This window comes from Sphingopyxis sp. RIFCSPHIGHO2_12_FULL_65_19 (assembly GCF_001830555.1).
Taxonomy (GTDB): domain Bacteria; phylum Pseudomonadota; class Alphaproteobacteria; order Sphingomonadales; family Sphingomonadaceae; genus Sphingopyxis.
Window position 1 is genome coordinate 699 of sequence record NZ_MIAM01000006.1, and the last position, 56,100, is coordinate 56,798.

53 protein-coding genes, 1 tRNA gene and 1 pseudogene (1 of these 55 cut by a window edge) are annotated in these 56,100 nt (G+C 64.7%); 33 read left to right on the forward strand and 22 right to left on the reverse strand.

Features of this window, described 5'->3' with window-relative positions; genetic code table 11:
- Positions 1-188, forward strand: a pseudogene (locus tag A3E77_RS00950) (prolyl-tRNA synthetase associated domain-containing protein); the annotation flags it as partial.
- A complete protein-coding gene (gene fghA, locus A3E77_RS00955) occupies positions 185-1,033 on the forward strand; it encodes an S-formylglutathione hydrolase (RefSeq protein ID WP_293643031.1) in 849 nt (282 codons plus the stop codon). The pseudogene A3E77_RS00950 and the gene fghA, both read left to right, overlap by 4 nt.
- A gap of 37 nt (positions 1,034-1,070) precedes the next feature.
- Here fghA and A3E77_RS00960 read toward each other — a convergent pair whose 3' ends face one another.
- From A3E77_RS00960 to A3E77_RS00980, 5 genes are all read right to left on the reverse strand, one after another.
- Positions 1,071-2,057 carry a quinone oxidoreductase family protein gene (locus A3E77_RS00960; RefSeq protein ID WP_293643032.1) on the reverse strand — a complete coding sequence of 329 codons (987 nt, stop codon included), beginning with the start codon at positions 2,055-2,057 and terminating at the stop codon, positions 1,071-1,073.
- Positions 2,058-2,153: 96 nt separating this feature from the next.
- The gene (locus tag A3E77_RS00965) at positions 2,154-3,986 is read right to left on the reverse strand and encodes a DEAD/DEAH box helicase (RefSeq protein WP_293643033.1); all 1,833 of its coding nucleotides are present in this window, start codon (positions 3,984-3,986) and stop codon (positions 2,154-2,156) included.
- A gap of 66 nt (positions 3,987-4,052) precedes the next feature.
- Entirely contained in the window at positions 4,053-5,231 is a 1,179-nt protein-coding gene (locus A3E77_RS00970; RefSeq protein ID WP_293643034.1) for a BaiN/RdsA family NAD(P)/FAD-dependent oxidoreductase, read from the reverse strand.
- A gap of 173 nt (positions 5,232-5,404) precedes the next feature.
- Entirely contained in the window at positions 5,405-5,584 is a 180-nt protein-coding gene (locus A3E77_RS00975) for a hypothetical protein (protein ID WP_293643035.1), read from the reverse strand.
- Entirely contained in the window at positions 5,581-6,057 is a 477-nt protein-coding gene (locus A3E77_RS00980) for a GreA/GreB family elongation factor (protein ID WP_293643036.1), read from the reverse strand. Before A3E77_RS00980 ends, A3E77_RS00975 begins: the two co-directional genes overlap by 4 nt.
- A 159-nt stretch (positions 6,058-6,216) precedes the next feature.
- Between A3E77_RS00980 and A3E77_RS00985 the strand changes: the two genes are divergently transcribed.
- Genes A3E77_RS00985 through A3E77_RS01020 form a run of 8 tightly spaced genes read left to right on the forward strand, consistent with a single transcriptional unit; the run spans position 6,217 to position 11,282 of the window.
- Complete coding sequence (locus A3E77_RS00985) at positions 6,217-6,513, forward strand: BufA1 family periplasmic bufferin-type metallophore (RefSeq protein ID WP_293643037.1); 297 nt, start codon at positions 6,217-6,219, stop codon at positions 6,511-6,513.
- A gap of 5 nt (positions 6,514-6,518) precedes the next feature.
- A complete protein-coding gene (gene bufB / locus A3E77_RS00990) occupies positions 6,519-7,385 on the forward strand; it encodes an MNIO family bufferin maturase (RefSeq protein WP_293643038.1) in 867 nt (288 codons plus the stop codon).
- Positions 7,378-8,073, forward strand: a complete 696-nt coding sequence (locus A3E77_RS00995) for an HvfC/BufC N-terminal domain-containing protein (RefSeq protein ID WP_293643039.1) — start codon at positions 7,378-7,380, stop codon at positions 8,071-8,073. Before bufB ends, A3E77_RS00995 begins: the two co-directional genes overlap by 8 nt.
- Before the next feature lie 3 nt (positions 8,074-8,076).
- Entirely contained in the window at positions 8,077-8,535 is a 459-nt protein-coding gene (locus tag A3E77_RS01000) for a DoxX family protein (protein WP_293643040.1), read from the forward strand.
- Entirely contained in the window at positions 8,532-9,053 is a 522-nt protein-coding gene (locus A3E77_RS01005) for a sigma-70 family RNA polymerase sigma factor (protein ID WP_293643041.1), read from the forward strand. Before A3E77_RS01000 ends, A3E77_RS01005 begins: the two co-directional genes overlap by 4 nt.
- 1 nt (position 9,054) lies before the next feature.
- Positions 9,055-9,705 (forward strand): DUF1109 domain-containing protein, encoded by a 651-nt coding sequence (locus A3E77_RS01010; protein WP_293643042.1) that lies wholly within the window; start codon positions 9,055-9,057, stop codon positions 9,703-9,705.
- A 58-nt stretch (positions 9,706-9,763) separates the two neighbouring features.
- Positions 9,764-10,516, forward strand: a complete 753-nt coding sequence (locus tag A3E77_RS01015; RefSeq protein ID WP_293643043.1) for a head GIN domain-containing protein — start codon at positions 9,764-9,766, stop codon at positions 10,514-10,516.
- Between the two features lie 43 nt (positions 10,517-10,559).
- On the forward strand, positions 10,560-11,282 hold the full coding sequence (locus A3E77_RS01020) for a head GIN domain-containing protein (RefSeq protein ID WP_293643044.1): 723 nt from the start codon (positions 10,560-10,562) through the stop codon (positions 11,280-11,282).
- A gap of 31 nt (positions 11,283-11,313) precedes the next feature.
- Here the strand turns inward: A3E77_RS01020 and A3E77_RS01025 are convergent, their stop codons facing one another.
- Complete coding sequence (locus A3E77_RS01025) at positions 11,314-12,117, reverse strand: SDR family oxidoreductase (RefSeq protein ID WP_293643045.1); 804 nt, start codon at positions 12,115-12,117, stop codon at positions 11,314-11,316.
- Between the two features lie 111 nt (positions 12,118-12,228).
- Here A3E77_RS01025 and A3E77_RS01030 point away from each other — a divergent pair, with 111 nt between their 5' ends.
- The 8 genes from A3E77_RS01030 (at position 12,229) to A3E77_RS01065 (ending at position 21,137) form a co-directional block, all read left to right on the forward strand.
- Positions 12,229-12,744 (forward strand): hypothetical protein, encoded by a 516-nt coding sequence (locus tag A3E77_RS01030; RefSeq protein WP_293643046.1) that lies wholly within the window; start codon positions 12,229-12,231, stop codon positions 12,742-12,744.
- A gap of 12 nt (positions 12,745-12,756) precedes the next feature.
- Positions 12,757-13,746, forward strand: coding sequence for an energy transducer TonB (locus A3E77_RS01035; protein WP_293643047.1), 990 nt, complete (start codon positions 12,757-12,759; stop codon positions 13,744-13,746).
- A gap of 113 nt (positions 13,747-13,859) precedes the next feature.
- The gene (locus tag A3E77_RS01040) at positions 13,860-14,105 is read left to right on the forward strand and encodes a hypothetical protein (protein ID WP_293643048.1); all 246 of its coding nucleotides are present in this window, start codon (positions 13,860-13,862) and stop codon (positions 14,103-14,105) included.
- A 118-nt stretch (positions 14,106-14,223) separates the two neighbouring features.
- Positions 14,224-16,959 (forward strand): preprotein translocase subunit SecA, encoded by a 2,736-nt coding sequence (gene secA, locus A3E77_RS01045; RefSeq protein WP_293643049.1) that lies wholly within the window; start codon positions 14,224-14,226, stop codon positions 16,957-16,959.
- A 247-nt stretch (positions 16,960-17,206) separates the two neighbouring features.
- On the forward strand, positions 17,207-18,604 hold the full coding sequence (locus A3E77_RS01050; protein WP_293643050.1) for a circularly permuted type 2 ATP-grasp protein: 1,398 nt from the start codon (positions 17,207-17,209) through the stop codon (positions 18,602-18,604).
- On the forward strand, positions 18,604-19,545 hold the full coding sequence (locus A3E77_RS01055) for an alpha-E domain-containing protein (RefSeq protein ID WP_293643051.1): 942 nt from the start codon (positions 18,604-18,606) through the stop codon (positions 19,543-19,545). Before A3E77_RS01050 ends, A3E77_RS01055 begins: the two co-directional genes overlap by 1 nt.
- Positions 19,546-19,556: 11 nt before the next feature.
- Positions 19,557-20,360, forward strand: coding sequence for a transglutaminase family protein (locus tag A3E77_RS01060; protein WP_293643052.1), 804 nt, complete (start codon positions 19,557-19,559; stop codon positions 20,358-20,360).
- Between the two features lie 45 nt (positions 20,361-20,405).
- Positions 20,406-21,137, forward strand: a complete 732-nt coding sequence (locus A3E77_RS01065) for a peptidase (RefSeq protein WP_293643053.1) — start codon at positions 20,406-20,408, stop codon at positions 21,135-21,137.
- A 72-nt stretch (positions 21,138-21,209) separates the two neighbouring features.
- On the opposite strand, the gene acs is transcribed toward A3E77_RS01065, so the two are convergent.
- Positions 21,210-23,192: an acetate--CoA ligase gene (acs, locus tag A3E77_RS01070; RefSeq protein WP_458574395.1), complete on the reverse strand. Its 1,983-nt coding sequence runs from the start codon at positions 23,190-23,192 to the stop codon at positions 21,210-21,212.
- Positions 23,193-23,274: 82 nt separating this feature from the next.
- Between acs and amaB the strand changes: the two genes are divergently transcribed.
- Positions 23,275-24,774: an L-piperidine-6-carboxylate dehydrogenase gene (gene amaB, locus A3E77_RS01075; RefSeq protein ID WP_293643054.1), complete on the forward strand. Its 1,500-nt coding sequence runs from the start codon at positions 23,275-23,277 to the stop codon at positions 24,772-24,774.
- 105 nt (positions 24,775-24,879) lie between these two features.
- Here the strand turns inward: amaB and A3E77_RS01080 are convergent, their stop codons facing one another.
- From A3E77_RS01080 to fsa, 3 genes are all read right to left on the reverse strand, one after another.
- Positions 24,880-26,376 (reverse strand): acetyl-CoA acetyltransferase, encoded by a 1,497-nt coding sequence (locus tag A3E77_RS01080; protein WP_293643055.1) that lies wholly within the window; start codon positions 26,374-26,376, stop codon positions 24,880-24,882.
- Between the two features lie 19 nt (positions 26,377-26,395).
- Positions 26,396-27,190, reverse strand: coding sequence for a crotonase/enoyl-CoA hydratase family protein (locus A3E77_RS01085; protein ID WP_293643056.1), 795 nt, complete (start codon positions 27,188-27,190; stop codon positions 26,396-26,398).
- Between the two features lie 186 nt (positions 27,191-27,376).
- Positions 27,377-28,027: a fructose-6-phosphate aldolase gene (gene fsa / locus A3E77_RS01090; RefSeq protein WP_293643057.1), complete on the reverse strand. Its 651-nt coding sequence runs from the start codon at positions 28,025-28,027 to the stop codon at positions 27,377-27,379.
- Positions 28,028-28,195: 168 nt separating this feature from the next.
- Between fsa and radA the strand changes: the two genes are divergently transcribed.
- Genes radA through A3E77_RS01110 form a run of 4 tightly spaced genes read left to right on the forward strand, consistent with a single transcriptional unit; the run spans position 28,196 to position 32,433 of the window.
- Positions 28,196-29,557, forward strand: coding sequence for a DNA repair protein RadA (gene radA, locus A3E77_RS01095; RefSeq protein WP_293643058.1), 1,362 nt, complete (start codon positions 28,196-28,198; stop codon positions 29,555-29,557).
- A 10-nt stretch (positions 29,558-29,567) separates the two neighbouring features.
- Positions 29,568-30,113, forward strand: coding sequence for a CvpA family protein (locus tag A3E77_RS01100; protein WP_293643059.1), 546 nt, complete (start codon positions 29,568-29,570; stop codon positions 30,111-30,113).
- Positions 30,110-30,538 (forward strand): iron-sulfur cluster assembly scaffold protein, encoded by a 429-nt coding sequence (locus tag A3E77_RS01105; protein WP_293643060.1) that lies wholly within the window; start codon positions 30,110-30,112, stop codon positions 30,536-30,538. The genes A3E77_RS01100 and A3E77_RS01105 overlap by 4 nt, the downstream gene beginning before the upstream one ends.
- The gene (locus tag A3E77_RS01110) at positions 30,535-32,433 is read left to right on the forward strand and encodes a cation:proton antiporter domain-containing protein (RefSeq protein WP_293643061.1); all 1,899 of its coding nucleotides are present in this window, start codon (positions 30,535-30,537) and stop codon (positions 32,431-32,433) included. Before A3E77_RS01105 ends, A3E77_RS01110 begins: the two co-directional genes overlap by 4 nt.
- Positions 32,434-32,585: 152 nt before the next feature.
- Here the strand turns inward: A3E77_RS01110 and aroB are convergent, their stop codons facing one another.
- Both aroB and A3E77_RS01120 read right to left on the reverse strand, forming a co-directional pair.
- Positions 32,586-33,680: a 3-dehydroquinate synthase gene (aroB, locus tag A3E77_RS01115; RefSeq protein WP_293643062.1), complete on the reverse strand. Its 1,095-nt coding sequence runs from the start codon at positions 33,678-33,680 to the stop codon at positions 32,586-32,588.
- Positions 33,668-34,231, reverse strand: a complete 564-nt coding sequence (locus A3E77_RS01120; protein ID WP_293643063.1) for a shikimate kinase — start codon at positions 34,229-34,231, stop codon at positions 33,668-33,670. The genes aroB and A3E77_RS01120 overlap by 13 nt, the downstream gene beginning before the upstream one ends.
- 186 nt (positions 34,232-34,417) lie before the next feature.
- Between A3E77_RS01120 and A3E77_RS01125 the strand changes: the two genes are divergently transcribed.
- The 4 genes from A3E77_RS01125 (at position 34,418) to A3E77_RS01140 (ending at position 39,764) form a co-directional block, all read left to right on the forward strand.
- Positions 34,418-36,238 (forward strand): hypothetical protein, encoded by a 1,821-nt coding sequence (locus tag A3E77_RS01125; protein WP_293643064.1) that lies wholly within the window; start codon positions 34,418-34,420, stop codon positions 36,236-36,238.
- 23 nt (positions 36,239-36,261) lie between these two features.
- A complete protein-coding gene (locus A3E77_RS01130; protein WP_293643065.1) occupies positions 36,262-37,173 on the forward strand; it encodes a tyrosine recombinase in 912 nt (303 codons plus the stop codon).
- A 9-nt stretch (positions 37,174-37,182) separates the two neighbouring features.
- Positions 37,183-38,130: an acetyl-CoA carboxylase carboxyltransferase subunit alpha gene (locus tag A3E77_RS01135; RefSeq protein WP_293643066.1), complete on the forward strand. Its 948-nt coding sequence runs from the start codon at positions 37,183-37,185 to the stop codon at positions 38,128-38,130.
- Positions 38,131-38,264: 134 nt separating this feature from the next.
- A complete protein-coding gene (locus A3E77_RS01140; RefSeq protein WP_458574396.1) occupies positions 38,265-39,764 on the forward strand; it encodes a M48 family metalloprotease in 1,500 nt (499 codons plus the stop codon).
- An 87-nt stretch (positions 39,765-39,851) separates the two neighbouring features.
- On the opposite strand, the gene A3E77_RS01145 is transcribed toward A3E77_RS01140, so the two are convergent.
- Positions 39,852-40,013: a Flp family type IVb pilin gene (locus A3E77_RS01145; protein ID WP_293643067.1), complete on the reverse strand. Its 162-nt coding sequence runs from the start codon at positions 40,011-40,013 to the stop codon at positions 39,852-39,854.
- A 417-nt stretch (positions 40,014-40,430) separates the two neighbouring features.
- Here A3E77_RS01145 and A3E77_RS01155 point away from each other — a divergent pair, with 417 nt between their 5' ends.
- A complete protein-coding gene (locus tag A3E77_RS01155) occupies positions 40,431-40,826 on the forward strand; it encodes a (deoxy)nucleoside triphosphate pyrophosphohydrolase (protein WP_293643069.1) in 396 nt (131 codons plus the stop codon).
- A gap of 10 nt (positions 40,827-40,836) precedes the next feature.
- On the opposite strand, the gene A3E77_RS01160 is transcribed toward A3E77_RS01155, so the two are convergent.
- Positions 40,837-41,703 carry a class I SAM-dependent methyltransferase gene (locus tag A3E77_RS01160; RefSeq protein WP_293643070.1) on the reverse strand — a complete coding sequence of 289 codons (867 nt, stop codon included), beginning with the start codon at positions 41,701-41,703 and terminating at the stop codon, positions 40,837-40,839.
- Between the two features lie 24 nt (positions 41,704-41,727).
- On the opposite strand from A3E77_RS01160, the gene A3E77_RS01165 reads away from it, so the two are divergent.
- From A3E77_RS01165 to A3E77_RS01180, 4 genes are all read left to right on the forward strand, one after another.
- On the forward strand, positions 41,728-42,609 hold the full coding sequence (locus A3E77_RS01165; RefSeq protein WP_293643071.1) for a ComF family protein: 882 nt from the start codon (positions 41,728-41,730) through the stop codon (positions 42,607-42,609).
- 4 nt (positions 42,610-42,613) lie between these two features.
- Positions 42,614-42,874, forward strand: coding sequence for a glutaredoxin 3 (grxC, locus tag A3E77_RS01170; RefSeq protein WP_293643072.1), 261 nt, complete (start codon positions 42,614-42,616; stop codon positions 42,872-42,874).
- A gap of 2 nt (positions 42,875-42,876) precedes the next feature.
- Entirely contained in the window at positions 42,877-43,344 is a 468-nt protein-coding gene (locus A3E77_RS01175; protein ID WP_293643073.1) for a DUF1178 family protein, read from the forward strand.
- Positions 43,345-43,393: 49 nt separating this feature from the next.
- Positions 43,394-43,470, forward strand: a tRNA-Arg gene (locus tag A3E77_RS01180).
- A 760-nt stretch (positions 43,471-44,230) separates the two neighbouring features.
- Here the strand turns inward: A3E77_RS01180 and A3E77_RS01185 are convergent.
- The 4 genes from A3E77_RS01185 to A3E77_RS01200 all read right to left on the reverse strand — a co-directional run bounded on the left by A3E77_RS01185 (position 44,231) and on the right by A3E77_RS01200 (position 51,471).
- A complete protein-coding gene (locus A3E77_RS01185) occupies positions 44,231-45,778 on the reverse strand; it encodes a reverse transcriptase domain-containing protein (RefSeq protein ID WP_293643074.1) in 1,548 nt (515 codons plus the stop codon).
- A 246-nt stretch (positions 45,779-46,024) separates the two neighbouring features.
- Entirely contained in the window at positions 46,025-48,262 is a 2,238-nt protein-coding gene (locus A3E77_RS01190) for a KAP family P-loop NTPase fold protein (protein ID WP_293643075.1), read from the reverse strand.
- 90 nt (positions 48,263-48,352) lie between these two features.
- Positions 48,353-49,072, reverse strand: coding sequence for a hypothetical protein (locus A3E77_RS01195; protein ID WP_293643076.1), 720 nt, complete (start codon positions 49,070-49,072; stop codon positions 48,353-48,355).
- A complete protein-coding gene (locus tag A3E77_RS01200) occupies positions 49,069-51,471 on the reverse strand; it encodes an N-6 DNA methylase (RefSeq protein WP_293643077.1) in 2,403 nt (800 codons plus the stop codon). The genes A3E77_RS01195 and A3E77_RS01200 overlap by 4 nt, the downstream gene beginning before the upstream one ends.
- On the opposite strand from A3E77_RS01200, the gene A3E77_RS01205 reads away from it, so the two are divergent.
- Entirely contained in the window at positions 51,427-52,068 is a 642-nt protein-coding gene (locus A3E77_RS01205; protein WP_293643078.1) for a hypothetical protein, read from the forward strand. The two genes, A3E77_RS01200 and A3E77_RS01205, sit on opposite strands and share 45 nt — an antisense overlap.
- Before the next feature lie 553 nt (positions 52,069-52,621).
- On the opposite strand, the gene A3E77_RS01210 is transcribed toward A3E77_RS01205, so the two are convergent.
- From A3E77_RS01210 to A3E77_RS01225, 4 genes are all read right to left on the reverse strand, one after another.
- Complete coding sequence (locus A3E77_RS01210) at positions 52,622-53,146, reverse strand: hypothetical protein (protein WP_293643079.1); 525 nt, start codon at positions 53,144-53,146, stop codon at positions 52,622-52,624.
- Between the two features lie 390 nt (positions 53,147-53,536).
- Positions 53,537-54,079 carry an RES family NAD+ phosphorylase gene (locus A3E77_RS01215; protein ID WP_293643080.1) on the reverse strand — a complete coding sequence of 181 codons (543 nt, stop codon included), beginning with the start codon at positions 54,077-54,079 and terminating at the stop codon, positions 53,537-53,539.
- A complete protein-coding gene (locus A3E77_RS01220) occupies positions 54,076-55,047 on the reverse strand; it encodes an antitoxin Xre-like helix-turn-helix domain-containing protein (protein WP_293643081.1) in 972 nt (323 codons plus the stop codon). Before A3E77_RS01220 ends, A3E77_RS01215 begins: the two co-directional genes overlap by 4 nt.
- A gap of 354 nt (positions 55,048-55,401) precedes the next feature.
- Positions 55,402-56,100, reverse strand: the 3' portion of a protein-coding gene (locus A3E77_RS01225) for a threonine aldolase family protein (protein ID WP_293643082.1). Its footprint extends 351 nt past the window's final position; only the last 699 of its 1,050 coding nucleotides appear in the window; the start codon falls outside the window, past its right edge; its stop codon occupies positions 55,402-55,404.

The window sequence follows — 56,100 nt, forward strand, 5'->3', positions numbered from 1 at the left end:
TCAATGCCCAGGCGGGAAGCATTACGGTGGTGCTCGACGAAAGCCTGGCCGCCGCCGATAGGGTGAATGTCCATCCGCTGCGCAACACCGGCACGCTTGGCCTGTCGGGTGCCGCAATCCTCGGCCTGTTGCGCCATTGGGGCCATGTGCCGTTGGTTGCGCCGATCCCCATGCAGGAAAATCCATGACCCTTGAAACCCTCTCCACCGTTCGCAGCCATGGCGGCACGCAGGGTGTCTACACGCATCAGAGCACGACGACCGGGACCGGCATGACCTTCGCGGTCTTTGTCCCCGATCATCAGCCGGGGACCAAGCTGCCGGTGCTCTGGTATTTGTCGGGTCTGACCTGCACCCACGCCAATGTGATGGAGAAGGGTGAATATCGGGCGGCTTGCGCCGAACATGGCGTGATCTTCATCGCCCCCGACACGTCCCCGCGCGGGGACGGCGTGCCCGACGATCCCGACGGCGCATGGGATTTCGGGCTGGGCGCCGGTTTCTATGTCGATGCGACCGAGGAACCCTGGGCGGCCAATTACCGGATGCGTTCCTATATCGAGGACGAGCTGCCGTCGCTGATCCTGCGCGAATTTGCCGCCGCCGACATGACGCGACAAGCGATCACCGGCCATTCGATGGGCGGGCATGGCGCGCTGACGGTCGCGCTGCGCACCCCCGATCGTTTCCGATCCGTGTCCGCCTTTTCGCCGATCGTGGCGCCGATGCAATGTCCGTGGGGCGAAAAGGCGTTGGGCAATTATCTGGGCGAAGATCGCGAGGCGTGGAGCGCATATGACGCCTGCGCGCTGATCGCGGGCGGCGCGCGCGTGCCCGATCTGCTCGTCGATCAGGGCGAGGCCGACAATTTCCTGGCCGAACAATTGAAGACGGCGCTGCTGGCCGAAGCGTGCGAACGGGCAGGGCAAGCGGCAACGATCCGGATGCAGCCGGGCTATGATCACAGCTATTATTTCATCTCGACCTTCCTCGCCGAACATGTCGCCTGGCACGCCGAACGGTTGAAGGCTTAGCGTCCCGACCCTAAGCGCTGTCTTTGCGGGGGCGACCTTATGGGTGTTCGGGTATCAGCAGGGTCGATCCGGTCGTCCGTCCGGCCTGCAGGTCGGCATGCGCGCGCGCCGCATCTTGCAATGAATAACGCTGTCCGACGGTGATTTGCACCGCCCCCGACGCGATCATCTCGAACACGCGCGCCGCCCCTGCTGCGCGCTCGCCGGGGTGGAGATAATAGTCGAACAGCGTCGGGCGGGTGACGAATTGCGATCCATGCTGGGCAAGTATGCCGAGGTTGACCCCCGTTACCGGGCCGCCCGCGTTGCCATAGCTGACGATCAGTCCGCGACGCGCGGTTGCTTTCAGCGACACCGCCCATGTCGCCATGCCGATCCCGTCGAAGGTGACGGGGACGCCCTGGCCGTCGGTGATTTCGCGGACATGCGCGGCAACGTCGTCGGTCTTGTACATCAGCACATGGTCGGCCCCGGCTTCGCGCGCGGCGTGCGCCTTGGCCTCGGTGCTGACGGTGCCGATCACCGTCGCGCCGACCGCCTTCAGCCATTGGACAAGGATCAGCCCGACCCCGCCCGCGGCGGCGTGGACCAGCGCGGTCGAACCCGGCTCGACCCTGGCGCAGCGTTCGACGAGCATTTCGACCGTACAGGCCTTGAGCAGCGCGGCCGCAGCGGTCGCGTCGTCGATGTCGGGCGGCAGCTTGAACAGCGAGGCGGCACTGACGATGCGCGCGCTGGCATAGGCGTTGCGTTCCGGACCGAAGGTCGCAACCCGGTCGCCCGGTCGGAACCCGTGGACGTCAGTCCCGACAGCGACGACTTCGCCCGCGGATTCGACCCCCAGCCCGCTGGGCAAGGGAACGGGATAGGTGCCGTCGCGGTGGTAGGTGTCGAGATAGTTCAGCCCGACCGCGGTCTGGCGAATCAGCACCTGGCCGGGGCCGGGGTCGCCGAGCGTCACGTCGCGCCATTCGATGACTTCAGGTCCGCCCTGGCTTTCGATAAGGGCCTCAATCGCTTTCATGCGCCTGCTCCTGCTGTCCGGCCCATCTGGTGGGCCGGGCAACCTAGCGCAAGGACGATGCGGCGAAAGCCCCTTCCCGGAAGGGAAGGGGGGACGTTATTTCGCGCGGCGCGGGCTGCGCTGGCCGTAGGGCTTGGGCTTGTAGCGGTCGTTGCCGCCCTGGCCGCCGGGACCACGCGGGCCGCGCGGAGCCGAACGCTCACCGCCGGGCGCACGGCCCAGTGTCGAGCGCGGCGCCCGCTCGCCCGGACCGCTCTTGTCGCGGCGGGGCGGATAGGTCGGGCCGTCCGGCGCGGGGGTGATCGAAACGCCGCTGTCGTCCTCGCCATCCTGATTCGCGGTACGCGTCACGGCCTCGGCGAAGCGGTCGGCGATCGCGCGCGGGATGTTGAACATCGTTTCCTTGGGACCGATGCGGATCGCGCCGATCTCGTTCTTGCTCACATGACCGCGGCGACAGAGGAGGGGCAGGATCCAGCGCGGGTCGGCATTCTGGTGGCGGCCGATGTTGAGGCGGAACCAGACGGCGTCCTCGAACCCCTCGCGGCGGTCGCCGCCCCGTTCGGGGCGCTCGAACCGCTCGCCGCGCTCGGGACGGCCGGCGGCGTCGCGGCCGCGCGGGCCATTGTCGAGCAAATCCTCGGGCGGCGGCATCAGCGCGCGGTGCGAGCGGACGAGCGACGCGGCGATATCCTCGGGCGTGCGCTCGGCCATCAGGCGCTGCGCGAGTTCCAGATCCTCGGGCTCATGCTCTTGCGGCGTGAGCAGTTTTTCCATCAACCGTTCCTGGTCGCGCGCGCGAACATCTGCCGCGGTCGGCGCGTCCATCCACGCGGCCTCGATCCGCGCGCCGCGCAGCATGCCGTCGACGCGGCGGCGGCGCGGATAGGGGACGATGATGACCGCAGTGCCCTTTTTGCCGGCGCGGCCGGTGCGGCCCGAACGGTGCTGGAGCGCTTCCGCATCGCGGGGGATTTCGACGTGGATCACCAGGCTGAGCGTCGGCAGGTCGATACCGCGCGCGGCGACGTCGGTTGCCACGCAAACGCGCGCGCGGCGATCGCGGAGGGCTTGCAGCGCGTGGTTGCGCTCGTTCTGGCTATGCTCCCCCGACAGCGCGACGGCGGCGAATCCGCGTTCGACCAGGCTGGCGTGGAGGCGGCGGACATTGTCGCGCGTCGCGCAGAACAGCATTGCGGTTTCGGCTTCGTGCAGACGCAGCAGATTGATCACTGCGCCCTCGATATCGGCGGGGGCCACGGTCACGGCCTGATAGGCGATGTCGCCATGGCCGCGGTCTTCGCCGACGGTCGAGATGCGCAGGGCATCGCGCTGGTATCGTTTCGCGAGCTGGACAATCGGTTTGGGAAGCGTCGCCGAAAACAAGAGCGTGCGGCGCGTTTCGGGGGTGCCGTCGAGGATTTCCTCAAGGTCGTCGCGAAAGCCCATGTCGAGCATCTCGTCGGCCTCGTCGAGCACGGCGACGCGCAGCGCGGTGAGGTCGAGCGCGCCGCGTTCGAGATGGTCGCGCAGGCGGCCGGGGGTGCCGACGACGATCTGGACGCCCTGGCTGAGCGCGCGGCGCTCCTTGCTGGCATCCATGCCGCCGACGCAGGTCGCGATGCGCGCGCCGGCCTTGCCATAGAGCCAGGCGAGTTCGCGGCTGACCTGTAGCGCGAGTTCGCGGGTCGGGGCGATGATGAGTGCCAGCGGCGATGTCGCGAAGGGCAAGCGGCCGTCCTCGATCAGCTCGTCGGCCATGGCGAGGCCGAATGCGACGGTCTTGCCGGAGCCGGTCTGCGCCGAGACGAGGAGATCGCGGCCTTTGGCTTCCGCTTCGGTCACATGCGTCTGCACCGGGGTGAGTGCTTCATAGCCGCGCGCGGCCAGGGCGTCCGAAAGGACGGGCGAAAGATTTTGGAAAGTCATCTTTATCTCAATAATATAGGCGGCCACCGGTGCGGTGACAGGCCGACAGAAGGGGGCTCAATGGGCTTAAATCACCTGTCCGGCAGCGTGTCCGCTTGCCCAGGCCCATTGAAAATTATAGCCGCCTAACCACCCTGTGACATCTACGGCCTCGCCGACCGCATAGAGGTTTGGGACGGATTTTACCATCATTGTTTGCGAGGATAGGTTTGCCGTCGAAATTCCGCCAACGGTGACCTCTGCTTTGGCGAATCCTTCGGTGCCGTTGGGACGGAAAATCCAACGTCGGAGCCGCGACTCGGCATCGGAGAGCTTGCGGTCGGTTTGCGCCGCAAGTTCGCCGGGAAGCGCAAGGCGTTCGGCAAGCGTTTCGGCGAGACGGTCCGGGAGCATCGCGCCGAGCGCCGCGCGCACCGTCGTGCGCGGGCGGGTGCGTTTTGCCTCGATCAGCCAGCCTTGCGGTGCATCGGGCAGGAAGTCGATCGTGACCGGCTCGCCGTGCCGCCAATAGCTGCTGGCTTGCAGGATTGCCGGACCCGAAAGCCCGCGGTGCGTGAACAATGCGGCCTCGCGGAAAGCCGCCTTGCCCGCGCAGGCCTCTACCGGCGCGGCGATTCCCGACAGGTCGCGGAACAGCACATCGTCGCCGCCGAGGGTCAGGGGGACGAGCGCAGGGCGCGGCTCGACCACCTTCAATCCAAACTGGCGAGCAAGATCATAAGCGAAGCCGGTAGCTCCCATCTTGGGAATCGATGGTCCGCCCGTCGCGATGACGAGTGCCGCCGCGACGAGATGCTGGTCGCCGAACCGGACACCGAATTTGCCGTCGGCATGAGTGACTTCGCGCACCGATTGGCCGGTGCGAATTTCAACCCCGGCCTTTGCCGCTTCATCGAGCAGCATCGCGACAATCTGTTTCGCCGATCCGTCGCAAAAAAGCTGGCCGAGCGTCTTTTCGTGATAGGCGATGCCGTGACGTTCGACGAGCGCGATGAAATCGGCGGGGGTGTAGCGTGCCAGCGCCGACTTCGCGAAATGCGGATTCGCCGACAGAAAGCGGTCGGGAGCGGTATTCACATTGGTGAAGTTGCAGCGCCCGCCGCCCGATATCAGGATCTTTTTCCCCACCTGGTCGGCGTGGTCGAGCAGCAGGACGCGCTTGCCCCGCCCGCCCGCGACGGCGGCGCACATCAGTCCGGCCGCGCCGGCGCCCAGCACGATGGCGTCAAAATCTTGGGCGGACACCGCTACCTTCCCCTTAGATGGCGAAGTTGGATGGGGGTGACGGTGCGGTCATTTGGTATCGCTTCGGGCCGAGAGCGCACCCCCTCCGCTGCGACTAGGCGACTATGTCGCCAAGTCTCGCTGCCTCCCCCATCGAGGGGGAGGGTTGGGCTGTGCAAATATTCCATGGTGGCTCAGTGCAGCTTGGCGATCGACAATCCGTCGGTCTTGGCGCGAACTTTGACCGATTCCTCGCTGCGCGTCAGCGCCTTGGCGATCGCCTTCAGCGCCATGCCCTTCTTCGCAAGCGTGTGCAGCTTGTCGATCTCGGCCGCCGTCCACGGCTGTTTATGGCGCTCGAACTTGTCTTTCATCCCTGTGTCTCCGGATCGGTTTCGACGGCGATGATCGCAATCGCGTCCTCGCGGCCCTGATATTCGACGCTCTCGCCCGCCTCGGCACCCATGATCGCGCGGGCCAGCGGCGCGAAAAAGGCGATTGAACCCGCCGCCGGGTCGGCCTCGTCGCCGCCGACGATGGTAATCGTCTTGTCGCCATTGTTCAGTCGATAGGTCACCCGGCTGCCGATCCCGACGCTGCCGTCGGCGGGCGCAACCTGCACCTCTGCGGTCGATTGGCGGGTGTGGAAATAACGCAGGCGGCGCAGCAATTTTTTGCGCGCCTCTTCGTCGCTGGTCGCAGCGACCGCGGCCTCGATCCGCGCCACCTCGTCGCCGAGCAGGCGCAAACCGCGCGGCGTTACAAGATTCGGGCCGACCGGGATGGGCAGCTCGAATTCGGGTTCTTTATGCTCGTCGTCGCTCTCGCGCCGAAAGGCTACGCTCATCTCTGGCTCGCTGATTGATATGGAAACAGCCCCCTGCGCGCCGAAGGTGGCGACAAGATGGCGCGATCGACATCGGGACGACCGTAACCATTCGGCGTGTCGGCGCGAACTGTCGTCGATGCCATCCCCCGCATCGTCCATTCTCAAGGGAGAAATATCATGTCGAATAGCCTGAAACTGTCGCTCGCCGCTTCGGCGATCCTCGCCATGGCCGCCGGTGCCGTCGCCGTCCCCGCTGCCGCCGCCGATGGCGCGAAGGAAAAATGCTATGGCGTGTCGCTGAAGGGCAAGAATGACTGCGCCGCGGGCCCGGGCACAAGCTGTGCCGGCACGTCGACCGTTGATTACCAGGGCAATGCCTGGAAGCATGTGCCCAAGGGCAGTTGCGAAAAAATGGGCGGCACGCTGGCGGCCCATGCCGGCAACGCCAAGCCGGTCGCCAAGAAGAAGGGCTGATCCCGATGCGGTCCCGCCCGCTTCGTGATTTGCCGCGCCGCGCCGGTTTCGGGTTGAAGCCCGAACATCATGCCGACGCGCTGGCAGCGATGGAGCAGGGCGCCGCGCCCGCCTGGGCCGAAGTCCACCCCCAAAACTACTTCGGCGCAGGCGGGCCTCCGCATCGCTGGCTGAGCGCCGTCGCGGCGCACATGCCGCTGAGCTTCCATTCGGTCGGTCTGTCGCTCGGATCGGCCGCAGGGGTCGATGCGGACGAACTCGACGCGCTTGCGGTGCTGTGCGCGCGCTATAACCCCGCGATGGTGTCCGACCATTTGAGCTGGAGCAATGGCGCCGACGACAAATTTCCCGACCTGCTTCCCATTCCGTACAGCCAAGCGGCGCTTGACCATTTTGTGTGCGAGGTCGGCCGGGTGCAGGACCGGCTTGGCCGCGCGATGCTGATCGAAAATCCCTCGCGCTATCTGGCCTATGCCCACGACGATTGGGGTGAGGTCGATTTTCTTCACGAATTGTGCCGACGCAGCGGCTGCGGCCTGCTGCTCGACATCAATAATGTCGTCGTGTCGGCGTTCAACCTCGGGTTCGACCCGGCGCCCTGGCTCGATGCCGTCGATCCGCACCTCGTTGGCGAAATCCATGTTGCAGGCCATGCGCGCAAGGATGACACCATGGGTGGGACAATCGCGATCGACGACCATGGCTCGCCGGTCGGCCCGCATTGCTGGGCGCTGCTGTCGGCCTTCCTGGCGCGCAGCGGGCCAAGGCCGGTGCTCGTCGAATGGGATAGCGACCTGCCGACCTGGCCGGTGCTGATGGCCGAAGTGGCGAAGGCCGATGCGCTGCTCGTCGCCGAACCGGCCGATGCTTGAAGCGCAGGCAGCGATCGCGGCGACATTGCTGCATGGCCCGGCATATTTGCCCGACGGCCTGTTCGCGGGCGGCGAGGCGGCGGCGCTGCGCGGACTGCGCGTCCATGCGAACAGCATCTCGCATGCGCGGCTCGTCGCGCTCGAGGACAGTTTTCCCCGCACGCGGGCACATCTGGGCGACGCCGAATTCAACCGGCAGTCGCGCGCCTTCCTCGATGCGGGCGGCGCGCAGCGTTGTTCGCTGACCGACATTGGCGCGGCGTTTCCTTGTTGGCTTGCGGACCCGCTGGCGGGCGACCTGGCGCGTATCGAACGGGCGTGGCTCGAAAGCTATCATGCGGCCGATGCCGCGGCGCTCGCGCTTTCCGACCTGGCCCAGTGCGACGAAGCCGCGTTGCTGGGCCTGCTCGTCCGCTCCCACCCAGCCGGGCGGGTCGTGCGCCTTGCCAGCGGGGCAGCGCGGCTGGTCGATCCGGCACTTGCTCCCGATGTCGCGGCAGTGCTCATCACGCGTCCCGAGGCCGAAGTGCACCTGTCGGCGATCCATCCCGTCGCGGCGGCCGCGATCGAGGCGGCGCGGGATTTTTCCCCGCTCGGTAACCTCATCGCCCCGCTTGCCGAAAACCATCCCGACGGCGGCGCCGCCATCGCGGCGCTGATCGCCGCCGGGGCCTTCGAGAGGATTTGACGGATGACGAAGATTGTCGCCTTTTACGATCGCGGCGTTGCATGGGTGGGGGGGCGCATTCCCGAAGGACTGGCGCTGTTCCTGCTGCGCGTGGCGCTGGCCGGGGTGTTCTGGCGTTCGGGGCAGACCAAGCTGATCGAAGGCGGTTTCCTGCAAATCGACCCATCGCAATATGACCTGTTTGCGTCGGAATTTTCGGGCCTGCCGCTCGCCCCCGCGATCGCGGTCCCGGTGACGGTCTTTGCCGAACATCTTTTCCCTGCGCTGCTGCTGCTTGGCCTTGCGACGCGCGGCGCCGCGGCGGCGCTGCTTGTCATGACGCTCGTCATCCAACTGTTCGTCTTTCCCGACGCCTGGTGGCCGGTCCATTCGCTGTGGGCGGGGATGGCGGCGATATTGATCGTGCGCGGTGGTGGCTTGTTTTCGCTCGATGCGCTTGCTGCTAGGCTGCGGCACAAATGAGCATCGACGAGCCCTCGCTGGCGCATCTGATGGCGGCGTCGCAGCGCGGCGACCGCGCCGCCTATCGCGCGCTGCTCACCGATAGCCGCAAGTGGCTTGAACGCTATTTCGCGCGGCGCATCGCGCCCGCGCAAATCGACGACCTGGTCCAGGAAACGCTGGTGTCGATGCATCGCAAGCTGGCGACCTGGGATAGCGCACGCCCCTTCCTCCCATGGCTGGCGGCGATCGCGCGCTATCGCTGGATCGATATGCTGCGCCGCCAGCGCGACGAGGCCGAACTGGGCGACAATGACGCCGCGGTCGGGGCGGAGGACGAGGCCGTCCACGCCCGGCTCAGCCTCGACCGGATGCTGGGCCTGCTGCCGGCAGGACAGGCGCAGGCGATCACGCTGGTCAAGATCGAGGGTGCCTCGATTGCCGAAGCGTCGCAGATTTGCGGGCAAAGCGAATCGCTGGTGAAGGTGAATATCCATCGCGGGCTTAAAAAACTCGCAGGACTGATTGAAAGCGAATGAAATGAGCAACCTATCGATCGACGAGCTGATCGACGACCTTGCCGGCGATCTTGCCCCGGTGCGCCCGCGCCGGGTGGCGCGCGGTTCGTTGTGGGTTGCCGCCGGCTGGGGGGCTGGGGCGGCGGCCCTGTTCTGGTTGTCGGGCGTGCGCCACGATCTGGCGGGCGGTATCATGATGCCGCCGCTGCCGTTGCTGGCCTTCTGGTTGGTGGTCGCGCTGGGCTTCGCCGCGGCGTGGAGCGCACTGCGCATGGGATTGCCGGGGGTCGGGCGCGATTACAGCGGCTGGCGTTGGGCAGGCCTTGCGGCATTGGCGCTGCCGCTGTCGGCGCTCGTGATGGCGCTCGGCGACGGCCACGCCGCGATGGAAGCGGCGCGCCCCGAAAACGGGCTTGGCTGCATGGTCGAGGGTGTGTTCGCAGGGCTGGGGGTTGGCGCGGCATTGTTCGCGTGGCTCAAGGCCGGCGCGCCGACATCGCCGGCACGGGCGGGCTGGGTGATCGGGATCGCGGCGGGCGCAGCGGGCGCCACGATCGTCGCATTGCATTGCGCTTCAAACGACATGATCCACATCGCGCTGTGGCACGGCCTGGCCGTCGCGCTTTCCGGTATCGCCGGACGCGTCCTGCTGACACCCCTCCTGCGCTGGTAGGCGGCTGGACAGCATCTCCTTTGTGTGTTATTTGAATAATACACAAAGGAGATGCACGATGCGGAACTGGATGATGGCGATTTTACCGCTGGTCCTTGTCACCGGCTGTAACGGCGCGGCGTCGGAAAGCGAAACGGCGGCCGAGCGGGAGGATCCGCCCGCCCGTGTCGGCCCGGTCGCAACCCAAAGCTTTGCGCTGACGGGGTTCACCGGCGTCGAAGTCGCCGGCCCCGACGATGTGACGATCCGCCAGGGCGATGCATTCTCGATTACCGCGCGGGGGCAGCAGGAATCGCTCGACCGGCTCGAAATCAGGCTCGACGGGACGCAACTCAAGATCGGTCGCAAGCGCGAGGGTTTCAGTTTTTCCAACCGCGACGATGACGATCTGGATATCGCGATCACCATGCCCCGCCTGGATGCGGTGCGCCTGACCGGGTCGGGAACGATCGACGCCGATAGTATCGACGGCGATGCCGTCGAAGCGGTGCTGACGGGGTCGGGCGACCTTAAGGTCGCGAAGCTGACGGCCAAGCGCGCCGACGTCACCGTGTCGGGGTCGGGCGACATCGAGATCGTTGGCGGCACGATCGAAGCCGGCGAGTTGAGCGTCACAGGATCGGGTGACATCGACGCCGAAGGCCTGGCCGCGGCGACGCTGGAGGTGTCGGTGACGGGATCGGGCAATGTCGATGCGCAGGCGACGGGCCAGGCCGATATCAGCATCCTGGGTTCGGGCGATGTGACGCTGGCGGGCGGTGCAAGCTGTACGAAGCGCCAGATGGGTTCGGGCACTGTCAGTTGCAAATGACACGATGCTGGTGCCGCCGACCCGGACGGGTTAAGGCGGCACCATGACCCCTGCCAGATCATGCGCCGCCCGATACGCCGCGATTGCGGCGACCGCCCTGTGCCTTTCCGGTCCCGCATCTGCCGCCGAAAGGCGGTTCGGCCTCGCCAGTTTCGAGGCGATTGAGGTCAACGCCGATGTGACGGTCGAGGTGGTGAACCGCGCGCCCGTCAGCGCGGTTGCGACCGGCCCGCAGGATGCGCTCGACCGGCTGAGTGTCGAAGCGCGCGATGGAAAGCTGGTGATCGGCGAACGGCAGTTTGCAGGCGACGAGCGCCGCCGGGGGCCGCGCGGGCCGGTGATCGTCCGAGTGAACGCGGCGAACCTGCGCTCGGCGACGCTCGCCGGGGCGGGATCGTTACAGGTCGATGCGTTAAAGGGACAGCGGGCAACGGTCGGGTTGAGTGGTCCCGGACGGCTCACCGTCGGTCAGATCGCCACCGACCGGCTTTCGGTCGCGATGATCGGGAACGGCACGATGACCCTCGGCGGCGCCGCCAAGCAGGCGCGCATGACGCTGTCGGGCGCCGGCATGGTCGACGCCGGTTCGCTGGCCGTCGATGAATTGATCAGCGACAGCGAGGGTGCAGGCGACCATATTCTGCGCGCGGTCAAGAGCGCGGCGATTACCGCGCGCGGGGTCGGTAAAACCGTCGTGCTCGGCCGCCCGACCTGCACGGTCCGCAACGTCGGCAGCGGAGCGGTGACCTGCGGACCTGCGAAATAGCCGACAAGAGTCGACTTTCGCGCCCTATCCGTCAGTGCCCCGTCGCACCCAGCCCGTCTATCTTCTTTGATTGACGGACGATCAGTCCCGGGAACCAGCGCGCGAGGCGTGACAGGCGCTTTGCCATCTTGCCGACGGTCGTGTGCACCTGGTCGCCGTGCACCGCGGCCCACGCCGCTTCGGCGACGCGTTCGACGGCGACGATCTCGAAACCGCTCGCGGACAGGCGACTGCGCGCCGGTTCGTTGCTGTCGGCGCTCACCTGATCGAGCAGCGGCGTGTCGATGAAGCCCGGCATCAGCGATCGCACCTTGATGCCATGTTTGGCGAACTCGATTTCGAGTGCTTCGGTCAGTCCGCGCACGGCAAATTTGGTGGCGGAATAGACGGCGAGACCCGCGACCCCATAAAATCCCGACGCCGACCCGGTGTTGAGGATTGTCGATCCCGGCGTGGCGCGGAGCAGCGGCAGCGCCATGTAGATGCCATTGACGACGCCGCCGAAATTGATCGCGATCAGCCGGTCCGCTTCCTCCGGCGCCATGTCCATATATTGGCCGCCCGACCCGATTCCCGCATTGTTGAACAAGACGTCGAGGCGGCCGCCGCTCGCCGCGGAAAATTCGTCGAGCGCGGCCTTCCATTGATCGCGGTCGCGCACGTCCATGACGTGGCGCGACGCGGCACCGTCGCCCAGCAGCGCAGCGGTTTCGTCGATCCCGGCGCGGTTGACGTCAGCGATTCCGACGAACCAGCCTTGCCCCGCGAAATGGCGCGCAACGGCGCGGCCAATGCCCGATCCGCCCCCGGTGATGAAAATCGCCTTCCGTGCCATCGCGCCTCTCCTTACATCATTGTCAGTGCGACAAAGATGCGAAGTTGACGTGCCCGTCAAGCGGCAATCGCGGCTTGGCAAGGCGGACGGCGCATGGCTAAGAGGGCGGCGATGACTCGCGGCCTGCGCCTGATCCTCCTGTCCTTGCTGCTTTTGTGTGCCGGACTTGCCGCCCCGGCCCGCGCCGAGGTGGTCATCAGCTTTTACAGCCATGATTTCGGCGACCGTTTTCCGCACGCCTTCATCATGATGAAGGGACGGGTTGATGCAACCGGCGAGGCGGTCGACAGCAACTACGGCTTTACGGCGGTCTCGGTCAGCCCCGCCATCCTGTTCGGATCGGTGAAGGGCAAGGTCGAATCGTCCAAGTCCGACTATATCGAGAAGAGCGACCACCAGTTCGATGTCACGGTAGACGACGCGACCTATGCGCGCGTGCTGGCAAAGGTAGCCGAGTGGCGCGACCGCGACCAGCCGAGTTACAGCCTGAACAAGCGCAATTGCGTCCATTTCGTCATGGAACTGGCCGAGGCGGTCGGGCTGAAGGTCAACCGCAAGAGCAAGTTGTTCAAGAAGCCCAAGAGCTTTCTTATCGAAGTGAAGGGGCTTAATCCGCAGCTGGGGTAAGGGGGCGCAGGGATGATATTCAGCGGAGCCATAGTCTTTCTTTTGGCCGCCGATCTGTCGCAGCCGGGGAGCCCGGCGGACAATCCCGGCGCCTGGATCACGAGCGATGATTATCCGATCCGCGCGATGATGGAAGAAATGGAAGGCACGACGGGTTTTCGCCTGAACTATGATGCTGGCGGAATGCCAACGACGTGCGACATTATATCGCCCAGCGGGCACACCGAACTCGATGCGGCGACCTGCCGGCTCGCGATGGAGCGCGCGCGCTTTAATCCCGGCCGCGATCAGGCGGGTAAACCGGTCGGCGGCACGTACCGCACGCGCGTCCGCTGGCAGATACCCCGGGGGGCCGGTGCCCCCGACCCGGCGATGGCGTTCCTGGAGGAAGATTTCCTGGACAATTGGCCGCGCGGTGCGCTCCCCAGCCCGGCCATGCGGCTACTCGATCCCGCCGACCATTATCCGGCCGCGGCGCGCAGCGCGCGTGTGGAAGGGATCGTCCGGATGCACCTCAAGATCGATCCGCTCGGCAAGGTAACCGATTGCGCCGTGACCGCGGGCAGCGGATCGGATGAGTTGGACAAGGCCGCCTGCGACCTCATGCGGAGCGAGGGCGCGTTCTTGCCGGCGCTCGATGGCGCCGGAAAGCCCGCCGCCGCCACCTTTGCCGCAAGCTTTGCGTGGATGCTGCCGAGCGCCGATACGCCCGGCGATGCGACGCCCGAGGCGCCAATGCCGTTTCCCTTGGGCGAGCCCGGCAGCGCGACGATGTCGATCGTGATCAACGTCGATGGCAGCGCCAGCGACTGCCAGTTCAGCGGAACCGGGAAGCTGGCGTCGCCGCAGCCGGAAATTTCGCCGTGCGATATTTTCGGCGGCGCGAGCCGATACGCGCCTTTTCGTGACGAACGTGGCCGACCCGTGGCGCGTCGCATTGTTTTTCACACCGACCTCTCGGTCGAGGATATTGCGTCAAAGCCGGCGCCGCCGACGCCATAGCGCGAATCTCTGGACGCAAACCGGCTTTCACCCTATATTCAGGCTCCGGGGTATAATAATTCACGCCTTCGGAATGTGATCAGGGGCGTATTTTGCGGTTATTGCTGACCCTTTTGGCATTGCTGACCGGCTTGGCGACTGCCGACCGGGCCGTTGCCGCGCCCGCCGTCCCGGCGGCGATGGGGGCCTTGGTCATGCTGGCCGAAACGGCCGGCAAGGCGGAGGCCGGCGATGCCGAGCGTCGCCCGACGACGACCGTCCCGACACGGCGCACCGCGGGCGGCAGCGGCAAACCGCGCAAGGCACCTCCGCCCCATCTTCCTGGCCTTCTTACCGGCAGCGACCGCGCACTCGAATAGGGCTGCCGCGTCCCGGCGACCGTCCCGAACGGCGCCGCTGCCCCGTCCAGGGGCCTTTTTTGCTTTTTCACGCGGCGACGATCGCTGCCCCGTCATTCCCAATTCCAAGGAAATTTCCATGTTTGCTGGCCTTGCCAAGAGCCTGTTCGGCTCGTCCAACGACCGTTATGTCGCCTCGATCCGCAAGATCGTCGACAAGATCAACGCTTTCGAGCCTTCGATGGAGGCGCTCGATGACGCCGGGTTGCAGGCGCAGACGCAGAAATTTCGCGACCGCCTGGCGGCCGGTGAAACGCTCGACGATATCCTGCCCGAAGCCTTTGCGACGGTCCGCGAGGCCGCGGTCCGCACACTCGGGATGCGGCATTTCGACGTGCAGATGGTCGGCGGCGTCGTCCTCCATCGCGGCGAAATCGCCGAGATGGCGACGGGCGAGGGCAAGACGCTGATGGCGACTTTGCCCTGTTATCTTAACGCGCTGGAGGGGAAGGGTGTCCATGTCGTCACGGTCAACGATTATCTCGCGACGCGCGATGCCGAATGGATGGGCACCGTTTATGGCTTCCTGGGCCTGACCACTGGGATCATCGTTCCGAACCTCAACGAAACGCAGCGTCGCGCTGCCTATAACAGCGACATCACCTACGCGACGAACAACGAACTCGGCTTCGATTACCTGCGCGACAATATGAAGTTCGACCGGCAGCAGATGGTGCACCGCGAATTCAATTTCGGCATCGTCGACGAGGTCGATTCGATCCTGATCGACGAAGCGCGCACGCCGTTGATCATCTCCGGCCCGACCGACGACAAGTCGGAACTTTACATCCGCGTCAACGAAGTCGTGCTCAACCTGACCGAGGATGATTATGAGAAGGACGAAAAGTCCAAGGCGATCAGCCTGACCGAAGACGGCACCGAGCATGTCGAGCGATTGCTCGAAGCCGCGGGCCTGCTTCAGGGCAACAATCTGTATGACATCGAAAATACCCAGGTCGTCCATCACGTGAATCAGGCGCTGAAGGCGATCCAGATGTTCCGGATCGACACCGACTATATCGTCAAGGACGGCAAGGTCGTGATCATCGACGAGTTCACCGGCCGCATGATGGACGGGCGCCGCTGGTCGGACGGCCTGCACCAGGCGGTCGAGGCGAAGGAAGGCGTGCAGATCGAGCCCGAAAATCAGACGCTCGCTTCGATCACCTTCCAGAATTATTTCCGCATGTATCCGAAGCTGTCGGGCATGACGGGCACCGCGGCGACCGAAGCCGCCGAATTCTTCGACATCTACAAGATGAATGTCGTGAATATCCCGACCAACCGCCCGATCGCGCGCATCGACGATGAAGATGAGTTCTACAAGAATATCACCGACAAGTTCGGCGCCATCGCCAAGACGATCCGCGAAGCGAACGAGCGCGGCCAGCCGGTTCTGGTCGGCACGGTGTCGATCGAAAAGTCCGAACTGCTGTCGTCCTTCCTTGAAAAGGAAGGTGTGCCGCACAGCGTCCTCAACGCGCGCTTCCACGAAAGCGAGGCGCATATCGTCGCACAGGCGGGCCGCACCGGCGCGGTGACGATCGCGACGAATATGGCGGGCCGCGGCACCGACATCAAATTGGGCGGCAACGAAGAATTCCGGATCGACGACGAGTTGAAGGATTTGCCCGAAGGCCCCGAGCGCGACGCCGCGATCGAACGGATCAAGGCCGAAGTCGCCGCGGAGCGCGAGGCGGTGAAGGCCGCTGGCGGGCTGTTCGTGCTTGCGACCGAGCGCCACGAAAGCCGCCGCATCGACAACCAGCTGCGCGGCCGTTCGGGGCGCCAGGGCGACCCCGGCCTGTCCAAATTCTACCTCTGCCTCGACGATGACCTGCTGCGCATCTTTGGCCCCGACACGCTGTTTTCCAAGATGATGAACAAGAACCTGGAGGACGGCGAGGCGATCGGGTCGAAATGGCTGTCGAAGGCGATCGAGACCGCGCAAAAGAAGGTCGAGGCGCGCAATTACGACATCCGTAAACAGGTGGTCGAGTATGACAATGTGATGAACGACCAGCGCAAGGTCATTTATGAACAGCGCGGCGAAATCATCGACAGCGAGACCGTCGACGAGGTGATGGCGGCGATGCGCGCCGAAACGGTGAATGCGATCATCGCCGACGCGTGCCCGCCGGGCAGCTATCCCGAACAGTGGAACATCGAACAGATGAAGGAGCGCGTCGCAGACATCCTCGACCTGTCGCCTCCGATCGACGACTGGATGCAGGAAGATGCGGTCGACGCCGAAATTTTCGAGGAACGCATTCAGGCGGCGGCCGATGCGACCGCGGCCGAAAAGGCAGGGCTGGTCGACGAGGAAACGTGGCGGGGTATCGAAAAATCGGTGCTGCTCCAGACGCTCGACCATCATTGGAAAGAGCATCTGTCGACGCTGGATGCGCTGCGCCAGGTCGTCTTCCTGCGCGCCTATGCGCAGAAGCAGCCGATCAATGAATATAAGCAGGAAGCCTTTGCCCTGTTCGAGCGCATGTTGTCGAACATCCGCGAGGATGTAACGCGCACCGTTGCGCGCATCGACCTGCGCTTTGAAGAGCCGGAGCCGATGCCGCTGCCCGACCTGCCCGATTTCCTGACGACGCACATCGATCCGTTTACGGGCGAGGATAACAGCGCCGATATCGACGGCGGCGATCTGGGCTTGATCGCCAACACGCTGCCGCCGATGCAGATCCCGCGTCCCGACCTGCCCGATGGCGACAATCCCTATGCGGCGCTCGACATCAGCCGCAACGCGCCCTGTCCGTGCGGGTCGGGCCGCAAATACAAGCATTGCCACGGCGCCATTTGATGCGGCTGCCGCGCGCTTCGGGGGCGCGCGGCAAGTCGTTGATGTTACGGTAACACCATGCGTCATGAGCGCGCTTGCCAAGGCAGGCGGGCGCGATTAGCATCGGTTGTATAATCCCGGCGACCATGCAGTTGGCGGGCGACGCAGCAGCAGGAACTTGGAGCGCCGCGCATACCGAAATCTCGGGCGCGCGGCAAAGGACGGCATGTTGCGTGGAAAGGGCAGGCGCATTTCATTTTTCGACGAAATGACGAGCCAGGAGGGCGGGACCCGGTCGCCCTATCGAGACTATTGTGGGTGGTTCGAGGCCGAGGATGTGGCGCGCATCCAGCGCAAGGCGCAACAGGCCGAGGCGCTGTTCCGAACCACGGGAATTACCTTCAACGTCTATGGCGCCAGCGACGCGGACGAACGGCTGATCCCGTTCGATGTCGTTCCGCGGATCATCTCCGCCAGCGAGTGGCGCCGCCTGTCGCGGGGCATCGAACAGCGCGTGCGCGCCCTGAACGCCTTTCTCCACGACATTTATCACCGACAGGAAATCCTGCGCGCGGGGCGTGTGCCGACCGAATTGATCGCCGGTAACGAAGCGTTCCTGCCGATGATGATGGGGCTCGACCCGCCGGGCGGCATCTATACCCATATCAGCGGCACCGACATCGTGCGCACCGGCGCCAATGAATTTTACGTGCTGGAGGATAATGCGCGCACCCCGTCGGGCGTGTCCTATATGCTCGAGAATCGCGAGACGATGCTCCAGATGTTTCCGGAGCTGTTCGCAAAGGTTCCGGTGCGCGAGGTCAGCGACTATCCGATCAACCTGCTCAAATCGCTGGCGGCCTGCGCGCCGCCCGCGTGCGGCGGGACCCCAACCGTCGCGGTGCTGACGCCCGGCATCCATAACAGTGCCTATTATGAACACAGCTTCCTTGCCGACCATATGGGGGCCGAACTGGTCGAGGGGCACGACCTGCGCGTCGTCGACGGTCGCGTCGCGATGCGGACGACACAGGGCTATAAGGCGATTGATGTGATCTATCGCCGCGTCGACGATGATTTCCTCGACCCGCTGAACTTCCGTCCCGACTCGATGCTTGGCGTGCCGGGCATCTGGGACGTCTACCGTGCCGGCGGCATCACCATCGCCAATGCGCCGGGCACCGGCATTGCCGATGACAAGGCACTGTACAGCTACATGCCCGACATCATCGAATTTTATACCGGCGAAAAGGCGCTGCTGCCCAATGTGCCGACGTGGCGCTGTTCGGAACCCGAGCATTTGCGCGAAGTGCTCGACCGGCTGCCCGAACTGGTGGTCAAGGAAGTCCATGGGTCCGGCGGATACGGGATGCTGGTCGGCCCCGCGGCGAGCAAGAAGGAACTCGCCGCCTTTCGCGCGAAGCTGGAAGCCAATCCGGGCAATTATATCGCGCAGCCGACGCTGTCACTGTCGACGGTGCCGATCTTTACCAAAAAGGGGCTGGCGCCGCGCCATGTCGACCTTCGCCCCTTCGTGCTGATGTCGCCGCAGGGAATCACGATTACGCCCGGCGGCCTGACGCGGGTCGCGATGACCAAGGGGTCGCTGGTCGTCAATTCGAGCCAGGGCGGCGGCACCAAAGACACCTGGGTATTGGAAGACTGATGCTGGGCAAAACCGCAGGCTCGCTGTTCTGGATGGCGCGCTATCTTGAGCGCAGCGAAAATAACGCCCGCCTGATCGACGCGGGGTTCCGCATCGCGCTGACCCGGTCGAGCACGGCCGCTGCCGAATGGAAATCGGTCCTCGTGACCGCGGGGGTCAATCAGGCGTTCCAGGCGGCGCATGGCGATTACAGCTCGGCACGGGTGATCGACTTCCTGCTCCGCGACCCTGCGAACCCGTCGAGCATCCTTTCGGTGATCAAGCAGGCGCGCGACAATGCCCGCACCGCGCGCACCGCGTTGACGCGCGAGACGTGGGAAGCGGTCAACACCAGCTGGATGACGCTCGTCGCGCTGCTGAAACGCCCGGTGCGAGAGGATGACCTGCCCGACGTGCTGACGACGATCCGCCAGCAAAGCGCGCAGGTGCGCGGCGCGCTCAATGGCACGATGCTGCGCAACGACGGTTATCATTTCGCGCTGCTGGGCACCTTTCTGGAACGCGCCGACAACACCGCGCGTATCCTCGACGTCAAATATTATCTGCTGTTGCCGTCGGTCGCGCACATCGGCACCTCGATCGACAATGTGCAGTGGGAAACGATCCTGCGGTCGGTGTCGGCGCACCGCGCTTATCGCTGGCTCTATGGCGCCGAGATCAGCGCCTTGAAGATCGCCGAATTCCTGATCCTTTATCGCCAGATGCCGCGCAGCCTGACCTTTTGCAGCGAGCGGATGGAAAATCACCTGAACGAACTTCAAAGGCTGTACGGCGAAGAGATCGAGGCCCGGCGGATGGCCCATGCGTTGGTCCACGAAAAGCTCGATGCCCCGATCCAGTCAATCTTCGACGGCGGTCTGCACCAATATGTCACCGGCTTTCTGCGCGACACCGCCGCGCTCGCGCGGCAGGTCGAGCGCGACTATCGGTTTGTGGAATAGGGCGTCCGATCATGCGTTTGTTCGTCGAACATATCACCCGTTATCATTATGACGCCCCGGTGCGCTATGCGCTGCAACAACTGAAACTGACGCCGAAGGACCGCCCCGGCCAGCAGCATATCGTGAATTGGGCGATTGATATCGAGGGCGGCGCGAAGCAGCTTCACTACACCGACCATCATGGTAACGGGATCGACCTGATCGCGGTGGAAGGTGGGGCGCGCGAGCTGACGATCCGCTGTCATGGCGAGGTCGAGCTGGAAAGCTGGGACGGGGTGATCGGGGCGCATCGCGGTGCAATGCCGCTATGGACTTTCCTGCGCCCGACTGCCCTGACGCGCGCGGGACGGCATGTTCGCGCGCTGACCGCACAGCTTGGCCGCGACCATGCCAGCGACATCGAGCGGGCCCACGCGCTGTCGGCGCTGATCATCGATCGGCTGGCCTATCAGATCGGGGTGACCGATGCCGATACAAGCGCCGAGCAGGCACTCGGCGGCGAGGGCGGGGTGTGCCAGGACCATGCCCATATCTTTATCGCGGCGATGCGGCACCTTGGGCACCCGGCGCGCTATGTGTCGGGTTATCTGATGATGAACGACCGGACGCAGCAGGATGCGACGCACGCTTGGGCAGAGGCGCATTTCGATCATATCGGTTGGATCGGTTTCGACGTCAGCAACGGCCATTCACCCGACCAGCGCTATATTCGCGTTGCCACGGGGCTCGACTATCGCGACGCGGCCCCGGTTCGCGGGATGCGCTATGGCGCGGCGCAGGAAAATCTGGTTGTTCAATTGCAGGTCCAGCAATAAGCGGACCGGGCAACCAGATTATCCGGGGCGGGGAAACGGGATTCGATGACCTATTGCGTTGGCATGCGTTTGAACAAGGGGCTGGTGTTCATGTCCGACACCCGCACGAACGCGGGCGTCGACGACATCTCGCAGGTCCGCAAGATGCGCAGCTGGCATTTGCCCGGCGAACGGGTGATCACGCTGATGTCGGCGGGCAATCTTGCGACGACGCAGGCGGTGGTCAGCCTGCTCGATGAACGCACCAAGGCGCCCGAAGAACGACACCCTTCCATTCTGGCCGCGCCGTCGATGTTCGCGGTCGCGACGATCGTCGGCGAGACGCTGCGCCAGATCGTCATGCGCCACAGCGACGAAGGACCGGCGGCGGAGTCGCTGTTCCGCGCGTCGCTGATCGTCGGCGGGCAGATCAAGGGCGCCGAACCCCGGCTTTTCCTTATCTATCCCGAAGGCAATTTTATCGAGGCAGGTGAGGATAATCCCTTCTTTCAGATCGGGGAGACCAAATATGGCCGGCCGATTATCGTGCGCTCCTACGATCCCGCCATGTCGTTCGAGGATGCGGTGAAGCTGCTCTGCGTCTCATTCGATTCGACGATCCGCGCCAACGCCGGGGTCGACCTGCCGATCGACCTCAAGATTCACGAACGCGACGACTTTACCACCGTCCGCGAGCGGCGGTTCGAGCGCGGCGACCCCTATTTCGACAGCGTCGCCAACGGCTGGGCCGAGGCGCTGGGTATCGCGCTCGCAGAATTGCCGGATTTTCATTTTTAGGACGTGACGCTGACGGAATAAGCCGTGTGATCCCGCCTTCGCGAGGACACTCTGCGTTACAAGAGCGCGCCGTTATCGGTTCTTGCGTCCCTCGATCAGCCCATCGACCAGGCTGGGGTCGGCCAGCGTCGATGTGTCGCCCAGCGAGCCAAAGTCGTTCTCCGCGATCTTGCGCAGGATGCGGCGCATGATCTTGCCCGAGCGAGTCTTGGGCAGGCCGGGGGTCAGGTGGATATGATCGGGCGTGGCGATCGGGCCGATTTCGGAGCGAACCTGTTGCTTCAGCGCCGCGGCAACCTCGTCGGTCGGCTCGACCCCGGCATTCAGCGTCACATAGGCATAGATGCCCTGGCCCTTGATATCGTGGGGGAAGCCGACGACGGCGGCCTCGGCGACCAGATCGTGCAGCACCAGCGCGCTTTCGACCTCGGCGGTGCCCATGCGATGCCCCGACACGTTGATGACATCGTCGACGCGCCCGGTGATCCGCCAGTAACCCTCGCCATCGCGGCGGCAGCCGTCACCCGTGAAATATTTGCCCTTGTAGGTCGAAAAATAGGTTTCAGCGAAGCGCGCGTGATCGCCGTAGATCGTCCGCGCCTGCCCCGGCCAGCTGTGCGTGATGCATAGATTTCCCTCGGCCGCGCCGCCGGTCTGTTCGCTGACGAGCGTCTTGCCGTCGGCATCGACCAGTTCGGGGCGGATGCCGAAAAAGGGCTTGCCTGCGCTGCCCGGCTGCATGGGATGCGCGCCGGGCAGAGTGGTGATCATGATTCCGCCGGTTTCGGTCTGCCACCAGGTGTCGATGACGGGGACGCGGCCCTTGCCAACGACTTGGTGATACCAGCGCCATGCCTCCGGATTGATCGGCTCGCCGACGCTGCCGAGCAGTCGGATCGAGCCGAGATCGTGGCGCGTGACATAATCGTCGCCCTCGCGCATCAGCGCACGGATCGCGGTGGGGGCGGTGTAGAGGATGTTGACCTTGTGCTTGTCGACGACCTGCCAGAAGCGGTCGTGACCCGGATAATTGGGCACTCCCTCGAACATCAAAGTCGTCGCGCCGTTCTGAAGCGGGCCATAGACGACATAGGAGTGTCCGGTGACCCAGCCGATGTCGGCGGTGCACCAGAAAATCTCGCCAGGGCGATAGTCGAAGCCATAATAGAAGGTGCTCGCGGTCCAGACGCTGTAGCCGCCGACCGTGTGGACCACGCCCTTGGGCTTGCCCGTCGATCCCGAGGTGTAGAGGATGAAGAGCGGGTCCTCGGCATTCATCGGCTCGCACGGGCAGTCGGCGTCGACGTAGGCCGAAAGCGCATCGTACCAATGGTCGCGGCCTTCCTTCATCGCGACGTCGCCGCCGGTGTGTGCGATGACGAGCACCGCCTTCACCTCGACGCGTTCGAGCGCCTTGTCGACATTGGCCTTTAGCGGGACGGTCTTGCCGCCGCGCAACCCTTCGTCGGCGCAGATCACCCAGTCGCTGCCGCAATCCTCGATCCGGCCGTGGATCGCCTCGGGCGAGAAGCCGCCGAACACGACGCTGTGCACCGCGCCGATGCGCGCGCAGGCGAGCATCGCCACCGCGCCCTCGGGAATCATTGGCATATAGATGGTGACGCGGTCGCCCTTCTGGACGCCCATTTTCTTCAGCGTGTTTGCGAAACGGATGACGTCGGCGAGCAAGGCTGCGTAGCTGATGTGCCGCGTCTCGCCATCGGGGGCGTCGGGTTCAAAGATGATCGCGGTTCGCTCGCCATGTCCTGCCGCAACGTGCCGGTCGATCGCATTGTGGCAAAGGTTGAGGACGCCATCCTCATACCATTTGATTTCGACCGGGTCATACGACCAGCCGGCGATCTTCGTCGGTGGGCTGATCCAGTCGATCCGCTGTGCCTGTTCGGCCCAGAAAGCGTCGGGGTCGGCAATGCTCTGTGCATAGAGCCGGTCATAATCGGCGGCGCTGCAATGCGTGTTCGCCGCGGCGTCGGCCGGGTTGGCAACGAACGGTTCGGAAGCGGGCAGTTCGGACGACACAGGCGACTCTCCCAATTGGGTTTGCATTGTTAGCGCGAAGCGATAACCCGCGGGCCACAAGTTGCAAGGCGCTCACGCGCTTATGAAGGGACGTTTTATGCTTCAACTGGGCCGCGTGGCTGGTGAAATCCTCGACAGGCTAGGCGTCGAACGTGCGTCATGGACCGATGGGTCGATGCCTTCGGTCACTCCGCTGACCGGCGAACAACTGGGCATGGTGCAGGTGGCGGATGCCGCGGCGATCGACGAAACGCTGGATCAGGCCGCCGCTGCCTTCCGCGCCTGGCGTGAAGTTCCGGCGCCGCGGCGCGGCGAACTGGTGCGGCTGTGGGGCGAGGAACTGCGCGCCGCGAAGGACGATCTTGCCAAGCTGGTGACGATCGAGGCCGGCAAGATCCCGTCCGAAGGCGCAGGTGAAGTGCAGGAGATGATCGACATCTGCGATTATGCCGTCGGCCTGTCGCGTCAGCTTTACGGTCTCACCATCGCCACCGAGCGGCCGGGGCACCGGATGATGGAGGTCTGGCATCCGCTCGGCGTCGTCGGGGTGATTTCGGCGTTCAACTTTCCGGTCGCCGTGTGGGCGTGGAATGCCGCGATCGCGTTGGTATGCGGCAACAGCGTGGTGTGGAAACCATCGGAAAAGACCCCCCTTACGGCGTTGGCAACGCAGGCGATTTTCGAGCGCGCGGTGGCGCGCTTCGGCGACGCACCCGCAGGCTTGTCGCAGCTGCTGATCGGCGGGCGCGAGGCGGGCGAGGCGCTGGTCGACGACAGCCGTGTTGCCTTGGTGTCGGCGACGGGATCGACGCGCATGGGCCGCGCCGTTGCGCCGCGGCTCGCCGCGCGCTTTGCGCGGGCCATTCTGGAGCTTGGCGGCAACAATGGGGTCATCGTCACGCCATCGGCCGACCTTGACCTCGCGCTGCGCGGGGTTGCGTTCGGCGCGATGGGAACCGCCGGACAGCGTTGCACGACGACGCGGCGCCTGTTCCTGCACGATCGCGTCTATGACGGTTTCGTCGCGCAGTTGAAGGCCGCATATGCCAGCGTTGGTGTCGGCAACCCGCTGGAACACGAGGTGCTCGTCGGGCCGCTGATCGACCGCGCAGCATATGAGACGATGCAGGACGCGCTCGCCGCGGCGCGTGCGGCGGGCGGTGTCGTTCACGGCGGCGATCGCGTCGGTGAGGGCGCGAGCTTTTATGTCCGCCCCGCGCTGGTCGAGATGCCGGGACAGGTCGGGCCGGTGTCGGAAGAGACGTTCGCGCCGATCCTCTATGTCATGCGCTATACCGATCTGGACGCGGTAATCCGGTTGCACAATGACGTCGCGGCGGGGCTGTCGTCGGCGATCTTTACCACCGACATGCGCGAAGCCGAGCGGTTCCTGGTCGCAAGCGATTGCGGCATCGCCAACGTCAATCTTGGCACGAGCGGCGCCGAGATCGGCGGGGCGTTCGGCGGCGAGAAGGAAACGGGCGGCGGACGCGAGAGCGGGTCGGACGCATGGCGCCAGTATATGCGGCGCGCAACGAATACGGTGAATTATTCGGACGCGCTGCCGCTGGCGCAGGGCGTGAGTTTCGACTTGTAGTTCCCTTCCCGTTCACGGGGGGGCTAGGGGCGGGCATGTCGCGGTCCTGCACTTCGGTTTCGGAACGGGCCCTCCCCCGACCCCTCTCGCAAGCGGGAGGGGAGACTACGCTATGCGCCAGCCGAAGCCTTGGTCGAGCGCAATCACCTGCCCGGCGGAGCCGACCGGCTCCTGCTTTCCGTCAGTAAGAAACGCAAGCATCGCGGCATCGCCGACGTCCACATGGGCGAGCGTGCGCTTGCCCTCCGGCGTGAGCGCTACCACCACGCCGGCCTTCGGCGCGCCGTCGCGACCGTAAAACACGGTATAGCTTTCGATCGTCGCCGGCCCGGCATAATCCTCCACCAGTTCGGGCACCGGGCCGCGTTTGGCTTCGGCTTCGGCCTGATAATCGAAATCCTGGGGAAAGCTCGCTGCGGCGATCGGCTTGTTGCCAAGGACGATGCAATGATTGTCGGTCGCAAAACCACCATTAGCGAAGAGGAAGCCATAGCGGCCTTCGCTGCGCAGCTTGTGGACCATCGAGACGATCGCATGGCTCATGTAGTTGGCGATCGGGCCACCGCCAAAGGTCAAGCCGCCGAACACGGTCGCCGGGCGATCCCACGGCCAGCCAAGGATGCGCCGTGCCATCTTGGGAACACAGGGAAAACAGCTGTAAAGTTCGACAAAATCGAAATCTGCGGCGGTCATCGCGTTCAGTTCGAGCGTGCGGGTGATCGATGTCTCCATGCTGACGCTGCCGTCGTAGCGATCGCGGCGGAGGATGCTGGCCGGTTCCTTGGCGGCGGCACCCATGCCGACATGGATCAGGCGGTCTTCGGCAATGCCGCGACGCCACGCTTCGGCAAGGCTGGCGACGATGAAACCCGCGCCTTGGTTCACCGACGAGTTCGCGACCATCAACTTTGAATAAGGAAAGGCAATCGGCCGGTTGCGTTCGTCGATCCTCAGGATGTCGGCCGGGCTGGCGGGTTTGCGAATCCAAGCGCCGTCATTTTCTGCGGCGACCTGCGAAAAACGTGACCAGATTTCGGCGCTTTCGAATTGGGCGTCCTCCAGGCTTTCGCCCCATGCAGCGCGCGTCGCATTCTCGTAGAGCGGGTAAACATCGACAGGCGCGGCAAGGCCGTGCTTCTGTGCATAATCGGGTTCGCGCCGCGTCGCGACCTTGCGGATCGCATTATAGCTTTTGTCCTCGCCGCTCGCCGCCTTGGCGGCGCGCCCCGCGGCGGTACGCAGCGCCTCGGCGCCGACGATGGCGGCAAGCCTGACCTCGCCCGCGCCGATGCGGTTCGCCGCCTCGTTGAGCAAGCGCACCGGGGTGTCGCCATGCGGTGCGGCGGACTGATAGTTGATCGCGGGATTCGCCCCGATTGCGGCGGCGAGCGGATCGCAGAGCTTGCCGAGATGGTGGAAGCTGATCTGGTCGACGATCGCCAGGCTGTCGAGGTCGGCGAGCGGGATGCCTGCGTCTGCGGCCGCGACATTCAACGCCGCGACCATCAGTTCGAGCGAATCCAGCCCTTGGTCGGGGTCGTCGGGGCGATCGTTGACCTGCCCCACACCGATGATGACGGGAATGCGCTCGGGATCGGTCATCTTGGTCCCTTGGGCCATATCAGCGCGCTTTCCACTCGGGTTTGCGCTTTTCGGCGAAGGCGCGCGGCCCTTCGCGCGCGTCCTCGCTGCGCATCAGGGCACTGCGTTCAATGGTGTTTTGTTCCCAATAGGGCGCGTCGGCGGCGATACGTCCATCCTGAATACCAAGCGCGACGCGCTTCGACGCCTGCACCGACAGCGGCGCGTTGGCGGCAATCTTTTCGGCGAGCGCGATCGCGGCGGGAAGCAGGTCGGCGAGCGGGACGACATGATTGACGAGGCCGAACTCGGCGGCGCGCGTGGCGGGGATGGGGTCGCCGGTCAGCATATGTTCCATTGCCAGTTTGCGCGGCAGTTGCTGCGCGAGGCGGAACGCGCCGCCCGCCGCGGCGAACAGCCCGACCTTGACCTCGGGCAGCCCGAATTGCGCGTGATCGGCGGCAACGATGATGTCGCTCATCAGCGCGATTTCGCAGCCGCCGCCAAATGCGAAACCGTTGACCGCGGCGATGATCGGTTTCGAGATCGGGTGCGAAACCATTCCCGCGAAGCCCCAAGCCTGCTGCGCCGGATCGTCGGGGTAGAGGCTTTCGCCGCGCGACAGCGCGACAAGGTCGGCGCCGGCGCAAAAGCTCTTTTCGCCGGCGCCGGTGATGACGACGACGCGGATTTCGGGGTCATTCTCGGCCTCTTCCAAGGCGTGGCCGATGCCGACATGGACCGCGGCGTTGACCGCGTTGCGCGCCTCGGGCCGGTTGATCGTGACGATCAGGATATGGCCGCGTCGTTCGGTGAGGATGGTGGTGTCGGTCATCGCGAATCTCTCCCTTTCCGGGGAGTATCGCGATGACTTGACGTTTACGTCAACTGGAAAGGGTATGCAGCGATTATATCGTGTGTCCCCGCGAAGGCGGGGACCCATCTCCGGTCGGTTCAAAATGGCGCCGCCGGATGATGTGCACCCGCCTTCGCGGGTGCACATGGCTTGTTTCTGTTGGGCTCAGATCGACTGCCCGGTCTTGGCCCAATCGGCCAGGAAGCCCTCGATGCCCTTTTCGGTCAGGATATGCTTGAACAGCCCCTTGATCACCGACGGCGGCGCCGTCATCACGTCGGCGCCGATCTTCGCGGCTTCGAGGACATGGATGCCGTGGCGGACGCTGGCGACGAGGATCTCGGTCTCATAGCCATAATTGTCGTAGATCAACCGGATGTCGGAGATCAACTGCATGCCGTCGAAGCCATTGTCGTCGTGGCGACCGACGAAGGGCGAGACGAAGGTCGCGCCCGCCTTGGCAGCAAGCAGCGCCTGTGCCGCCGAGAAGCAGAGCGTGACATTGACCATCGTGCCGTCGCTGGTCAGCGCCTTGCACGTCTTCAAACCGTCGATCGTCAGCGGCACCTTGATGCAAACATTGTCGGCGATCTTGCGGAGGATTTCGGCCTCCTTCATCATCGTTTCATGGTCGAGTGCGACGACTTCGGCCGAGACCGGGCCGGTCGTGAGCGCGCAGATTTCCTTCGTTACTTCCTTGAAGTCGCGTCCCGACTTGGCGATCAGCGACGGGTTGGTGGTGACGCCGTCGAGCAGGCCCGTCGCGGCGAGTTCCTGAATGTCGGCGATTTCGGCGGTGTCGGCGAAGAATTTCATGGCGCGGGCTTCCTTGCGGGCAGGTGATTCGGGATTGGGGTCCGCCCTAGAGCAACGCGCGTCAAATATGAACCGTCACTACCCCTCTTTCGTCACGCTGGATCAAGTCAGGGTGACGAAAGAGGGAAAGGGCTGGCGTTCCATATTTGTTCGCATTATGCGAACCGCATGGGCAAAGCAAAACGTCAATATGTCTGCCAAAATTGCGGCTCGGCTACCTACCGCTGGCAAGGACAGTGCGCCGATTGCGGCGAATGGAATACATTGGTCGAGGAGGCGGGCGAGACCGTGTTTTCGGCCAAGCACGACCTGAGCAAAGGCGGGCGGACGATCGCGCTCGAAACGCTGAATGCCGAAAGCAAAATGCCCGAACGCATGCTGTGCGGGATTGCGGAGTTCGACCGCGCACTCGGTGGTGGTTTCGTCGCGGGATCGGCAACGCTGATCGGCGGCGATCCGGGGATCGGTAAATCGACGCTGTTGTTGCAGGCCGCGGGGCGACTGGCCCAGGCGGGCAAGTCGGTGGTCTATATCAGCGGCGAGGAAGCCGCGGCGCAGGTGCGATTGCGCGCGCAGCGGCTGGGGCTGGGCCATGCGCCGGTCGCGCTTGCCAGCGCGACGTCCGTGCGCGACATATTGGCGACGCTCGATCGACAGACCGCCGATTTCGTCGTGATCGATTCGATCCAGACGATGCACAGCGACCTGATCGACAGCGCACCGGGGACGGTGAGCCAGGTGCGGGCGTCGGCGCAGGAACTGATCCGCTATGCCAAGGACAGCGACGCGGCGATCGTGCTGGTCGGCCATGTGACGAAAGACGGGACGATCGCGGGGCCGCGCGTGCTCGAACATATGGTCGATACGGTGCTGGCGTTCGAGGGCGAGCGCAGCCACCAATATCGCATCCTGCGCGCGGTGAAGAACCGCTTTGGCGGGACCGACGAGATCGGGGTGTTCGCGATGGGCGAAGACGGGCTGGGCGAAGTCGCCAATCCGTCGAGCCTGTTCCTGACCGACCGCAGCCGCGACGTTCCGGGATCGGTGGTGTTTCCGGCACTCGAAGGCACCCGTCCGGTGCTCGTCGAGGTGCAGGCGCTGACCGTCCGCCTCGCAAGCGGGGCGACCCCGCGGCGCGCGGTCGTCGGCTGGGACAGCGGACGACTCGCGATGGTGCTTGCGGTGCTGGAGGCGCGCTGCGGGCTCCAGATGGGCGCCGCCGAAGTTTATCTCAACATCGCGGGTGGTTACCGCCTGACCGATCCCGCCGCCGACCTGGCGGTTGCGGCGGCGCTGATCTCGGCGTTCAGCGAGCGGCCGGTGCCCGCCGACGCGATCGTATTCGGCGAATTGTCGCTTTCGGGCGAGGTGCGGCAGGTGTCGCACGATGGGCTGCGCCTCCGCGAGGCCGCGAAGCTGGGTTTTTCGCGCGGGTGGGGGCCGGCGGGCATGAAGCCGGTCGGCGGAATCTCGGTCACCGGATTCGGCCGTCTCGGTGAACTCGTTGACCTGATGCTCGGGCGCGACTAGCGACCGGGAAATGGGAAGTCTGACCGCTCTTGATATCATTGTGCTGACCCTTGTCGGCGGCGGCGCGGTGCTCGGTTTTTCGCGCGGCCTTGTGCAAGAGGTGACGACGCTGCTCGCGTGGATTCTTGCCATTGCGGCCGTGCGCTTCTTTCACCCGCTGGTCACCGACATGCTGGCCGGCTGGGTCGGAGGAGAGGGCGGCGCGGCGATGCTCGCCTTCGTCCTGCTGTTCGGCGGCGTCTTCGCGCTCGCCAAATGGGGATCGCGCGCGATGGGGCAGCGAAGCCGCGCGTCGTTCGTCGGCGGATTTGACCGTGGGCTTGGCGCCGGGTTCGGGGCCGTGAAGGGCTTGTTGATCGCCTCGATAGGTTTCCTGCTCATCACGCTGCTTTACGACATCGGCTATGGCAACGCGCAGCGGCCCGCCTGGATGTCCGACAGCCGCACCTACCCGGCGCTCAATGCGACGAGTGCGGCGATGAGCAAGGTGATCGCCGAACGGAGGGCGCAGGCCCGTGCGGCCGAGAATGAGGCGGCCAAGGCCGACAAGCCATGAACGCGCCGCTGTATAACCGCGACATATTGGCGCTGGCGGTCGCGACCGCCGACTATCTGCCGTTCGCCGATGCGCGCCACCGGGTGAGCAAGCGCGCGCCGCTGTGCGGCAGCGCGATCATCCTGGACCTGGACACCGACGCGGCCGGCCATGTGTCGCGCGTGGGCATGCATGTCGAGGCGTGCGCGCTGGGGCAGGCCTCGGCGGCGCTGCTGGCGCGCCACGCGCCGGGGCTGGGCCTGGCGGAAATTCGCGGTGCAAGAGCGGCCATCGCCGACTGGTTCGCGGGCGCCGGTGATCTGCCCGACTGGCCGGGATTCGACCTGCTCGCCCCGGCACGCGACTATCCGGCACGCCATGGTGCGATCCTGTTGCCCTTCGACGCTGCCATCGCCGCGCTCGAAGATCAGGCGGCAGCGGCATGACGCTGCTGGCGCTGACCGCGGCGGCGTCCGAGGCCGCCGAGAAGGCGGCGGAAACCGTAACCGATACCGCGCTGATCGAAGGCGCGATCCTGCTCGGCGTCGCGACGCTGTTCGTGCTGATCTTCCGCCGGCTCGGCCTGGGCGCGGTGCTGGGTTATCTGATCGCCGGGGCGATCGTGGGGCCGCACGGGCTGGGTCTTGTCGGCGGCGGCGAGTCGAAGCTGGCGTTCGCCGAACTCGGTATCGCCTTCCTGCTTTTCCTTGTCGGGCTTGAGCTGTCGCCGGGGCGGCTGTGGCAGATGCGCCGCGCGATTTTCGGTCTGGGCATGGCACAGGTCGTTGTGACCGGGCTGATTCTGACCGGATTGATCCACCTGACGCTCGGCTTCAGCCCGGCGGCGTCGCTTGCACTCGGCCTGCCGCTCGCGCTGTCGTCGACCGCGCAGGTGCTTCCCGGCCTCAAAAGCTCGGGCCGGATCAATTCGCCCTTTGGTGAAAAGGCCTTTTCGATCCTGCTGTTCCAGGATCTCGCGATCGTCCCGATGATCACGATCGTCGCCGTCCTGTCGCGCGCGCCCGCCGACCCCTCGGCACCGCCTGGCTGGCAGATGGCCTTTTTTACCTTGTGGGCGATCGTCGTGCTGGTCCTCGCCGGACGTTTCATCGTCAATCCGCTGCTGCGGATCATCGGCCGTTATGGCGAGCGCGAACTGTTCGTCATCGTCGGCCTGCTGACCATCCTTGCCAGTGCGGCGCTGATGCACAGCCTGCACCTGTCGACGGCTCTCGGCGCTTTTATCGCGGGCGTCATGCTGGCCGATTCGCCGTATCGCCACGAGATTGAATCCGACGTCGAACCCTTTCGCCTGATCCTCCTTGGCCTCTTTTTCCTTGCCGTCGGCATGGTGCTCGACGTCGGCGCGGTGATGGAGCGCCCGTTGCTCGTCCTGGGCCTCGCGCTGGGGCTCGTTGCGGTCAAGGTGGTGGTGCTGACCCTGATCGTGCGGCTGTTCGGCAAGCCTTGGCCGGTGGCGCTGGGGCTGGGCCTGCTGCTCAGTCAGGGCGGCGAGTTCGGTTTCCTGCTGTTCGCGCAGGCGGCCGACGCGCTGCTGATCGAGCCCGAGGCGGCGAGCCTGTTCAGTGCGGTCGTGACGCTGTCGATGGTGACGACCCCGTTCCTGATGCTGTTCGCGCGCAACCTTGAATTCGCGCCGGGATCGGATGAGCCCGATCTTGACGACCCCGAAGGCGCGCCGCGCGGTTCGGCGATCGTCGTCGGCTATGGCCGCTTTGGTCAGATCGTGTCGCAGATGCTGCACGGCGTCGCCTGTTCGGTCACGCTGATCGACAAGAAGCCGAGCCAGATCGAACTGTCGAGCCGCTTCGATACCAAAGTCTATTTCGGCGACGGGCTGCGCATCGACCTGCTTCGCCGGGCGGGCGCGGAGGAAGCGCGACTGATCATCTTTTGTATCGACGATGCATCGGTCGACGCGGCGGCGCTGAAGCCGATCGTCGAGGCGTTCCCCAATGCCAAGATATTGATGCGCGTGTTCGACCGCCGCCAGCAGCTCGCATTGGACGGGTCGGGCGTCGATACGGTCGTGCGCGAAGTCTTTGAAAGTTCGGTCGCGATGGGGCTGACGGCGCTGCGCTATCTCGACGTCGACCCGAGCGAGATGGACGATGTCGAATCGACGCTGCGCCACCTTGACGATACGCGGCTTCAGGCGCAGCTCGACGAGGGCGACCTGTCGGCGGGGATGGACCATCGGTTCAAGCCGGGCGGCGGGCGCGAGGCCGACAGCGTGCTCGAAAAATACCGGCGCAAGCGGCAGGCGGCGAAAGCGGCGCGCGAAGAGAATGAGGCGATGGGGCTGACCGGTGAGGGCTAGCGGCGATCGGCGTGGCGTCCTCTTTGGGGTGGGGAGGATCTTATGTCCGCTTCCGGTCGTTTCTCGACACCCCGTCATGTCGACCTGATCGGGGAACCACCACGGCGCTGACGTCATGGACCGCCGATCAAACCCGGAGCGGCGATGGCGGCCTAGCTGTCCAGAAACGCCGCCACCGCATCGAGGCCATAATCCTCGGTCACAAAGCTCTGGCCGATACCGCGCGTCAGGATCAAGGGCAGCTTGCCGCCGCGGACCTTTTTGTCGTGCGCCATATGCGCGGCGAGCGTCGCGCCGTCGCTGTTGACGCCCGCGCTCGCGAGGCTGTGCGGCAGGTCGACGCTGGCAAGGTGGGCGCGAACCCGTTCGGCGTCGCCCACAGGACAGAGGCCGTTCGCGGCCGAGAATTGATGCGCGAGCACCATGCCCGCGGCAACCGCTTCGCCGTGGAGCAGGCGGTCCGAGTAGCCGGTTTCGGCCTCGAGCGCGTGGCCGAAGCTGTGGCCGAGGTTGAGCAGGGCGCGGATATCCTGCGTCTCGCGTTCGTCGGCGGCGACGATGCGCGCCTTTGCGGCGACGCTGTGGGCAATCGCATAGGCACGCGCCGCGCTGTCGCCCGCGAGGAGGGCTGCGCCGTTCGCCTCGCACCAGGCGAAAAAATCGGCATCGTCGATCAGGCCATATTTCACCACTTCGGCATAGCCCGCGCCGAGTTCGCGACGCGGCAGCGTAGCGAGTGTCGTCGGGTCGATGACGACGAGTGCGGGCTGGTGGAAGGCGCCGATCAGATTCTTGCCCGCGGGAACATTGATCGCGGTCTTGCCGCCGACGCTGCTGTCGACCTGGGCGAGCAGGGTGGTCGGGACCTGGATGAAATTGCAGCCGCGTTTGACGATGCTGCACGCGAACCCGACGAGGTCGCCGATCACGCCGCCGCCCAGCGCGATGACATGGTCGCCGCGCTCGACCCCTTCGCCGATCAGCCATTCGGTGAGCCGCGCGAGGCCAGCCCAGCTTTTGGTCGCCTCGCCGGGTTCCAGGACAAAGGACGAAAAGGAAACCCCCTCGTTGCCGAGCGCGACGCCGACGCGCCGCAGATAATGGTCCGCGACATGCGTGTCGGTGACGATCATCGTGCGCGGACGTTTGAGCAGCGGTGCGACGTGGCCGCCGATCGCCTCAAGCAACCCGTCGCCGATCAGGATGGGATAGCTGCGAGCCCCCAGTTCGACAGTCAGGCTTTCCATTGCGACAATGCCTCCAGGATCGCGCGCACCGTGTGGTCGTGCGGCGTGCTTGCCGAACTGACGCGCAAATGCGCTTCGGCATAGATGGGATTGCGCACCGCCGCCAGTTCGCGCAGCACCTCGCTGGGGTCGCGGTTCTTGAGCAGCGGGCGATGACTGCGGCGCCCGACGCGGTCGACCAGCGTCGCAATATCGGCATCGAGCCAGATGCAGAGGCTGCGCTGCAGGATCAGCGCGCGCGTGTCGTCGTTGATGAAGGCACCGCCGCCGGTCGCGAGCACCATCGGCTTGCCGGCAAGGAGGCGCGCGATCACCCGGCGCTCGCCGTCGCGGAAATGCCCTTCGCCGAACCGTGCGAAAATGTCGGAGATCGTCATGTCGGCGGCGCGCTCGATTTCATCGTCGGCATCGGCAAACCGCATCCCCAACCGCTGCGCGAGGCGGCGCCCGATCGTCGATTTGCCCGACCCCATCAACCCGACGAGCACGATCGACCGATCGCGGATCGACGCAGGGATAGCCGGAAGGGGGCTTTTCGGGTTTCGCGACATGGTGCGCGCGGCTATACCGACCATCCCGCGCGGGACAATGGTTTTGCGCGACGGGGGACGAACGGCGGACATGGGATTGTCCGCGCGAGATGGTTCGGGAACGGGCCGCCGGGTGACGCGATGGCCGATCGGGCCGGAGATGATTGAGGTAGACGTGACCGACAGGATGGCCGAAAGCGCGACGCAATGAAGAAGATGACGTTATCGCTCGTGCTGGGCCTGTCGGGAACCGCGATGGCCGCCGTGATCGTGCTGCCTGCGCTCGCCCAGGAATCGCTGTTGCCCGAAGGGTTCGGTGCCCCCGCCGACACGCCCGCGCCGCGGCCGTCGCCCACGCCTTCGGCCACCCCGGCACCGACGACGGGGGCGGCGCCGAAGAATGGCGCGACCCCGCCTCCCGTCGCGCCGACCCTGGGCGCCCCGACGACAGCGACCGATCCGACCGAAGCGGGCGAGGAGGCCGAGGAAGACGAAGAGGTCGCATCGGGCGGGCTGAAATATGACCTGCCGCCCGGCGCGCGCCGCCTGCTGACCCGCATCGGGCCGCTGACCCCCGAAACGGGCGGCCTTGCCCCCGACGCCTTTGGCGTGCGCGGACAATATGCGGCCGCGATCATGCGCAAGACCAGCGGTCAGCTCGCGTCGCGCTGGGGACAGATATTGCTCCGCCGTTCGCTGGCATCGGCCATCGATACGCCCGATACGATCAACGGTGCCGACCTGGCCGCCGATCGCGCGTCGTTGCTGCTCCGCATGGGCGAATCGATCACCGCGCGGCGGATCGTGCAGTCGGTCGATTATGACCGAGCCAGCCCGCGCCTGGTCGCCGCGGCGCAACAGGCCTATCTTGCCAATGCCGATCCCGCCGGCATGTGCCCCTATGTCCCCGCGGGGCTGGCGCATGGCGACGAACAGGCGTGGCGCCTGTCGGCGGCGATCTGTGCCGGCCTGTCGGGCGAAGCCGGTCCCGCGGGCTGGGCCATCGGCCGGGTCCGGTCGAGCGGCAGAATTTCCAACTTCGACATATTGCTCGCCGAACGCGTGCTCGGCGCGACCGGGGCAGGGCGCCGATCGACGACGATCGAGTGGACCGATATCGACCGGCTGACCAGCTGGCGCTTTGGCATGGCGACCGCCACCGCGATCCCGGTGCCCGAAACGCTGCGCACGTCCGCTCCCTTTTACATGAAGGGCTGGACCGTGCTCGCGCCGATGACCGACATGGCGAACCGCGTTGCTGCGGCGCCCGAGGCGGCGGCGCGCGGCGTCCTGTCGAGCGAGGCCTATGTGTCGTTGCTCAGCGCCGCGGCCAGCGAAGAGGAGCCTGCCGAAACGCTGCTGGCGCAAACCGAACAGCTTCGCGGCGCCTTTCGCCTGGCAACCGGCGCCAATCGTTATGCCGCGATGGAGAGATTGTGGAGCGCGGGCGGCACGCCGACCCAAAGCTATGCGGCGATGGTCGCGACGGCGCGCGCCGCAGCCGCGCTGCCGACGAGCACCGCCGTCGGCGACGATCCCTGGCAGCTTTTGGGATCGATGCTCGCGGCGGGTTATGACGAGAATGCGTTGGCGTGGGTGCCCACGGTTTCGGTCGGAAGCCGGGCGTGGGGCGTGCTTGCGGTCGGATCGCCGCGGCCGCTGACCGGCATGAGCGCGGGCGCGGTCGACCAGTTTGCGGGGGATGATGACAGCGCCGAAACGCTGCGCTCGAAATTCCTGCTCGCGGGGCTTGCGGGGCTGGGGCGGCTTGATGCCGAGGCCGCATCGGCCGCGGCGAGCGACCTTGGCGTCGACCTGGGCAAGCAGACCCGCTGGTCGCGCGCGATCATGGCGGCGGCCGAGCGACGCGAGCCGGGCATGGTTGCGCTGCTTGCGGCGGCAGGGATGCAGGGCGAATGGGCCAAGGTGCCGCCCTATCATCTCTATCATATCGTCCGCGCGCTTCGCGAGGTCGGCCTGGCGCCGGAAGCGCGGATGATTGCCGCCGAAGCGCTGGTGCGTGTCTGACGCCGTAATGTTTGGGCCGCGCCATGTCTGATGGCGCCCTGATCGATCGGTTTCTGGAGATGATGGCGGCCGAGCGCGGCGCGTCGCGCAACACGCTCGCCGCCTATCGCCGCGACCTTGAACAGGCGGCCGAATGGGTCAAGGGCCCGCTCGGCGATGCGGGCGTGGCGGATCTGCGCAAATTAATGGCGGATTACCAGTCGCTTGCCGCCAGCAGCGCGGCGCGAAAATTGTCGGCGCTGCGCCAGTTCTTCGCCTTTCTGGAGGATGAGGGCGAGCGCGCAGACAATCCGGCGCTCGATATCGCGCGGCCCACGACGCGGCGCCCGCTGCCGCGCATCCTGACCCACGGCGATGTCGAGCAATTGTTCCAACAGGCGGGCGAGGAGGCCGGAGGCGCGGCGCCCCCCACGGCGGCGGTGCGAATGCTGCTATTGCTCGAATTGCTCTATGGGTCGGGACTGCGCGCCAGCGAACTGGTGTCGTTGCCGCGCCGCGCCGTCGCGGGCGAACGCGAATATCTGATCGTGCGCGGCAAGGGCGACAAGGAACGGCTGGTGCCGCTGTCGGCGCGCGCGCGCGACGCGTTCGACCGCTGGTTGCCGCTTGTCGCCGATGGGTCGCCGTGGCTGTTCCCATCGGGAAAGGGGCATGTCTCGCGCGTGCGGCTGTTCCAGATGCTGCGCGAACTCGCGGCGCGCGCAGGGATCGACCCGGCCTCGGTCAGTCCGCATGTGCTTCGCCACGCATTTGCCACCCATTTGCTCGAAGGCGGGGCGGATTTGCGCGCGTTGCAACTGATGCTGGGTCATGCGGACATCGCGACGACCGAAATCTATACGCATGTCGACAGCCGCCGGCTGGTCGAGCTGGTCAACCGGCGCCACCCGCTGGCGCAGTTCGACGGCGTTGACCTCAAGCCGCCTTCGGCCTAGCGACTTCGCATGACAGCCTTTCTGGACTTCGAAAAACAGGTCGCGGCGCTCGATCGGCAGATCGCCGAACTGCGCGAAATGGGCGACGATCCGTCGCTCAACATCGACAACGATATCGCACGGCTCGAGGATAAATCCTCGAAAATGCTACGCGACATCTACAACAAGCTGACACCGTGGCAAAAGACGCAGGTGGCGCGCCATCCCGACCGCCCGCATTTCAAACATTATGTGGCGGGGCTGTTCGACGACTGGATGCCGCTCGCCGGTGATCGCAAATTCGGCGACGATCAGGCGATATTGGGCGGACTCGCACGCTTTCGCGGCCGCCGCGTGATGGTGATCGGCCACGAAAAGGGCGACGATATCCCCTCGCGCATGAAGCATAATTTCGGGATGGCGAAGCCCGAGGGCTATCGCAAGGCGATCCGCCTGATGCAGCTTGCCGACCGTTTCGGGCTGCCGGTGGTGACGCTCGTCGACACTTCGGGCGCCTTTCCCGGTATCCAGGCCGAAGAGCGCGGCCAGGCCGAAGCCATCGCGCGCTCGACCGAACAATGCCTGGCGCTCGGCGTGCCGATGGTCGCCGCGGTCGTCGGCGAGGGCGGTTCGGGCGGTGCGATCGCGCTCGCGGCAGCGAACCGCGTGCTGATGTTCGAGCATGCGGTCTATTCGGTGATTTCGCCCGAAGGCTGTGCGTCGATCCTGTGGCGCACGTCGGACAAGGCGGCCGATGCCGCGGCGGCGATGAAGATGTCGGCGCAGGACCTGCTCGGCATCAAGATCATCGACCGGATCGTGGCCGAACCCGTCGGCGGTGCGCATCGGGCGCCCGATGCCGCGATCGCGGCGCTGGGCGAAGCGATTGCCCAGGAACTGGACGCGCTTTCGGGGCTTTCGCGCGACAGCCTGCTCGCTGCGCGCGAGGAAAAATTCCTTGCGATGGGGCGCGCTTAGACCCTTTTTCGTCGGAACCCGATCGCCGGTCATGGCGTTCCCCTCCTGAAATCGGCAGCCGCATTTCGATGCCGGCTTGCCTTGACGCATGATGGGGATATCCATGACCGAAAGAGGCAAATGGGAGGCATAGGATGAGCTGGAAAACCGGAAAAACGCTGGCCGCAGCATTGGCGATGGGGGGCATCGCCGTCACCGGAGCTGCCGACGCGCAGTTGAAGGCGATCAAGACCCAGACCAATATCTCGCCCACCGAGCGCAAGCAGGGCGATGAGGCCCATCCGCAGCTGCTCCAGGAATTTGGCGGCGCTTACAGCGGTCCGCAGGCGTCCTATGTCAACCGTATCGGGCAGAATATCGCGGTCCAGTCGGGGCTGTCGCGCAGCCCGAGCGACTTTACCGTTACGCTGCTCAATTCGCCGGTGAACAACGCGTTCGCGATCCCCGGCGGTTATGTCTATGTCACGCGCCAGCTGATGGCGCTGATGAACGACGAGGCCGAACTGGCCGGCGTGCTGGGGCACGAGGTCGGCCATGTCGCGGCGCAGCACAGCAAGAAGCGCCAGTCGGCGGCGACGCGCAACCAGATACTTGGCGTACTGGGCGCGGTGCTGGGCGGAGCGATCGGGGACAATGGCGGGCTGCTCGGCGGCCTCGGCGGACTGCTTCAGAATAATTCGCTGAAGGTCGCGCAGCTGGCGACATTGGGCTTTTCGCGCAGCCAGGAATTGCAGGCCGACCAGCTTGGCGTCCAATATCTGCGCAGTGCGGGGTACGACCCGCTTGCGCTGTCGACGATGCTGGCGAGCCTCGCCAACCAGACGACGCTCGACGCGCGCCTGTCGGGCGGCGACGCGCGATCGCTGCCCGAATGGGCGAGCACGCACCCCGATCCTGCCTCGCGCGTTCGCAACGCCCAGACGCTGGCGAACCGGGTCGGCGGCCGCGGCGGCAATCGCAACGCGGCGGCTTTCCTGACCTCGGTCGATGGCGTTCTGTATGGCGACGACCCGGCGCAAGGCGTGGTCGAGGGGCGCGATTTCCTGCATCCTGACCTGCGGCTCCGCTTCACCGTCCCGAACGGTTATGGGATGCAGAACGGGTCCGACGCGGTGCTGGTCAGCGGCAACGGCGGACAGGCGCAATTTTCGACCGGGCCCTATCGCGGCGACATGAACGCCTATATCGCCGCGGCGTTCAAGGCCGTGGCAGGCAACACCCAGGTCAGCCCCGGTGCGATCCAGCGCACGACGGTGAACGGCATCCCGGCATCCTATTCGACCGCGCGCGTCAACAGCCAGTCGGGGCAGGTTGACGTCACCGTCTTTGCCTATGAATTTTCGCGAAGCAGCGCGTTCCACTTCGTCACGCTGACCAAGGCGGGCGGCGGCGGCGTGTTCAATTCGATGCTGGGCAGCGTCCGGCGATTGAGCACGGCCGAGGCGGCGGCGATCAAGCCGCGGCGCATCGATGTCGTAACCGTCGGCCGCGGCGACACGATGGCGAGCCTGGCGCGACGGATGGCCTATAGCAATTATCAGGCCGAACGTTTCCAGGTGCTCAATCGCCTGACGGCGTCCAGCCGGCTGACGCCGGGACAGAAGGTCAAGATCGTGGTCTATGCCAGCCGTTGACGGCGTAGCGGATACGAAAAAGGGCGGTGGATCGCTCCACCGCCCTTCCGTTTTTGCTCACGCCCGAAGGCGCGGTAGCAGCAACGATTAGTCCAGCTCAGCCGAAACCGAGTTGAAGGTGTTGCTGACGCCGTTACCAACGGCACCCATCGCGGTGATGCCGGCGACGGCGATCAGAGCGGCGATCAGGCCGTATTCGATGGCGGTCGCGGCTTTGGTGTCGCGGACGAACTTTTTGATGAACTTCATGACTGGTCTCCTGATTTCACTTACCCTGTTGACGGTCTGGTCTGGGTCAACAATCGGTGGTTTAAGGCGAATAGGTTTTGAAAATCTTAATGGACGCCGCGGTTTGCTGGTCCGCTGGCCGTCCTGAAAAGGGACAGCCGCCGCGGCGTTACATATGTGTTTCGGCTGCGGAAGACGCCTTGTTCCACATATTGTTCGTGGCGTTGGCGACATTGCCAATCGCGACGACGGCCGCCAAGAATATGAGCGCCAAGATCAGCCCATATTCGACGGCTGTGGCGGCCCTGGTCGACCGCATCAGCCTGTAAAAGCTTCGCATTGTTCCACCCCTGACTAAAATTATAGTTCCCGAGGGTCGTTTTATTCGCATAGGAAGGTTAACAATTTGTCCGTCTCCGCCCCAGAAAACCGCCAAAAATGCCGCTGATCGTCGCCGCTGCGGCGCTGGTCGATCGCGACGGGCGACTGCTTGTCCAGCAGCGCCCCGAAGGCCTGTCGATGGCCGGGCTGTGGGAATTTCCGGGCGGCAAGCTCGAACCCGGCGAAACGCCCGAAGCGGCGCTGATCCGCGAACTGGACGAGGAACTGGCGATCGACGTCGACCATGCCTGCCTCGCGCCCGCCTGTTTTGCCAGCGAAGCATTGGGCGACAAACATTTGCTGTTGCTGCTGTATGTGTGCCGGAAATGGCGCGGGACGCCGGTGGCGCGGCACGCCAGCGCGCTGCGCTGGGTGCGCCCGGTCGAATTGCACGGGCTTGCCATGCCGCCCGCCGACACGCCGTTGATCGGCTTGCTTGAGGCGCTGATCTAGGATTCCGACGCTAAGGGTCCCGACCCTGGTCTTTCGGTTTCAGCGCGTCGGCCAGCGAGGCGGTGCCGCTGCCGCGCCGCGCGGGTTGCGGCTGATCGGGATGCGGCGCCCAGCCGCTGAAATGGACGATCCGGAACGCCTCGCCGATACGGCCATCGGGATCGGCGTGCGCGGCGAAGGCGGCGGCGATGCGCGCGGCCTCTTCGCGCGTCAACGGCGGCGGCGCGGGGGCGAGGCGGCTCGACAGGCCGGCGGCGCGCAGGTCGCGAACCAGCCCGAACCAGTCGCCATAACGCACCGTCAGCGCCTCGACATCGACGACCGGCAGCGTGAAACCGACACGCTGGAGCAAATTCCCCGTCGCCGCGAGGTCGATCTGGGGATGCAGCCGCGCGATCGAGCGCACGCCTTCGGCCATCACCGCCCGGCGCAGCCGCGGCAGGCTGCCGTCGCCAACGAACGCCCCGAGCAGCAGCCCGTCGGGCGCGAGCAGCGCACGAAGACGGACGAGCGCGCCCGGCACGTCGTTGACGCTGTCGAGCCCGCCGGGCCACAGGATCAGGTCAAAGCTGGCGAAGGGCAGGTCGACCGCATCGGCCTCCACCGCAATCGCCCGGGTTTGCGCGGCAAGGCGCGGTGCGGCTTCGACGATGGTGAGTTCGGTGCCGATCGCGCGCAAATGCTGGACCAGCGCCGCATCATGCGCGCCGATCAGCAAGGTGCGGCGAAATTCCCGCGTCACCATCGCCAGCCGGTCGAGCAGCGTTTCGGCGATGATCGGCGCCAGAAAATTGGCCGATGCGGGCAGCCGCGCCATGCGGTCGCGCTGGGCGCGATGGCGGCCGCCGGAAAAAAGCGGGCGAGGAGATTGCGACATGCGCTGCTTGTGCCGTCCCCGGCGATGCTACACAAGTCGATGATGGCGAGTGCGACGGGGGATGTCGAAACAGACGGGGCGGTGGCCGGGAAACTGGCGCGCGGGCTGCGCGCGGCGGCGCGGGCGATTGTCGATTATGCGCTGCCCCCGCGCTGCCCCGGCTGCGGCGTCATCGTCGGCGAGGACCGCCAGTTTTGCCTCGATTGCTGGTCGTCGCTCGATTTTCTTGACGGACCAAGCTGTTCGCGCTGTTCGATCCCGCTGCCGACCGCCTTGCCGGGCGGCCCGATCGCCTGCGGCGCGTGCCTTGCCAGTCCCCCGCCGTTCGAGGGCGCGCCGGCCGCCGTTGCCTATGGCCGCGTGGCGCGGACCGTGGCGCTGCGGCTCAAATATGGGCGGCGGACGGGCCATGCGCGGCTGATGGCGCGGTTGATGGCCCGGCAGCTCGCGGCGCTGGGCGACGCCGACGCAATCCTGCTGGTGCCCGTGCCGTTGCACCGCTGGCGGCTGTGGTCGCGCGGGTTCAACCAGGCGGCGCTGGTTGTGGACGAACTGGCGCGGTTGACCGGCGCGGCGCGCGACCACCACCTGCTGTTGCGCGTCAAGGCCACGGCATCCCTGCGCGGCAAGGCGCGGCGCGAGCGCGAGCGAATCGTCACCGGGGCGTTTGCGCTGACCCCCGATGCCAAGGCGCGCGCCGCCGGACGCCACGTCGTGCTGGTAGACGATGTGCACGCCAGCGGAGCCACGCTGCGCGCGGCGGCGCGGACGCTTCGCCGCAGCGGCGCTTCCCGCGTGTCCGCGCTTGCCTGGGCCAGGGTCGTCCCCGATGCGCTGATGACCAGCAACATATTTGACTTTGCTTCGTTGGATTCCGATATGACGGGTCAAGAGATGACAGGATAGCCGCATGGCAAAGATCGAAGTTTTTACGAAATTCTTCTGCCCCTATTGCACGCGGGCCAAGGCGTTGCTCGATCGCAAGGGCGTGGCCTATGAGGAAATCGACCTGACGATGGATCGCGCCGGGTTCGATGCGATGGTCGCGCGCACCGGCGGCGCGCGCACCGTCCCCCAGATTTTCATCGATGGCAAACATGTCGGCGGCAGCGACGACCTGGCTGCGCTCGATGCGCGCGGCGGGCTTGATCCCATGCTGGGGCTCGGCTGACCTTGATCGTTTTCGATCTTTGTTGCGCCGCCGGCGATCACCGCTTCGAGGCCTGGTTCGCGAGCAGCGACAGCTTTGCCGAACAGCAGGCGCGCGGCTTGATCAACTGCCCGGTGTGCGGCGACGATGCGGTGACAAAGGCGGTGATGGCGCCGCGGCTGGGCGCGAAATCGAACCAGCAACTGACCGTTGCGGCGCCCCCCGAATCGACCGCAGGTAAAGAGGTATCGCCCGAAATGGTGCGCAAGCTGCTGGCCGATATTGCCGCCAAGCAGGCCGAGATGTTGCCGCAATCGCGCTGGGTCGGCCGTGAATTTGCCGACGCCGCCCGTGCGATGCACGAAGGACGCGCGGCGGAGGATCTGATCCACGGACAGGCTTCGCCCGACGAGGTGCAAGCCCTGCGCGACGACGGCATTGCCGCGATGCCTTTGCTGGTGCCGGTGGTTCCCCCCGAAACGGCGAATTGATCCGCGCCGATTGACGCTGTGCCTTTTGCGCCGCTACACGAACCGCGGCGCACCCGTAGCTCAGCAGGATAGAGCATCAGATTCCTAATCTGGGGGCCACTGGTTCGAATCCAGTCGGGTGCACCATTTTTCAATGACTTAGATTAATCTGGCTACAAGACTTCTTTAGCTGAGGCCTTGCGGACTTGGGCATTCGAAAGATCCCTCAGTTCTGGAGAGTTTTTGACCGGAGCGAGCGTAGGCTCGCTTGCATCAGCAAGCTCATAGCAATCACAGATTTGCGGCAGCGTCGTTCCTGCGTCAGCTTCGCGCCTCGATCCAGCCATCGGATGATAGCGACCGGTATCCTGAAAGCTGCCACAATGTTTGCGTTCGCCGCTCGGTTGGGGCGACGGCTGCTACCGTCTTGGGGTCTATACCGAGCTCGGGGTCGGGGTTGCCGCGGACGCTGCCAAGGCACAGGCACTTTATCAGAAGGGCTGCGACGATGAGGATGGAGACGGCTGCAGGCATTCGCCGAGATACATGCCCAGGGCCGCGGCGTGCCGCGGGACAGCGCGCAGGCCGAATTGCTCTATGGGAAAGCCTGCGACAATCTGCACTTCGGGGCCTGCATGCCGTTCGTCGCGATGGAGGAATACGGCCCGTCCAGAGCCGGTAGCGCGGCATCCCGGCAAGACCGTATCGCCCCTCCCGACGCCTCGCGGAAAATCAGGCCAAACCGGCGCCTGCAGCAACGGGAATGCCGAAGACAGCCCGGAAACTTCCGGCAGGCTGGGAGCGAACTATTCCGGAGCCTGGTCGCCTCACGCTGTTGGAGACTGACGGTGCCGGTGGAATTACTACTGCGCGAAAGAGCCTTCCAACGAACGCCGGGAATCTGCGCTCATTCGCTGGCGAACTTCACCAACTGCTGGATGTGGATGGCAAGATCGCGATCCTCATCGATGCCGCCCTTGTGGTTGATGCCAATCACCTTCCCGTCTTCGGCAAGCAAGGGGCCGCCCGACATTCCCTCGGTAATCCGAATGCCGACATCTATTTGCTGAACGGCGTGCTTTACGGGGAGCGAGCTCACGGTCCCCTTCCGGACGTTGAGCCGGTCGCCAAATCCGAACTGGGGATATCCGACCGACGTCACATGGTCCTCTACAGCGGGTGGTTTCTCCGTGACTTCAAGCTCATAATATTCATTCGGCGGCACAGCATGCGCAATAATGGCAAGGTCGCGGTGGGGGCAGGTCTTGGCGACGGTTACCGGGATCTTGTTCGAAAGCCGCGACGGATGATAGACGATGATTGGCTCGCTCGCTTCACTGACGCAGTGCGCTGCGGTTACCAGACCGTAGTCCTTGAGGAAGAAGGCGGTTCCCTGGCGGCCTTTCGGTCCGGAATGTTCGATCACCCATACGGCGCGATCGCGCACTTCGGCTGGTGTCGGCTCGATACCGATCGGCGCTTTTGGAAACAGCAGGTTGAAGCGTTTGGCAAGATTGCGGAAAACGGGATCGGACGCGCCTTTGATATCGCTGAGCCAGCTAAGCTTGCCGCGAAGATGGCTTTCAAGGCTCGCTGTCCCCCCATGCTTGGCGTGATATTTGGCTTCAGCGGCGGTCTCGCCCAGCTTCTCGATCGAATATAGCCCCGAACGCAGATTGCGGATGAAGCGCCTGTCGAGATTGAGGCCTTCGTTGATACGCACGCCGGTAATGATCCGGCGCGAATGCCGGTCGGCATAATGGGCCTTTTCCGGATTGATCGCAAAGCCATTCGTTTCAAACGCCGACCGCAAGTCCGTCGACAGCAAATCGGGCGACACATTTCCCGTCGGGGGCAGAGCCGCCTCGAACAGGCCGGACAGCGGCCTGTAGCTCGAAAAGCTGATGTCGTCGGCGTAGCGCGTATAGATGCAGCGCGTCGCCTTCGCCACCGCCAGCAATTCCTTGTCGAGCCGGAAACAGACCATGTTGGAGATGACCGGGCTGCTCGGCGCCCCTTGCGGCAGGCGGTTTTGGTTGCAGCAAAGGCGAGCGAGAATCTCGGCAACGCGGCGATCGATCCCCAGCGATCGGAAGAGCCCCTCGACGCGGTTCTCGGTGATCGCTCCGAAGAAATCCCTGATGTCGAGATTGAGGACAAATTTGCTCTTCACATGCGAGCGGGCATTTGTCTTCACTGACTTGTCCGCAACAAAGCCGTGCACCGGGTGGCGGACCCTGTACATCGGTGTGAGCAGATCGGCGATCCTGCGCTGCAGATGCTTCAGGCGGTCCTGCGGCGCGGTGATGATCCGCAGCTTGCCAGCGCCTTTCGCAATGTTGAAATCGCGATACATGCGGTGACGGAACCACCAGATGCGCTTGAGCTCAGCCGACGAGAGGCCAAGATGGGCGAGCAGCGCGGCCTCGGTCTCAAGGGCCGGGGGTATGGTCACCCGCGGAGGCGGACCGAACATCATTGCCGGACTTGGCACGGAGTCTCCCTTCCAATCACGCCATGGCTCCGTGATACGGCGGCGCGTACGATTTCTTCTAGACATTGACTCTCACGCCGCAGTTACGACAGCGCGTATGCGAGGGGAGACCCCGTGCGCCTTGACTAGCAAGGACGGCCCACTGTGCCCAGTGGGGACGTCACCATATTGGAAGGCGTGCGTAGATCGCGGAAACCATGCTTGCCTTCATTCGGCGTCGTCCGCGTCATCGCCGGTTGCCGCATCGAGCTGTTTAGACGCGTCGCGGACAAAGACTTTCGCCAGCTCTTCTTGGTCATCGGAAAATTGCCCCGCGGCGAGCATCATCGAAGCAACCTCCAGCAGTTGGCGAAGATCGACAAACTCCCAGCTTACCGGGCCGCGCAGCTGTCGATATTCGCCAATGGTCGAAGACACATGGGACATGATCATGTCGATGACGAAAATGATGACCCGCGGATCTTCGAGATTGCAATCGATCCAGGCCTTGATGGGGGCTGGCCCTCGAAGGCTGTCCCAGAGAGAAACCACCTGCCAGCCAACCGGCGCCGTCAATATGATCCCCGGATCGGTCTCGACCGCCGCGATAAAGTCGTCGGCAAGTGCGCGCGCTTCATCTGCTTCAAGAACGCTGTCTTCCATCCGTCGCCTGACGTCATCAGCAAGGTCCATGTTGTGCGGCTCGAACTGGCCCGCGAGGATGATCGCGCTCGTCGATGCGCCTGCGCCGACCAACGCCTCGCGTAAGGCTTCGCTCCGGCGCTCCGAAGGAATTTGCAGCAGGCATCGTCTGGCAAGGCCCCTGATATCCTCGCGCCCATGCTGCCATCGCATTCCCGGGTCGGCCTTCCCGCATGTGAGTATCTCGTCGCCCCGCCGCGCGACGAGCCACAGCAGAGGGATGGGGTGCGAGAATGCTCCGGCGGTGACCTGATACAGGGCCGCAAGAAACTTCGGCAGGAACGTCCCGCCGGATATGACTGCGCGTCCCATGGCATCACTCAGCAGAACGTCGAGCGCCGCATCGTCGGCGATGGCCTGCTTGATCCGCTCGAGGTCGGCTTGGCTATATTCATCTTCGGGGGGACACATGCGGAAATAGGCCTCGAACCCCAAGGGTGCGCCGACGCGCCATCGGCCCTCGACCTTTGACCGGTCAAAATGATGGGCATTGTCGAGGAGCCTTGCCGCGTTCGGAAACAGCCGCGAAAAGAGGTGGACCACTTGGCTGCGGCGCGGTTCGGGGACACGTTCGACGATCGACTGCACGATCTTCTTGCGCTCGACGTCGCGCAAGGATTGCTGGTTGTCACCAGTCACGATCTCCTTGTGATCGCGAATGCCGTCATAGAAATCGCGCTCGAACAGCCGCCACAGTTCGAGCACGAAGAAGTCCGGAAAATAGGCCTCACCGGCAATCGACGGCCAGGCGATCGAGAGGCCATTGGTGAAGCGGACAACATCGCGCGGGGACCGCAGATAGACGTCGGATGCCAAATGCGCGGCGTAGAACCAATCCATCTGGTCGAAGTCGGGCTCGGCGGCGATGAGCGGATCGACGCCGCGCGCCAGCAGGCCGCGCAGGCCTGCAAGCGTGGCGTGTGGCAAATCGAACTCGGCCTGCACGATCTTTTCCCGGTAGCTCGGCAGGCGCCGGGCGCGCTGATCGGCCCTGGCATCCGCGAGAGCCACGTCGACGATGTCGCGGTCGTAGACGAGCAAATGCGTCACACCGGGCAAATTGCCGAATGTCTTGACGATACTGAGGAGCTGGCGAAGATCGCTCGGTTGCAGGCGATCCAGATCGTCGACGACAATGAGCACGCGGCCGTTCGCACCCGTCAACCGCCCCACTAGCTTGTCGAAGCGTTTCGACAGATCGTCCGCGGTCGGCTTATTTTTGAGGGCACTGACGATCGTGCCCTTGATTGCGCCCGACAGCGGCGCGACGGCTCCGCCGCTGAACAGGGTGACTGCGCCGGCCGCCGATGCACCGACCGCGTCGGAGTGATCGCGCGCACCACCGACGAATGTCTTGACCTTTCGCCATGTCCGCTGCGGAAGGCTCAGCGACCGGGGTCCTAGCACCACTTCGACTGCGTCGGTGAGCGCCGAGAGATAGCCGGTCGTGAGCGCATCGACGCCGGAAAAGAACCAGGGGTTGAACGCCTGGATGACAATCTGCTCGCCCTCGGGCCGCGCGGTATCGAGGCGTCGTACATGCTCGAGGCAGAGATTGACCGCGCTGCTCTTGCCCATCCCCCACCGCGCCTGCAATCCGACAACTAGGCCCGCATCGGGCGCCCGTTCCACGAGGCCGAGTGCAAGCGCCTTGGCGAACGCTCCGAAGCCAAGCAGATCGTCGTCGGATGTCTCGATCGGCGCGTCACCGCCAAGGCGATCGCCGGTTACGGATTGGCTGGCGCTCTCGGTTTCTCCTGTCATGAACCTCCTGTACCGCGAGCAAGCCGCGCGCTTAACTGAAATGGCAGTCGATCCCGCCCAAATGGCCGGCTCTCAGATTGCGGCTGTCCTTTATGAAATCGGTGCAGGAGCCTTCGATTTGGCAGTGCTTGTCGGATAGCCGAAGGCGAAGAAGAAGTGGGACACTCTGATCGTACCATGCGTGGCAGCCAGTGCCGGATCTCGATCATGTTCGGTGTCGAAATCGGCAGACGCGAACAGCGATGATGGCTGGCAATAAGCTTCGCCGGTCTGAGCGGGCTTGAGGCGAAGCAGCGTGGCCAACTCGGCATCGCCCAATGCCTTCCGAATGGGCGGCACTACTTCGTCCTGCGGATCCAGAAGGACGCCGACCATCGCAGCAACCGCCTGACCCCGGCTATAAATCCCGGTGACAAATCGACCAAGTCCCTTCTCTCGAAGATAATGGTCACGATGCTTCTTCTGCCGCCCAAGGCGTTTGAATTCGAAGACCAGCTTCATCGAATGGACATCGCTGTTCCACCCGTAGACAATATCCGTCCGGCGCTCCTCAACCAGGACGCCAGTTGCGGGATCGAATTCGCCGATGATGTCCTCCGCAGCCCAAATCCCGAACAGCCCTCGTTCGCGCGCGACATGATTCTCGACATAGATTTTGAGCCGCTTGGTAAGTGCGGTTTCCTTGGTGGCCGGGTTGAAGTCGGGTCGCGGCCGTTCGGCGAGTTCAGCCCAGCCTTGGCGCAAGGCTTCCACTGCTTCAGTTGCCGGCTGTAACGGGAAGGCAGCGAGCCAGTCACCAATTCCCGTCATGCAGTCGCCGCCGATTTTTCGATCCTTGCACGAGACTGGACCGTTCGTACGATATGTTCGGCGTCGCGCAGCGCCTGGCGCACGGTCCAGCTGCGCTGCGTCAGAGGCCGGACCAGATAAAGGCTGCCGTCGATCCAGAGATGCGCGTCGGGAACGAGTGACAGATGATCACCCGAAGGGATCGTCCGGAGGCCCGACTTCCGAAGCGCAGACAAAGTTTCAAGAACCAGTTCATCGTCGATACTGGCGTCCGCCGCCGTGACAGCCTGACCATTCTCGGCGTAGCTAATTCGTACGATTCCCGAGAGACCTGCACGCCGTGGATCATTGGTCACGACATCGACGCTGAATTGTCCCTGGCCCCCCGTGCGATCGCGCCAAGCTGTCAACGCATGGGCGAGGGTACCAGCATAGGCGCTGAAATCGGCGCGGCCCGCAGTTCGCTGGGCGGGGGTGTCGAGACTCTTGAAGCTCCGCGGACGGATCGAAGGCATCAGAATCTTGACCGTCTCGGTGATGAGCGTCCGCTCTTCGCTTGTCAGCCCGAAATAGGAAAAGACCGCGTCGTCGAGTTCGCTGTGCACGCTTTCGTAGTAGATCTGCTGGATCAAATCCGGCTTGTCGGCCAGCTTGTCGACATGCACGTCCACCGCGGCGAGTGCCGCGGTGGCGGCTTCCGGGTCGGGTGCATCTTCGGGCGGAAAGAAGGGAAAGGCATCGACGTCGGTCAGATGAATGCCGTTGCGTTCGCACAGCATCTTCCAACCGCGCATCATCAGAAAGTAGCGTGCGAGGGTCGAGCGAAGATAGACGGCCGCGAATTTCAGAAGCGGCGCATCGACCTTCGGACCGGCGATGACACCGACGCTGTGGGTAAAGCTCGCCGGCGCGTCATAATAAGCCGCGCGTACATTGAGCTGCCCGCGCGAAAATCCATCGGGGAAGAGGACTCGCGGACCATCGAATACGCTCAGCACCGATTCGTTCAAGCCGACCACGGTCCTTCTATCGGCAGGCCAGGGAACGAGCAGCTCGGGAGACAGAACGGGAACGCCGGCGCTCAGCGCCTTTGTCGTAACGTGACGCATCGCGTGGAGGGGGCCTGGATCGACGGCGACACGGGTCTTGTCCTCGACGTGAATGCCCTTGCGATATGTCCAACGGCGGTTCTTTGCCGGACCCCGCCAGAAATTGGCGAAGGTTCCGCGCAGGCCGAGGCGGCTCAAAATGGCGAGATCGTTGGCATCGCCCCACATCATGGTCACGAGAAGCTGCGGGTCTTCTGCCACCGACCGGCTTTGGAGCGCGTGACGATCCGCCGACTGCATCGTGAGGCGGCCCAGCGCAAGGCTGAGATCCGCTTTCGGGACCAGATAGTCGAAGACTTCGCCGAATGGGATCGCTTCCGGCACTGTCGCACCGCGTCGTTCGCCGAGAAACACATGACATGTATTTTCGGCAGTGGGGAACAGCAGGCCCTGCAGATCACCGAAATTGATGATCCTTCTCGGCCTGTAGGCGCGGAGAAGATAAGACACAAAGGCCTCGCTCGATGCGCCGAGAAGTTGTCCGATCGGAAGAATAAGGCAGGCACGCCCACCCTCCTCAAGGAAGTCGAGCGCGCGGAGCGCATAGGCGCCCGCGACCTGCCGCCGCGCAAAAGGAGCGCGCGCCCGATCAGCCCAGGCATCAGCCGAAGTATGTTCCTTGCCTTCGGGCTCAGCCCAAGGCGGATTGGAGATGACCAGCGAGAAGCGGCGGCCATGGAAGGCATGATCGTCGCTGAAGAAATCTGCGGTTTCCCGTCCATGGGCCAGGTTTCGACCCTTTAGCGGCGGCAGCTTGGTGCCGTCGCGTTCCTGCGCTTCCAGAATGTCGGCTGGGGCCAATCCCTCGAGCAAGGACAGATACAGGCTGAAAGCCGTCACGCGGCAGGCCATGAAGTTGATATCGCCGCCGAAGATGCTCCGTGTGAGAAGCTCGCCGCGTTCGGCGAAGCCGAGCTGGGAACCCTTTCGCGCTTCCGCAAATGCAATCAAACGCCGATAGGCCGTTGTCAGCAAAATGCCGGACCCGCACGCTCCGTCGAAAATGGTTTCCGAAAGCGGGTCGGTCGATGTGAGCAATGCTTGATCGACCGCCAGCATCGCAAGGTTGCGGGGCGTATAATAAGCGCCGTCCGATGCCTGCTCCTCGGGCGTCAGGAATTGCTCATAAAGCCCGGACAGAAGTTCGACAGGAAGATAGCTGAAATCATAGTTCCAGAAATCGCCCTGGCCGGTTCGCATGTCCGTGCGGATCAGGAACTGGTGAAGAAGGTCGAAGTCGCTGTCCGAAAGCGCCGTCCAGGGGTCGTGGCGGTCATCGCCGAGAAAGTCGCCGTTGAAGTCGGAGCGCAACCGGTCGATCAGTTTGGCAATTCCGGCCCGATCGCGTGCGACAACAAGATCGGGGAGTTTGGCGACCGCGCGCCTCTTCCGGTAGGTTTCGCCGACGATCTCGCGGTGCTCGAGGTAGGAGATGAAAAGGACCTGCCCCATCAAGAGTTCGGCAAGGCGGCGCCGCACGAGCACATCCTTGATCGCTTCAAGTCCCGCTTCCGCCAGTTTCGCCACCGTCGTCGACAGGTTGGACAGAAGTTTCCGGTCGACGCGCGCTTTGACATCGAACCATTTCGGCATGCGCCGGGAAAGATTTGCTGTCGATATGTCGAGGGCGGAGAATGGGCCATCGGGCCGCGCCTGTTCGAGATGAAGTTCTTCGCCTGCGCCGGCGAGTTTGCGGGCCGGCAGTGCGGTCGCCTCATGCCCCTTGAGTTCGATTACAACGGTTGCGAGATTCTGGTTCCAAATCCGCTGGCGCGCGTGATCGAGATCGGCGCTCGACAAGGGCGCGTCGTCCTCGCCCACGAATACCACGGTCGGGACGCCCTCTACATCAAAGACTGCCTGCGCGCGGATCGCACCATTGGGTTTCAGGAGCGTGTTGATTTCTAGCGCATAGGGATGCGTGTCGGGAACAGGCTTGCCGCGTCGGTGCAATACTTCGGGCTCCGCAGCATAGCCGAGCTTTTCCAGCCAGTTGTTTACCGCCGTAGCTGTCACGACCATACCTCGCAGAAGAATATGATGCGGAACATAGCATGAACATCCCGCAGACAACAGCCCGCCGGTCCGTCCCATCCGATACCGCGATCACCCCTGCTCTGCCGCATGTTGCGGCGCCCCCTCAGTGTCTCGATCCTGCCCGGTCAGTTGCGGTAACAGCATCTTCTAGAGACCGGTCGATGCCCAGTCCATGAGGGAGAGCGGGTATCATAGCGGACTCGTGCGGTAAATGGCGATCGATCGCCATTCTGACGCATTCTGAAGTCGCGAGCGATGCGGCGCGCTTCGCCATCAAGTCAGTCATCCACGGGGTGGGCAATTGGCAAGCGTAGGCAAGGCTCGCGGCGGGAACTGGCGACCGGTGTAAACAGATACGCGCCTTTGCCGGCAATCCCGACGCAATCAAGGGCGGGGTTCGAGGTGCCCATTCTGGCCGCCCCGCCTAGACCAGCGAGCGCCGCTTCTTGAGGACCGAGACGATGCGCGTGGCCACCGGCTCGATCTCCCGGACCCAAATCTGGAAGCTGTTGTAGATGCGTTCGAGATCTTGATCGGAGCGGAGGATATCCCGATGCGGATCGTAGAGGAGCTCATGCTCCTTGATCTTTCCCTCGACGAACCGGATGTCCTGCCACAATTTGAGATCGCGCACCTTGGCCGACGGCGAGACCAGTGCGATCATGGCCTTGGCGTCTTCCAGCGACGAGACCGCCTTCTGCGCTTGTGGGACGAAATCCTCGAAATCCTCATTAAATTCGACAATCGTCTCGAACTTCTTCGCGGCTTGCAGCAGCGCGATCATGCTCGTGAGCAGCAGCAGCTCTTCCTTGCCCTCGGCTTCGCGTTGCCGCCAATGCTCGACCGCGAGCGCGCCCCATATCGCGAAGACCACACCTACCATCGCGCCGGCGAACTGCAGCCAGTCGGCAGCCTTGATGTCGGTCGCAGGCGCGCCGACGACGAGCATCACGGCGGCGCCCGCCCCAGCGCCAGCAATGGCAACGAGCAAGAGAAGGGAATATCGCATGGCGCCTCTTACCGTGCTGGCGCCGCCAAGGCCATAAGCCGGGGCGCGTCGACATGTCATGATGGGTATTCGACCGCCGCGCTGCCCGTTCCGCGCTCGTCAATCGCATTGGCCGCGATAAGCGCGATCGCCGCCGCGATCTCTGCGCCGATTCTTGCCGATCGCGCGCGCTCAGGAATTTGAGCCCGACGCGGCTGGACGGAGCGATTACCTAGCCAAGGGCCCGGTACGCCTTCGACGTGCTCTGCAAGGTCCCACAATTCGGGGACCCAGCGCAACTACGCAAGTCGGCGTTTGAGGATAGCGTCAGACGGGTTATGGTCGCTGCGTTCAGGCGCCGGCGGCGCGGCGGTGGGCCTGGACCATCGGCGCGAGGCGCGGATCGGGTTCGAGATCCTGCGACACCATCGCGCAGTTGGCAGCGACGATCTGGCGATACTCGGTATGCTCGGGGTTGAGGAGGATGTTTGCGGCATTGGGATCGGCGGCCGAAGGGACGATCAGCGCACAGCTCGCGCGCGATACCAGCCAGCGATCGCCAAACGCACGACAGAACAGCGACCCCTCGCAGCGCCAGTGGGGGTCGCCGGCAGCAACTTCGGCCTCGGTCAGGACCATCGTCGAGACGCGCGGCAGCGCGATCGCGAGCATGACGCGATCAGTACGGCGCTCGGAGAACAGTTCGTCGGCGTGGACGAGCCGCTCATACATCGAGAGCGTGGTGCTCTCGGAGGTGTAGAGAATATGCGAGCCGCGGCGATGCCAGCGCCCGTCATCGTAAAGCCCCCCGGCTCCCGACAGCGCGTCCTCGACAGTGCCGGCGAAGGCAGCGCGGGTGACTCGATAGACGGTGGCCGGGAGGGCCGCGATCACAGATAATCGCCCCGGTCGATGCGGCGTAGCAGGCTCAGGATCTGCGCGGTACCGACGCTCGAGGCGATCAGTTCGGCGGGGGTGCGACCGCGAAGCCCCACTTTGGCGCGGAGCAGCCAGGCGATCGCGGCCTCGCGTGAGGCGAAGACGGGCTCGGCAGAGACGAGGACCAGAGCCAGGCGCCAAGCGGCATCGGACTCGGACGGGGTCAGCGGCTGGCCGTCGCGCTTGCGGCGCATGAGCGTGCGGCGCGGCGCGATCACCGCCTCCATCGCGGCATAGGGCCAGCCTGCTGCGCGCAGCGCCTCAATCGCCTGCGCCGGAAAGCCAGCCGCGATCGCCTCGATCAGTTCCTCCTCGGTGCGGATGGCCGCGGCGTCGAGGCCGAGGAGCGCGAGCGCAGCACCGCGAATATGGGTCTGGGGATCACCGGCGGCGACCACAGCGCTCACTTCGGCGAGTAGATCGGCTTTTGCCTTCTCGGTCGAGGCGTGCTCAGTCCGCGCGGCGGCGAGCGCCATCGGCGGCTTAATCCCCTTCATCAACCGCTCCGCCGCCTCGCCCGCCGCGCTGAAATGCTCACTGAAGGTTGCTAGCGCGGCAACATAGTCCGACGTCCCCGGCCCGGGCGGCAACGGGTCGGTGTCGACACTGTTGATGATGACGGGGCGCATCCCACTGTGGCCGGTGCCTAGGATATCGACTGCCGATAATGGCTTCATTACTGCCCCGCGCAGGAAGGCGTCGCCCGAACCGACGCCGATGCATTGAACCCCCTGCGCCGGGCCGCCGTGGAGCATGTCCCAGCCCTCGCCGCCACCATAATGGACTGGCGCATGAATAATCTCGCCGTCGGTCACCCCGGCTGCGCGCAGGACCCAGCCGGTGTTGATATTGTTGGCATTCACGGCCGCGCGGCGGCGGGACGTTGCCTTTGGCGGCTCTTTGGCGGGGTCATTCTTGCGCATGGGAGCGACTATCCTGCTTAATCATGCGGTATAATTAGTGCCATTTGGCACATGTGGCAACCATTTTTTGTGCCAAATGGCGCAAACTCTCGCGCATAAGCACGATGGAGGAACCATTGCATCGGTACCAATGCGGCCATTCACTTTTGCCGAGGCGGAAGATTCAGTTGCGGCCGGCCGCCTCGGCCTCGAGCTTGAAATAGTCGCGCACGGTGAAGGGAGTCTCGGCTTTATGGCCGGCGTCTCCTGAGGTCCGCTTCCGCAACAGGCGCCCCCAAAACCTGCCCGTCCCGAAGCGGCCATTGCAGGCCGATATTGAAGCACAGGAGCCATCTCGCCGGCCTAAGCGATTCCTCACGGCGCAGTCGTCTCGACGGCTAATCTCGCAATATCCTCTGCTAAAAGATCGACGCCTTCGAAACGGGCATCCCAGGCGAACATGAAGCGCGCGCTACCGCCAATAAAAGTGTAAAATCGCCAACCCCGCGCGCTGAGACTTTCGAGAATCCCGTGGGGTACGTGAAGGAAGACTGCATTGGCCTGCACCGGGAAGGCAAGGCGGACACCGGGAAGACCTTCGACCGCCGCAGCGAGGCGCGCAGCACAGCGGTTTGCATGCTCGGCATTGCGCAGCCAGGCGCCGCTTTCGAATAGGCCGATCCACGGCGCCGCCAGGAAGCGCATTTTCGAGGCGAGCTGGCCCGCCTGTTTGCAACGATAGTCGAAGTCGGTCGCGAGCGCGGTGTCGAAAAAGACGATCGCTTCGCCTGCCGCCATGCCGTTCTTGGTGCCGCCGAAGCACAGGACATCGACGCCCGCGCGCCAGGTGATATCGGCTGGCGCGCACTGCAGCGTTGCGCAGGCATGCGCAAAGCGCGCGCCGTCCATATGGAGCTTCAGCCCGAGATCGTGGCACGTCGCCGAGATCGCTTGGATCTCGTCGATCGAATAGCATTGTCCGGTCTCGGTGGGCTGAGTGATCGTCACAACGCGCGGTTTCGGAAAGTGAATGTCGGACCGGCTCGTGGCGAGATCGCGAATCGCCTGCGGTGT

Excerpts from the sequence above, each read along its gene's own strand:
- fghA (WP_293643031.1), top strand. The coding sequence starts at position 185 with ATGACCCTTGAAACCCTCTCCACCGTTCGCAGCCATGGCGGCACGCAG.
- A3E77_RS00960 (WP_293643032.1), bottom strand. The coding sequence starts at position 2,057 with ATGAAAGCGATTGAGGCCCTTATCGAAAGCCAGGGCGGACCTGAAGTC.
- A3E77_RS00965 (WP_293643033.1), bottom strand. The coding sequence starts at position 3,986 with ATGACTTTCCAAAATCTTTCGCCCGTCCTTTCGGACGCCCTGGCCGCG.
- A3E77_RS00975 (WP_293643035.1), bottom strand. The coding sequence starts at position 5,584 with ATGAAAGACAAGTTCGAGCGCCATAAACAGCCGTGGACGGCGGCCGAG.
- A3E77_RS00980 (WP_293643036.1), bottom strand. The coding sequence starts at position 6,057 with ATGAGCGTAGCCTTTCGGCGCGAGAGCGACGACGAGCATAAAGAACCC.
- A3E77_RS00985 (WP_293643037.1), top strand. The coding sequence starts at position 6,217 with ATGTCGAATAGCCTGAAACTGTCGCTCGCCGCTTCGGCGATCCTCGCC.
- bufB (WP_293643038.1), top strand. The coding sequence starts at position 6,519 with ATGCGGTCCCGCCCGCTTCGTGATTTGCCGCGCCGCGCCGGTTTCGGG.
- A3E77_RS00995 (WP_293643039.1), top strand. The coding sequence starts at position 7,378 with ATGCTTGAAGCGCAGGCAGCGATCGCGGCGACATTGCTGCATGGCCCG.
- A3E77_RS01000 (WP_293643040.1), top strand. The coding sequence starts at position 8,077 with ATGACGAAGATTGTCGCCTTTTACGATCGCGGCGTTGCATGGGTGGGG.
- A3E77_RS01005 (WP_293643041.1), top strand. The coding sequence starts at position 8,532 with ATGAGCATCGACGAGCCCTCGCTGGCGCATCTGATGGCGGCGTCGCAG.
- A3E77_RS01010 (WP_293643042.1), top strand. The coding sequence starts at position 9,055 with ATGAGCAACCTATCGATCGACGAGCTGATCGACGACCTTGCCGGCGAT.
- A3E77_RS01015 (WP_293643043.1), top strand. The coding sequence starts at position 9,764 with ATGCGGAACTGGATGATGGCGATTTTACCGCTGGTCCTTGTCACCGGC.
- A3E77_RS01020 (WP_293643044.1), top strand. The coding sequence starts at position 10,560 with ATGACCCCTGCCAGATCATGCGCCGCCCGATACGCCGCGATTGCGGCG.
- A3E77_RS01025 (WP_293643045.1), bottom strand. The coding sequence starts at position 12,117 with ATGGCACGGAAGGCGATTTTCATCACCGGGGGCGGATCGGGCATTGGC.
- A3E77_RS01030 (WP_293643046.1), top strand. The coding sequence starts at position 12,229 with ATGACTCGCGGCCTGCGCCTGATCCTCCTGTCCTTGCTGCTTTTGTGT.
- A3E77_RS01035 (WP_293643047.1), top strand. The coding sequence starts at position 12,757 with ATGATATTCAGCGGAGCCATAGTCTTTCTTTTGGCCGCCGATCTGTCG.
- secA (WP_293643049.1), top strand. The coding sequence starts at position 14,224 with ATGTTTGCTGGCCTTGCCAAGAGCCTGTTCGGCTCGTCCAACGACCGT.
- A3E77_RS01050 (WP_293643050.1), top strand. The coding sequence starts at position 17,207 with ATGACGAGCCAGGAGGGCGGGACCCGGTCGCCCTATCGAGACTATTGT.
- A3E77_RS01055 (WP_293643051.1), top strand. The coding sequence starts at position 18,604 with ATGCTGGGCAAAACCGCAGGCTCGCTGTTCTGGATGGCGCGCTATCTT.
- A3E77_RS01060 (WP_293643052.1), top strand. The coding sequence starts at position 19,557 with ATGCGTTTGTTCGTCGAACATATCACCCGTTATCATTATGACGCCCCG.
- A3E77_RS01065 (WP_293643053.1), top strand. The coding sequence starts at position 20,406 with ATGACCTATTGCGTTGGCATGCGTTTGAACAAGGGGCTGGTGTTCATG.
- amaB (WP_293643054.1), top strand. The coding sequence starts at position 23,275 with ATGCTTCAACTGGGCCGCGTGGCTGGTGAAATCCTCGACAGGCTAGGC.
- A3E77_RS01080 (WP_293643055.1), bottom strand. The coding sequence starts at position 26,376 with ATGACCGATCCCGAGCGCATTCCCGTCATCATCGGTGTGGGGCAGGTC.
- A3E77_RS01085 (WP_293643056.1), bottom strand. The coding sequence starts at position 27,190 with ATGACCGACACCACCATCCTCACCGAACGACGCGGCCATATCCTGATC.
- fsa (WP_293643057.1), bottom strand. The coding sequence starts at position 28,027 with ATGAAATTCTTCGCCGACACCGCCGAAATCGCCGACATTCAGGAACTC.
- radA (WP_293643058.1), top strand. The coding sequence starts at position 28,196 with ATGGGCAAAGCAAAACGTCAATATGTCTGCCAAAATTGCGGCTCGGCT.
- A3E77_RS01100 (WP_293643059.1), top strand. The coding sequence starts at position 29,568 with ATGGGAAGTCTGACCGCTCTTGATATCATTGTGCTGACCCTTGTCGGC.
- A3E77_RS01105 (WP_293643060.1), top strand. The coding sequence starts at position 30,110 with ATGAACGCGCCGCTGTATAACCGCGACATATTGGCGCTGGCGGTCGCG.
- A3E77_RS01110 (WP_293643061.1), top strand. The coding sequence starts at position 30,535 with ATGACGCTGCTGGCGCTGACCGCGGCGGCGTCCGAGGCCGCCGAGAAG.
- aroB (WP_293643062.1), bottom strand. The coding sequence starts at position 33,680 with ATGGAAAGCCTGACTGTCGAACTGGGGGCTCGCAGCTATCCCATCCTG.
- A3E77_RS01120 (WP_293643063.1), bottom strand. The coding sequence starts at position 34,231 with ATGTCGCGAAACCCGAAAAGCCCCCTTCCGGCTATCCCTGCGTCGATC.
- A3E77_RS01125 (WP_293643064.1), top strand. The coding sequence starts at position 34,418 with ATGAAGAAGATGACGTTATCGCTCGTGCTGGGCCTGTCGGGAACCGCG.
- A3E77_RS01130 (WP_293643065.1), top strand. The coding sequence starts at position 36,262 with ATGTCTGATGGCGCCCTGATCGATCGGTTTCTGGAGATGATGGCGGCC.
- A3E77_RS01135 (WP_293643066.1), top strand. The coding sequence starts at position 37,183 with ATGACAGCCTTTCTGGACTTCGAAAAACAGGTCGCGGCGCTCGATCGG.
- A3E77_RS01140 (WP_458574396.1), top strand. The coding sequence starts at position 38,265 with ATGAGCTGGAAAACCGGAAAAACGCTGGCCGCAGCATTGGCGATGGGG.
- A3E77_RS01145 (WP_293643067.1), bottom strand. The coding sequence starts at position 40,013 with ATGAAGTTCATCAAAAAGTTCGTCCGCGACACCAAAGCCGCGACCGCC.
- A3E77_RS01155 (WP_293643069.1), top strand. The coding sequence starts at position 40,431 with ATGCCGCTGATCGTCGCCGCTGCGGCGCTGGTCGATCGCGACGGGCGA.
- A3E77_RS01160 (WP_293643070.1), bottom strand. The coding sequence starts at position 41,703 with ATGTCGCAATCTCCTCGCCCGCTTTTTTCCGGCGGCCGCCATCGCGCC.
- A3E77_RS01165 (WP_293643071.1), top strand. The coding sequence starts at position 41,728 with ATGCTACACAAGTCGATGATGGCGAGTGCGACGGGGGATGTCGAAACA.
- grxC (WP_293643072.1), top strand. The coding sequence starts at position 42,614 with ATGGCAAAGATCGAAGTTTTTACGAAATTCTTCTGCCCCTATTGCACG.
- A3E77_RS01190 (WP_293643075.1), bottom strand. The coding sequence starts at position 48,262 with ATGACAGGAGAAACCGAGAGCGCCAGCCAATCCGTAACCGGCGATCGC.
- A3E77_RS01195 (WP_293643076.1), bottom strand. The coding sequence starts at position 49,072 with ATGACGGGAATTGGTGACTGGCTCGCTGCCTTCCCGTTACAGCCGGCA.
- A3E77_RS01210 (WP_293643079.1), bottom strand. The coding sequence starts at position 53,146 with ATGCTCGTCGTCGGCGCGCCTGCGACCGACATCAAGGCTGCCGACTGG.
- A3E77_RS01220 (WP_293643081.1), bottom strand. The coding sequence starts at position 55,047 with ATGCGCAAGAATGACCCCGCCAAAGAGCCGCCAAAGGCAACGTCCCGC.